Consider the following 57,671-nt stretch of genomic DNA (forward strand, 5'->3'; position numbering starts at 1 on the left):
TGGGGGCGACCTATTCTACTTAAGCAGCGATGGCGGAGACACCATCAACGGCGGCAGCGGTAGTGACGCGATTGATGCCAGTGGGCTGACCCATGGTGTGACGGTTCATCTATGGAACCGTGTGTTCGGCACTGGGGGCTATGATAACGACATCACCGGCATTGAGATCGTTTATGGCACGGCCTCTGGCGATGTGTTCTGGAGCGCCAATAACATCAATGACACCTTCTATGGCGGTGATGGTAGCGACACCTTCTACATTGGCAACAATGGCGGTGATTACCGTGACGGCGAGGGTGGCGCCGATTGGATAACCGCTGCTAATCGTAACGGTGGCGTCAATATCAACTTCAGTGCGAATAAGAGCACCAACGAGGATGGTGACGAAGATACCTTGCATAACATTGAGCATGCCATTGGCTCTGGCTTCAATGACACGATCACTGGCGATCTGAACAACAACCAGCTCTATGGTGGTGCTGGTGATGATCAGCTCTTAGGCGGCGGTGGCGATGATACCCTAGATGGCGGCGGTGGTTCCGATACGCTGACTGGCGGCGGTGGGGGCGACCTATTCTACTTAAGCAGCGATGGCGGAGACACCATCAACGGCGGCAGCGGTAGTGACGCGATTGATGCCAGTGGGCTGACCCATGGTGTGACGGTTCATCTATGGAACCGTGTGTTCGGAACGGGGGGCTATGATAATGACATCACCGGTATCGAGATCGTCTATGGCACCGACTTCGATGACGTGTTCTGGAGCGCCATTAACATCAATGACACCTTCTATGGCGGCGAAGGCAGCGATACCTTCTACGTTGGCAGCAATGGCGGTGATTACCGTGACGGTGGTGCTGGTGATGACAATGACTGGATAACCGCTGCTAATCGTAACGGTGGCGTCAATATCAACTTCAGTGCGAATAAGAGCACCAACGAGGATGGTGACGAAGACACCTTGCATAACATTGAGCATGCCATTGGCTCTGGCTTCAATGACACGATCACTGGCGATCTGAACAACAACCAGCTCTATGGTGGCGCTGGTGATGATCAGCTCTTAGGCGGCAATGGTGCGGATACCCTAGATGGTGGTAGCGGCAATGACACCATGACCGGTGGCGCAGGTTTAGACAGCTTTGTGTTTGATAATGCTGCCGGTGAAGGCGATGACGTGATCGTGGACTTTAACACAACAGATGACACAATTTCGGTTAGTGGTGAGCTTATCGCTGACTTGGTTGCGAGTGCGGCCAATGATGGAAATGGCGATGCTGTTATCACCCATGCCGGTGGCGCGATTACGCTATTGGGTGTCGATGCCAGTCAGGTGATCGGAAGCATGTTTGTTTAAGACATGGCTGACGAGTACGAGATTGGTTCTACTTTGTGCAGGCCGCGCTGCAAGTTGGCCGTTAGAGGATAGGGGCTGCTGCTAAACTTAGCCGTCGCGTGATCCCCGGATGGTCTAGCAATGACAGGATGCTTGTGGCGGTGCCGGGCCTTAGGTTGTTAAGGCTCAAACCGCTCACTGACCAAGACGGGTGGCGGCCATGTGGTGTTTAATCGTGAGGGTCTTTATCGCCTCCAAGTCCTACCATGAGAAGTCTTTGGTAATGCGACCATCTCTGCCCCTGTGGGGGTCTCGTAAGCCTCAGTCTCGGCGGACCGCAATCCCATGCGCTGAAGCTAACACTTAACCACTTTATTGGGGCAGGTCTCCATGGCTGATATGGCTTGCTCAAAAAACGGTGAAGCAGCGATAGTTCGACTTCGTGTGGGACAGAATTCTTACGGATCGTAGCGCATGAGACTTTCGAGAGTTGTAATTCAGAACTACCGGGCCCTTAAGGATTTTGACATAGAGATCAAAGACGATCTCGCCTGCATCATTGGTGAGAACAACACGGGCAAGACGGCTGTTCTGAGGGCGATCCAGATTTGCCTCGATGTTACTCTGCCGGCCTACTATCGCTCATTGATCAGGGAGGACATCCACTCAGTACTCGACATTTCGCATCCTGGGCAGGTTCTGATTGGCGTTGAGCTAACAGACTTCCAAGGCAAGGTGAATGAGGAAGCACTGGTTGCCACGTGGAAGTTGGAGGCAGATCGCGCCCGTATCTTCTACAGATTTCGGCCCCGGCTGCGCGTTCGTGAGCAGCTCAAAAGCGGAGAGTTAGAAGCAGGGCAGCTAACTCTTGATGACTACGTTTGGGAGATCAAGGGAGGCGGCAACCCGGCCATAGACCTTGGTGAAATTGCCTGGGACGATGACGATATTGGAGAGGTCGTCCGGTTTTCGGATCTTCAATCCTATTTGGTGGTCAGTCTCCCTGCATTGCGGAACGTCGAATCCGATCTCCGGCATGCACGAACTTCACCTTTGGTGAAACTTATCGAAGCATGCGAAATCGATCGGGCAGAACAGGACGCACTGACTGAAATCCTCGATGAAGCTAACCAGAAAATCGAAGCGTCAGATGCCATCGCCAACATAGCCGAGGCCATCGACAAGTCCCTCAAGGACGTATCCGGCCCAGCGTTTGAAATGGATGCCACCCTCGGCCTTTCGGCTGCAACATTTCAAGCCATAGTACGCAATCTTAAGATATTGCTTTCTGACCTTTCACTACAGGATTTTGAACCCGGCCGAAATGGCCTGGGAATGAATAATATCCTCTATATTGCGATCCTAATGGAGTACTTGGAACGCCGTATCGGAAAGGCGCAATCGGCTGGCCAGCTAATACTGTTGGAGGAACCGGAGGCACACCTCCATCCGCAGCTTCAGGCATCCTTGTTAATCGCTCTGCGTGATAAAGGTGTGCAAGTCGTATTGACGAGTCATTCAACGCAAGTGACGTCTCTTGCGCCTTTCAAGACTTTCATTTCTCTGACCAAGCGCGCGGACTCAAGCATTTCGTCCTGCAACTTGTCGAGCAATGAGGCGCTTGATGATAGGAATATTGCCGACCTTGAGCGCTACTTGGACGCAACCAAGAGCAACCTCTTGTTTGCTAGGAAAGTCATGCTGGTCGAGGGCCCCGCAGAGTTGTTCCTGATACCCGCTATGGTCGAGGCAATTCATGGGGCTCATCTAGAAAGACTAGGGATTTCCGTGATTGCCATCTACGGCGTCCATTTCGATGCCTACGCCGATCTGTTCAGACCTGGCTCGCTTGAGAAGAAGTGCGCCATCGTGGCCGATGCCGATCTACAGCCCTCCGATGCAAGTGACGAATTCAACGTCGAAGAGGATGCGCCAGACCTCGCATCTCTTGGCGGTGAGTACGTACAGGTCTTTGCGGGCGCGACAACGTTTGAGCGTGAGCTGGTGATGGAAGAAACGCTTCCGATGCTCATCGCTACAGCCAAGGAGCTCGGTGCGCCGGTGATCACAAAGAAACTGGAGGAGGGTTTCTGGACCTTACAAAACGGGGAGCTTAGTGATGCGGAAAAATCGGCACTCCTGGTCGATCTCGGGACATCTGTTCTCAACACTGCGAAGCGCTTCGGTAAGGCACGGTTCGCACAGGTCGCCGCCCGATATGCAGATGAATGCACCAAGCTCCCGGATTACATCCAGTCAGCAATAGATTGGCTCCGTGAATGATTTCGCTGACGCCAGATCAAAGAGAAGCAGTTAACTGCCAAGACAATCTTATGCTTTCAGCATGCCCGGGAAGTGGGAAGACCCGGGTCGTCATCGCCAAGCTCCTGCAACTGGCGGAAAAAGTGGAAGCGACGCCCCGATCTATTGGATGTATCACTTACACAAACGCAGCCGTTGACGAAATCGAGGCGCGTGTACGCCAGATCGGGACAAACACGCTCTTCGACCGCTGCGAGGTTTCGACCATCCATGCCTTTTGCCTGCAGTTCATTCTTCGGCCTTACAGTTGGATGGTCCCCAAACTTCCGATTGGTTTAAAGATTCTCACGCGTGAGATGAGGTTGTTCGACCAGCTTGTCAGAATCGTCGAAGATGAGCAGGGTCGCCAACCTCAGTTCCGAGCATTCGAGGATTACGCCTCAATTCGCATGAACATTGATGGCAACCCAGCAGGAAGCGGGATCGAAGGAGGCATCGTCACAGATGCCACAGCCCGGCGCTATTGGGAACTCATGCTCGCCAACGGGTACATCGATTTCTCAATGATCTTGTACTACTCGCTTCAAATTCTTCGCGATCATCCGTTCGTCGGCGATGGTCTCTCCTCCCGGTTTGCGTGGCTGCTCGTTGATGAGTTCCAGGACACCACGGACGTTCAGGTCGAGATTCTCAAAGTGCTGCATGAACGAATGCACTCTCAATTCTTTCTCGTGGGCGACGAACACCAATCCATACACGCATTTGCTGGCGCCCGACCGGACCTGGCCAATGGGTTTGCTGATGACATTGGAGCGCGCCAGGATATCTTCTTGAGTGGGAACTTCAGGTCCACCGAGGAAATAATCACCCCGGCCCAGACGCTGATCCGTCGCAATCCTGGGATGTATCCCTCGGGTGAAGCCGCGGATCGAGAGGGTTCTGTTTCTTATGAGCATGCCGCAAACGCTACTGTTGCGGTGACCGACTACTTTTTGCCTCTGCTGGAAGAGAATAATATTCCTCTGGGCCAAGCTGCGATATTAGCCCCGTGGTGGCGCCACCTTGTGCCCATTGCCACAATGCTACGCAAGTTCGATGTGCCGGTGTTTGGGCCAGGAGCTCGCCCGTATCAAAGAAGACGGCTCTTTGCGCCACTAGCCGAGCAGCTGGGGGCGAGTGTAGCCTCCCAAACACTTTCGGTAGTTCCGGGAGTTGAGAAGGCATTGTTTCGGTTGATCAGTGAAGCCATGGGCGTCAGCCGCTTTGATTTGTTTTCCTACAGCGGAAGGATGATATCGCTCGCCTTAGTCTATGAGGCCAAGCGGATTGCCGGCTTGCACCCGGGGGGAATGGATTGGCTTGTGCGATGTGCGCAATCAGCCGGGCAAATGTTGATGGATGAAGAGTGGATAGACACTGTGACGGCTAAGGCCATTAACACGTCCGTTCAGGAAATGCATGCCGACATGACGCGGAACAATGTCGATGTCGCAAACCTCCAGATTGAAGACCTCGGTCTGTTCGCAGACCCGGACTCAGCGATCAAACTAATCACGATGCACAACTCCAAAGGCCGGGAATTCGACGCAGTTGCAATAGTTCACGCAAACGAAGGCCAGATTCCTCACTTCACGTCCAGAACACGAGAGGAGTTCGAAGAAGCGCGCCGTCTCTTTTACGTTGGCATGACTAGGGCGCGGAAGCATCTGATGGTGGTCTCCGACCAGTCGGACCACCGTAACGTGCCCACCCGATTTATCCGTGAAGCCAGCCTTATGTGAGCTGGCAATGTAACTTAATGCCCGGATTTGGTTTATGGGGGCAGAGGGAGCCACTTTTCCACCGTTTGCGCGGACGCAAGGATCTCTGTGTCGGTTGATGCTTTTCAGCCCGGCCTGAGTAACACAATAGGTGTTATTATGTGCAATAGCGCTGCTGCAACGAATTGCAGGTTTAGGTTAGTCAAATATGGGCGTAAGTTATTGAAGTTATACGTCACAAAATATGACTAACTTTTGGCTTAGGTTGTTCCTTTTGTTGATTTCATGAAGCTCCTCCGGGCCCACCAACCTTCCCTTAACACCCGCTTTTGTCTGCCACCGCTTATGCGAGTGGTCTGGCCTTGCCCGACGCCTATGCCGTTGAACGGTTGGGCCTTTACTCACAGTTCTGTGTGTTTCTTAGCCGTTGAAAGCACCTATCAAAGAGTGTGACGTATATATGGGGTAAGAGTGTAAATCCGTGTTTTATCAAGGAACACAAGCACTCTCAGCGTTGACTCAATGTCGGGGTGGCATGGGGTTCAGCGTCTTCGCTGTTATCGGGGGTTACATACCATGTCTAATAATCTCGGCCTGCTCACGGAGCTGCTTGGCGACAACAACGGCAATGAGCTGATCGCTGATGATCTGTTCGTTGGCTGGAATATTATCGGCCTTGGCGGCGATGATGTTTTGGTGGGTGGCAACTTTGCTGACGCGCTCGAAGGTGGCGCCGGCAACGATGCGCTAACCGGTGGTCTTGGCGCTGACGAGATGATTGGCGGCGAGGGGATCGATAGTTACATCGGTACGCTTGAGGAATTCCACGAAGACATTTTCTTCGATGTTGAGACCGGCGAGGACATGGCCTTTGTTGGCGAGTTTTTCTCCCTCGGCGATGTCAGCATTAGCGATAACGGTATTTTCACCACGGTTGCGGTGACGTCGGGCGGCGCCACAGCGACGTTCCAGATGATCGGTGTCTACTCAATTGCCAGCGTTGCAGCCGTTGGCACTGAAGGTACGGCGATCACATACACCCGAACCACCGAAGTTAATGGCGCGCTGGGCACCCCAGACGACAACATCCTTGATGCCCCGGATGACGAGAACTGGTTGGCCTATGGTTTCCAAGGCAATGACTCGATCACCGGTGGTGGTGGATCCGACTTCATCGTTGGCGGTGAAGGCAACGACAGTCTCGATGGTGGTAGCAATGGCGCTGACACCCTCGATGGGGGTGAGGGGGATGACTACATCCTTCTGACGCCGGGTGGCGGTGAGATCATTGGCGGCACGGGGACGGATGTTCTCGACGCGAGCGGTGCATCCACGGATTCGAAACTGTTCCTCTGGGGAAGCGCTTCTATCGGTTCATCTGCCTCTGCAACTGTGAGCGGTGTCGAAATCGCATACGGGTCTGATTTTGATGATCGTCTGGCAGGTGCTGGCGGCATTAGCGATACGCTGTATGGCGGCCTAGGTTCCGACACCATCTTCGTTGATCGCGATAGTGTCGATTACCGCGATGGCGGCGGTGGCAGTGACTGGATTTCCGGCTCTGGCATTAATGCCGGCCTGGTAATCAACCTTGGTGCTGGTACGGCGACCGATGAGAGTGGTGCAGTTGATACGTTCGTAAACTTTGAGAATGTGATCGGTACCAACTTCAACGACAACATTACCGGCAACGCCTCGGCCAACTACATCTCTGGCTCTAATGGTAATGACACCATCTGGAGTGGTGGTGGCGCAGATACCATCATTGGCGGCAACGGCGTCGACTCAATGAATGGCGGTGGCGGTGATGATTTGTTCATCCTGACCTCCGGCGGCGGTGACATCGTGAATGGTGGTGCCGGTGTAGACGCTATCGATGTGACCGGTGCCACTGAATCCGCGACATTGTTCTTGTGGGGCAATGTTTCGATTGGCTCTGGCCCGCAGATTACGATTAGCAATGTTGAGATTGCCTACGGTACCGATTTTGATGATCGGCTTGCCGGTGTCGGTGGCGCAAGTGACTCCCTCTATGGTGGTGCTGGCGCGGATACGTTCTATGTCGACCGCGACAGTGCGGACTACCGGGATGCTGGGTCTGGTGATGACTGGATCCTGGGTAACGGTATCAATGCTGGTATCACCCTGAATCTGGGAGCTGGAACTGGCACCGATGAGAGTGGCACTACCGATGTGCTTCTGAACTTCGAACACGCAGTTGGCACTGATTTTGGCGACAACATTACCGGTAGCTCGGCAAACAACATTCTGCGCGGTGCAGGTGGTGCTGATGTTATCTGGAGTGGCGGTGGTAACGATATCGTCGATGGTGGTGCAGGTGTAGACACGATCAACGGCGGCGGCGGTGATGACCTGTTCATCCTCACGAATGAAAGTGATTTCATTACTGGTGGTGCAGGTATCGACGTAATTGATGCCAGTGGTGCAGCTGGTGGGGCTAAGTTGTTCCTATGGGGCAGCCTGTCAGTTGGCATTAGCCCATCCACCACCGTGTCGGGCGTTGAAATTGCCTATGGCTCGAATTTCGATGATCGTCTCGCTGGCGTCGCCGGTGTCAATGACACGCTTTATGGCGGCAGTGGCGCGGATACCTTCTTTGTTGATCGCGATGGTACAGACTATCGCGATGGCGGTGCTGGCAGTGACTGGATCACTGGTAGTTCGATTAATGCTGGGATTACCATCAACCTTGTTTCTGGCACTGGTACGGATGAGAGCGGCAGCACCGATACGTATCTCAACTTTGAGAATGTGATCGGTACCGACTTCAACGACAACATCACCGGTAACTCATCCGTCAATATCATCAATGCTGGTTCCGGTAACGATAACATCTCCAGTGGCGGTAGCTCTGACACGGTTGATGGCGGGGCTGGTAACGACACGATTAATGGTGGTGGCACCGCTGATCTGCTCAACGGTGGCATCGGCGATGACAACATTATCGGTGGAACCGGTGATGATACGATCAATGGTCAGGCCGATGATGATGTCCTGAGCGGTGGCGACGGTGCCGACATTATTAATGGCGGCTCCGGCAATGACACCCTTAATGGTGACAATGAAGCCGATGTCTTGAACGGCGGCGGTGGCGATGACTCGCTGACCGGCGGCGCTGGTGACGACACATTGGATGGCGGCGATAACGACGATTATCTGAATGGCCGCGGCGGGGATGACTCGCTGGTTGGTGGTAGTGGTAACGATACCCTTGATGGGGCTGGCAACGACGACACGCTTGTTGGTGGCGCGGGTGATGATGAACTCACCGGTGGTGCTAATGCGGATGTGTTTGAGTTCGACAGCGCTAGCAGCGAGGGTGCGGACACCATTACAGACTTTGATATCGCATCAGATTCTATCTCGGTGTCGGGTGCGTTGGCTGCTGATCTCGTTGCAAGCGCCGCCAACAACCTCGATGGCGATGCGGTGATCACCCACGCCGGTGGTACGATTACCCTCATCGGGGTTGATGAGCTGGATGTCACGACGGCGATATTCAGCTAATCAGTAATTTAGCCGGTTCATACCGGGTTAAAAAAAGCGGCAGCACTCTACTGGGTGCTGCCGCTTTTGTCTTTTCGGGATGGCTAGTCGAAGGTCCAGTCAAAGTGCTCGATTTCGGCGCTATAGGCGTCGGCTACCCGGCTTCGGCAATGGTCGTCATAATACTCCTGGAATGGCAGAGAGCTTGGTGCCCGGAATCCAGTTTTTGCAGTTGGCAGCTCATTCTCGAGATCTAGTTCCAGATCCAGGTTGCGCGCTAGCTCTTCCAAATCTGAATGGAGCTGTTGATAGCGGATGAAGAAATCAGCGACCGGTTCGCCACGAATGAAATACATGGCTCTATCCGTAGGCACTTTTTCGATGTTGCCAAGCCACTCTCGAAAGGCGTTGATGATGATGTCTTGTTCTTCATCACGGAGGTGGCGGAAGTCCATATGGAACTGGGAGACGGTTTTATCCCAAGGGTTCCGAATGTTGCAGATCTTCGTGTAGCTATCCCAAACATCAGCTGGCAGTCGGTTTCGCACTTCCACAGCCAGCATGTGCCCCCGCCATTTCTGGCTTGCTACATCGGCGCCTCGCGCCGATGATGCCGGCTTTTGTCTCAATGCAATCTGTAACGTCCCCGACCTCCCGGCCAGCGGGCACGCAATACCGCTGCAGCATTATCTCAACCGACGTGCCAGCCGTCTTGGTCGTCTTGAGGTAAATGAACTTCTTCGAATGCGATACGAGCATTGGCTTAGCTTAGGGCAGGTGTCAGCTAGTTTGGGGCGAGATACTAGTTATCAGCTAGCAAGCGATGCTTGATATGCCGAAGAACCTTGGGCCCTTGATAGGTGAGGGCGGTATAGAGTTGGATCACGTCGGCACCTGCATCAACCAGGCGTTTGGCATCTTCGCCGCTTTGCACGCCGCCGACGCCCATCAGCGGCATTTCTGGCCCGCCCGCGTCCCGTGCCCACGCAACCATGTTGCAGGCGATATCGAGCAATAGCGGGCCGCTATAGCCGCCAACAGCCTGGCCATCATGCTTAGGCCAGACGAAGTCTGCGTTTGGAATAAGGTCGGTGCGATCCGGTGGCACGGTGTTGGTGGCAACGATGCCTGCGGCACCAGCCTCCAACGCGCGGGTCACCATATGGACGAAACTATCGCGGTCATTGGTCGGGCCCAGCTTGACCAATAGCGGCGTGCCATCGGCTGCACTGGTAACGGCCTTTACCTGTGCTGCCATATCGGCGGCGGGGTCGTGATCACCCTCACCATGGGTCACGTTGGGGCATGAGGCATTCAGGGTTAAGTAGTCCGCAAGCGGCGCCGTCGCCGCAGCCAGCATTGAGAAGTCGGCCAACCCGCCATCAGGGGCGGCAATGCTGACGCCAACCACCAGCTTCTGCTCTACCCTGGCGCGATACTGCCGGAGATTGTTGAGAAAGTAATCCATGCCCCGGCCGGGAAGGCCGAGCCAGTTAACTAGGCTATCATCCTGACCAATTCGCCAGATGCGCGGGCCCGGGTTGCCTGGCCGCTCCTTGGGCGTGACCGTACCCGCCTCAACAAACCCAAAGCCCATCTTCTCCCACCCGATTAGGGCCGCCGCCTCTTTATCCGCACCGGCCGATAGGCCGATGGGGTTGCGGAAGGTCTTGCCCAGCAACTGCCGTTTAAGCCCTGGCGAATCTGCCGGGGCTGAGGGCACCAATCCCGTTGAGGCGAAGCCGAGCGCGACGCTGTGCGCTGTCTCTGGTGGTAAAAGCGATAGTGGGTTGGTTAGCAGCCTCATGCTGCGACCGGGTCAATAGACCATGGAATTTCGCTCTTCCCTAGGCCAAGTGGAAGTGGTGTCACCACATCTTCACCAGGTAATGCGCCAGGTACTGACACCATCTTGACGGTCTGTGGTTGCCGCCGAATGGTAAAGGTATCGTTTGTTGTTGGTAGGCCATAAAACTCGGGGCCGTTTAGGCATAAGAAACGCTCAAAAGCCGTTTGGTTTTCAGCAATTGAGAGATCATAGCCAGCCAGTTCGAAGGCTTCGGCGTAAAGCTGCGGTGCGATGTAACCGGTGAAGCAACCTGCCGCGCAACCGCAAGGGGTTGCTTTCACCGTGTGTGGGGCACTGTCAGTACCAGCAAAAAACTTCTTCGTGTTTGTATCAGCTGCCGCCGCACGAAGTGCTTCTCTATCCTTATCGTACTTCACCAGCGGTAGGCAGTAGAGATGGTAGTTGCAGCCCTTCAGCAGGTGGCCAACGGTATAGAGCAGATGCTGGGGGGTTATGGTGCCGGCAACGTTGTCAGGTGCATTGTAAACAAACTTAACGGCGGTGGCCGTAGTTAGGTGCTCACAGACCACACGCAGTGTCGGCACCTTGTCGATGAGCTCCGGCATCTGGTTCGTGTAGAACAGTGCCTCGGCATTGCTGTCTTGGTCGAAGTAAACTTCAGCATCCAGCCCATGCTCTTCCCCGTGTATGCAGAGGTTTACATTGTTGTCGGCCAGGGCCTGGAAAACGCCGTTCTCCAAATACGCTGAAAAAGTATGTGCAAAGTCGGCACCGGTAGTGCCGTGGGGAGGATAGTATTTGGCTGCTCTAAGGTAACCCGACTTAACACCTGCCTCAATCATGGCCGGTGTCGTGTCTTTGGTCAGGTACAGAGGGATGATTATGTCCTCAAGGGCATCACCGCCAGCTTCAAGCATTTGCGCGTGATATTCCTCAATGCTCCAGCAGTCTAAAGGGTCCTGCTTCGTCACCTTTGCCACCGGTGGCTTGGTATTCGGCATTGCCAAGACCCCTCGGCAGCCCATTGCGTAATGCGCAGCAAGCATTGGTTTCAGCATAGCATCTTGACGCATATGGACGTGGAGATCGTACCAGCGTGGAAGGGTGAGAGAGACGCTCATTAGGGTAACTCGAAGCAACGGATTCTGGTGCGGCGGTAACTTACTGCAATGCCTTCGTAGCCGATAGTGCTAGCGCGTCGATTTCTGATGGGTTCTCGACACTTTTTCTCTCTTGCCCGCGAGCGCCCAATACAGCAGCCCAGATGATGGGGGCATGCGGCGTAACTTCCTCGGGCAAAACACTGGCGGGCATGCGGTCGGGCTGCTCACAAAGATAGTGATAGATGGTTAGGGCGGTGAGCCATTGGCTCAGTGTATTCGTGTGATTGCCATCGCGGTGGAAGAGGGTTGGCAAGTCGCTATTAGACCAGGCAAGGCGCCAGGCGGGTCCAACCGGAACCGTGCCGATGCCAAGGGTGGCGGCTGTGTCAGCATGGCGCCGCGTAACCACGCCCTGCATCAAGTTGCGATCAGCGTTAAAGACCGGCACCGCGCTGTACATCGGATTGCTGTTATCCCGTGCCCAGGTGGTGATGAGAGCCGGTTCGACATTATGGGCGCGGGCTAGCTCGATCCAGTTGCGGGTCGTCTCATCAAACTTGGCAGCAGGAAAAATCGTCGACCAACTGGCGTCCTGCAGAAGAAGGCGATCCCACTCACCCTCAGTTAGGGCCGCCTTGGCCCGGGTCCTATTCCAATGGTCGATAAGCATTGCGCCATCCTGACCATAGAATCCGGTGATCAAATGATAGGGGCAGGCATCAGAATCACTGTTCGCCAACTCTGCGACTTTGCTAGCAATGGCACCGCGCCGCAGATGGCTGTTGCCAATCATTAGAATGCGGAGCGTTGGACGTGCATCCCCAGTATATTCGGCCCCATACTCTAATATGTGCTGAGTAGTTCGGTCCGGTGCGGGTTGGATTGCTTTCACTACTACTGCAATGACCAGAATAGTCAGGATGCTTGCCATTAGCAGGAGCAGTGTTTGTCGGCTCATTGGTCAATTTTCTTGGCTATTAAAATTCAGATTTTTTGTTTTCTATACTCGAAACGCAGCAAGTTATGGTGTCTCGTAACCTGTATACACAACAACTGCGCATGGGCAATTGACGAGTTGTTGAAAATACTGGGGTTGGCTCTTTGACACTTTCAACCGTGCGTCGTGTAACGGAGGCCAAGAAGCGCGTGCATAGCGCGCCTGTTAAAAATGCATAGCAGCTTTTGAGCCGCTATCTAAACCGCAGAGCCCCCGAACTGCCCATGCCCACACTCGCGCAAGTGAAGAAAAAATACGCATCGGTCGCCCCGCCCCCGGGCCTCGATGCGTCTGCTGACGAAATCATGGATTACTTCTTCGACGGTAAGAAGAAGTACATCTACGACGATTTCCCCCACAGCTACTTCGACGAGCAGGGCTCAGATTACAAAGAACGTGCCCGCGCACAGATCCGCATGGCCTTCGGGGCGGTTAAGGCCTCCACCGGCGGTCAGATGGGTAACTACGTTCTCTGCTCAATCTCTGGCGGTATTGAGGGGCACCGCCTAGCTTACGTTCACAAAGACAAGTTCGATGAAGCCGGCGACAAGCTGACCACCGTCAAGCTGGGTGAATATGCTGGCGGTGATATCGTTGCTGAGCGGGTCTACGGCCCAAACACGGATAAGAACCTCGCGCTATCCCGCGATGTGATGAACCAATACCCCGACCAAATCGCCATTGCGCCCGCCGGGCTGCAGGCGATGGTGCACCAGTTTGGTGCTAATTCTGGCTTCAGCCGCGGTCAGAAATGGGAAGAAGAGGACTACATGGCCCTCTGGTTCCCAGTGAAACACTATTTTGAAAGCCAACAGCCACTGGCTGGTGATCCGAACTTCTCGCGCGGCGCCAACTGGGAACTCATGTATGGCGCCTCTGTTCAGGCCGGCCTGGTTCCCGGTCGTGATGCGAACAGCATGGATGTGGTCGATGGCAACCGCCGTCAGGTCAGCCTGTTCCGCCGGATGGAAGCGATTTCCAACTATGTTCGCTGGGCAGCGCCGAAAGGCTTCGACGTTAGCGTTGGGGCCACCACCCTAGTTCGCCTGATGCATATGTCTGATCAGATCGAGGCTGCCAAGGAAGGGCGCCCAAGCCTGATCGACACCGACAATCTGCACCCGTCACTCGCCAAGCGCGCTCAAAAAGAGCTGAAAGCGGTTGCGCGCCTTAAGGCCCAGATGGGGCCGTTCTTGAAAGAACATGCCGCTGACCAAATCGACTGGGAAGACCTAGGCGATAAGTGGCAGGCCAATCTGCTGACCGGTAAGAAGGGCGTGAAGCCTGCAACTGAGCTGGATGAGCAGATCCCGTTTGATGACTGGGGTACTAAGAAGGCCCGCACGGCCTTTGCCGGTTTCAAAACCGATACCACCGATATCCATGTCTATCGCCTCAAAGGTGATTATTTCGGTTCAGACACGCACAGCATGCTGTTCGAGGATGACACCTATAACCGTCGGCTTAACGAGCGTGAGCGGTTGATCCTGCCATTCTTGCTTGCCGCATCCGAGACGGCACTGCCCCCGGCATCTAAGCCAAAGGTGGCGCTGGTTCTTGGTGATCCCAAAACCGGTAACGCCGCGATGGATGCTGCCGAGATTGAGGGCATTGAGAACATCGCCGAACTACCCGGTGCCAAGGGTAAAGATTTCAACGCCATCGCACGCCGCAATGTCAGTGACCTTGGTCGCCTGACCGAGATGCTTCGCAAGAAGTTCGATGTCGGCATCGTTCGCTCGACCGCTGAATTCGATCAGATGTTCGAGACGGGCGGTAAGAACGGTGAGGGTGTTATCGCCCCTGGCCCAGATAAGGTTGGCTCCGAGGCGCGGGTTGCGTTCCGGAATAAGATGATCGACCGCAGCGTTGATCGCCTAGTTGTCATGGATGGTTGGGAGCAATCCCCATCCTATGTGCAGCATATGGTTCGCGCGACCTTGGTTCAGTCCGGCCTGGTTCCACGGGATACCGGCTCTGGCCAAGACTTCATGGTTTTTGATCAGCGCGGTAATGAGTTGAGCCTCGCCGATCGGATCAAAACGCTGTCCGCTTTTGTTGAGCGTGCAATCGACAATGATGTCGAGGTACCGCATCAATCCTTGGCACTGGCCCGGATGCTGGAGTTGTTCGATCGTCAAGTTGATCCGAACTACCGCAGCCGCAAGGGGGTTGAGGTGTCGGCCCAGGTCGCACACCCATCAGTGACCACGCATATTCGCGATGGCCAAGAGCGTGACGACATTAAAGAGATCCGTGATCGTGTTCGTCCGAAGTTGATCGACCATGCATCTCGCGGTTTTTCCGATCATCAGGTCAAAGATCTGAACGAGGATTATTGGAAGGCACGGCAGCGTGTTGTCGCCCGTGACCAGCTTGAGACTCGTCGTCGTCCAGGCCAGGGAACAATTCTATCCCCAGGTCGACCGACTGCAGGGTAAATTTCAGCGCCAGAATCGTTTGAATTTAATCTGCCTGTAATTGAGAAATAATAAATCTGCAGCGTCAAATTTTGACGCTGCATTTTGCTGTCAAAATCTTGCTGATTTAGTCTGTAAAATTGCTGTGTATTTTATATATGATCCGATTGTTTTTTAATTTGTTTACTAATACGTGAAAAACATTTTCGTACTTTCGCGGATTAGTCGTTTTTTATTGATGGACAAGGTTTTAGCACGGTTCGCGTCCCCCAATTCCCCCGCCTGAACCGGCCGGATTTTGAGCCCAAAAAAATGTCATCCGTCGTCGCTGAAAAACTAGACGCCGAAACACTGATTGAGTGGCTGGATTTGCAGCCCGGTCAGAAGCTGGTCGCGACCCATTTGGATGTCGATACCGGTGTGCTTGATGGCCTCCGTTTGCGCATGACCCAGGATGTGGGCGCGCGCCAGGTTGTTATCATCCTCGACCAATATCGGGTGAGCCCTGGTGGCGGTGCCAAAATCCAACCGCTACTTCGCCTGTTCTTGGCGCGTGGTGCTGGGCGTGATGATCTTCGCCCACGCAGCTGCCGCTGGCGTGGTCGCCCCGTCCAATTGAATTCCCAACAGCTTGAAGTGTTGACCGGTGATCTCGCCAGGATCGCACGGTCACTGCGGGTTCAGCACCTACCCCCGCTTGATCCGCTAGAAGCTGTTTTTGCTGATATTACAGTGCACTAGGTCCCGCTACCCAATAGGAAAAACCGCCCGTGTCATCGGAAGAACAAAAATCAGGTCAGGATTGGGAAACGGATTTCATGCCCAATATCATCGGGGTCGATGTTGACCCGGATGAGCTTGACCTGCTCGCCCAGTTTAACGAGGCGAACCCAGATCTCTTCAAGTTTGCTGCGCGCCAGCTCGACACCACGGTTGCCAATCTAACCAAGCACGAAAAGTTCCCAATCCTTCTGGCTGAAGCCGATATCGACCCTCGCACCGGTGGCGCCGCCGCTGTTGTGACCCGCACGGCCCGTGATGTTCATGGCAACATGGATGATATCCGCATCCAGTACTGGCGGATGCGCCCGAATGGTGGCCAGCTGCTTCAGGACCTGATTGAGATTGAGACCTCCCCATCGGTTGAAGAGGGGAAGACTGACATCAACGCCGTTCGTGTGTTGGGTCGTGAGGTCGATCCAAACGACACCGGCAAGGTGCTCCTTGTCATGGAGGCTGCGAAGCGGATCAACACCGCGCTTCGTGAAGGCAAGCTGCCCCAAGTCGCGAAGATTTTTGACGAGACTTACATCCACGATGTGGTTAGCGAGACGCTGCCAATCGTTGGTCTTGATGCCCAGGGTGGCTTCAACTTCGTGCCCTCGATTGAGCAGGGCGCAACGGACAAAGAATTCGAGCTTGAAGTGCCGGCGCCAATCGCTTTGGCATTGGATGGTCGCGGCGTAAATACACTTGATTATCAGAACGTTATGCGCGATCAGCGCCCGGTTGTGGCGACCGATCCGCAGACCCGCATTCAGTTTAAATCTGAGGTCGGGATTGAGACCAATACCCGCCATCACAAAGTCGATGCCTCAATCGAGCCACTAAAAGCACCAGAGGGTGTTGAATCTCGTGCGATCCCAGACCTGACTGAGGAAGTCTGGACCCGTGTGCCTGGTGATGACCCTAACCAAAAGGGCAAGCGGAAGTTCCGCCTCGATAAGCTGTCGGTGCTTGGTGAAGATCTGGTCAACAGCGATGTTGTGACCCGCATGCGTGGCCTCGGCATCGTTAACCGGATCATGAAGGCGATGCGTAAGCGCCGCTATCCGGAGGTGATGGATTACCTCACCGAGTTTGATCAACTGGATCTGGTTGATCCGCTTGAGCCACCGCCAAGCATGGAAGAGGGCGGCCGGTTGTACATGGTCTCGCTGCTCGGTAATGGCCGGGATGAGATCATTGATGATTTCGGTGATCAGATTGGTTCAACCAAGATCATCGTCCATGAAGGCCTCGACAAGGATGGTCAGTTGGACCGTGTTGCGGTCGGCCACGATCTGGGCATGTTCATCCCGAAAGAGGGCTCCGAGTATGACGGCGCGGTGCCGGATGTTGTTGAGTGGCTGAAGCAGGTCGATCACTGGTTCATCACCCACCGTCACCTAGACCACGCCCACGGTATTGGCATCTATGCCCGTAAAGGCATGCTGGAGGGTAAGACCTTCCACGCCACACCTGACGTTATTCGCGCGATCGAAATCTCGCTGACCAAATACGACGTCGATAAAAAGAACTGGCCAACCTTCCAGCCCATCACTGACGAGGGGCATCTGGACATTGAGAAGGATGGCGTGAAGCGGATGACGGTGGAGTATTCCCCGCACGCCACGCCGCACTCTGCCCGTACCACGCCATTCCGTTACATCGGCCGCGTCGGCACCAATATCATCGGCAGCTATATGAACCCGGGCGATATGCGCTTCGGTAAGTATGAGCAAGAGGGCTATGAGGGCCCGAAGCCGCCAGCTAGCTGGCTTGACCGTGAATGGTTTAAGCGTGGTCTGCGTGGCCTGGCAGAGCGCGAAGCCGATATCGACGCCAAGGATGTGGATCGCCAGGACACGTTGGTCGATTTTGATGTGACCTCGGTCAAGAAGCGCGGCTGGGCGGTGACTGAGCCAGAAGTTGAGCAGAACATGAATGAACTGCTCGGCGGTGTCTTTGGTGACAAGGGCATTTTGCTGGCCATGATCTCAACCAACGACAACCGTTATGAGACTGCGTTGCGTGTTGCAACTGAGCAGGGTCGTAACATGTTTGAAGTCGGTGCAGCTGTCGAAGATACGGCCCGGATCAACAACATCCTGGGCGTGAACTATAAGGCTGTTGAGCCGCAAGAGAGCGGTAACATCCAGCTTTATCTTGACCATGTTTACGACACCAAACTGGCCGCGCTGAAAACCGACCTCCAGGCGGAGCTTGAGGCGGGCCCAGCCCATGGTCGTAAAGGTCTGGTGCAGAACACGCTTGAGGTCATCGATTGGATCGAACAGCGCCGCCACGGCTATATGGAGAACCCAAGCTTTGAGCCTGGTGTTGACTCCCCAAGCCGCGCCACGCTGAAGACATTGGTTGGTCGTCCATCGCACTACCTCTACCCAGAGATGCGCGCCGCTGACGCCCAGCTTGCTCAAAAGATTGATGAACTTGGCGGTAAGGTTGATGACCGTCTGCCGCGCTTTACCGCGACCCTGCGGGTTAGCCGTGGTGCGAAGAAGACCGTCGCCGGCATGCTTGAGGATGATCCATCACGCCGGATTATTCCTGTCACCGGCACCCAGGGCAGCATCGCTGAGATGGATGCCCAGCTGAACAAGATCGCTGAGGGGCGCTCCCTGTTTGAGGCTGATCCTGAGTATCGTCACACGGCCTTGCCGGTGAACTCGGATACCGATGTGATTGTGATCTCGCAATCAGCCATCCCTGGTAATGAGAAGAACCAGAAGAAGCTGATTGATAAGCTGACCCGCAACCGCGACTTCACCGTTGTGGTGGCCATGGGCGACAGCTTCCGTGTCTACAACCCGAAGGGTGAGCAAGCCGAACGCCTCGAAGCCCTCTATGGTGGCCAGAAGGGCGTTGAGGTGCAGACCGAGATTGACGGTGGGATCACCGTTATCGGCAAGGGCATCCACAGCTCTGGTCACGGTAATGAGAAGGACATTGAGGCGTTCGCGAACCTGATCAATCCGGATATCGCGCAACCGCAGCACGTCACCGATCCAGAAGCCATCAAGCGGACCTTTGAGCTGTTTGATCGCCTCAAGCTGAAGAACTCCGGTGCGATTGTTGAGAACTTTGAAGCCCTCGGCATCGATAAGGGTGACAAGCGCGAGAACGCTGAGATTGAGAGCCTAGGCCGTCTGCCAGCCTCTCTCGTTGTCTTCAAACTGATCCGTAAGTTTGGCCAGTACTTTGGTGGCCACCTTGATGCGACCCGCTTCATCTCCAATGAGCGTCGTGGCGGTGAGCGCCGCGATGGCCTGATGGTTCGCGGTGGTGGCGTTTATGAAGCCAACTTCGCTGAGCATGATGTTGAAGAGGTGAAGCGTCGCCTCCGTGATCGCCGGGCGAGGCAGGGTGTTAAGCGCCCAGAGCCAGGGCCACGTGATCGTAGCCGCCCAATTGACCGCCGCCGCGATCGCGGGACCAAGCTACCGCCCAAACCAGTGCCAGACGCGAATGAGCAGCGGCGCAGGGCAAACCCTTAAAGTCCAAGTTAAAGCATCGAAGAAACGAAACGCGACATTCCAGATTTGAGACCGAGTTATGGCCACCGATAAACCGACAATCCAAACACCAGATGACTACATCCCCACCTGGGATGAGATTGGTCACCTGTTGGAGCGCGGGCAGGTTGCCGAGGTCTATTATGATACCGAGACCGTGGATACGAGCCGGAAGTTCAACGCGATTTTGGACCTTGGTTTGGCCACCACCGATTTGGCTGGTCGGGTCGTTGACACGCTGGAAGTTGATGCGCGCGTTCCTGATAACCGCATCATGTCCCCACGGGCTGCACTGGTTAACCGCCGCGGCCAACGCGATTGGGACCGCGGTGTCAGCCAGCAGGAAATGGCCGGCCGTATGGCCGATGCACTTCGCCGGGCGCCGCTTAAAGTCTTTGATGAGTTGACCGATGAAGAGGTCATCACGCCAATAACCTCAAAGGGCTACCGCCCCGAAGAGACGGTTCGTAAGCTGTACTTCCGGGACGAAGATGGCGAGGTTAAGCATGCGCGCCTGCACCAGGGCGGTAAGTATGTCTCGATCCCGATTAAGAGCGGCCGCGGCACCTATACCGATCCCGATGGTCAGCAATGGAAGCGGATGCGTTCCTCCGTCGGGGTGAACCACTTCTATGGTATTCGCGCGGATGACCCATGGATGTGGTCGGCCTTCGATACTGCCGGTATGCCAGACATCTTCTTGACCCATACGCGTAAAAGCGANGCCCGCCAGGTTGGTGCGTTCCGGACTGACATCCATAAGCTGGCCCAGATGGTCTATCTATACGGCCCAGACGGTGAGCAGGGTCTGCAAACCCTAGAGAACGGCATGGGCGGCCGTAGCTTCCGCCTTGAAGACCTGATGAACGCCAATACCCGCAACGCTGTGCCGGAGCGGGGGATTGAGGATGGCGTTCGCATGCCCGATGGGTCTCAGTACAACGATAAGAAGGGCCACAAGCGTGCCCTGGTTGATGCCCTCGCGGTCGCTGGTTTCAAATCCTATCTTCGCCGCATTGCTCCCGATGTGATGAAGCATGCGGAGACCAATGCCGACTTCAACACCCAGCGTGAGTTTGTCGCCGGTGCCAATGGTTTTGATGATCACCCCGTGTTGGGTATGGGCCGCGTCATCCTCGGCCGTGCGGCCGGCCATATGGGCATGATGGTCAACCTTGATGAAGAGTATGGCGATTTCAAAAACGCTCTCTTGATCAAGCTCGACACGGACCTGCAAGGCTTCCGCTATCACGGCAAGCGCCTACTTGAGATGAGCGAAGACGAGCTCGTCGACATGATTAAAGAGCAGAAGCGCGATCCAAACGCCCTGTTCCAGACTGAGCATCTGCGTAAGAACCCGATTTTGGTGCCACAAGAGATGGCGATCCGTGCTGGCCAAAATAATGGCTGGGATCCTGAGCGGATTGAAGAAAACCGCCGCTATCTGATCGAAAACCCAGTGTTCCTTGAGCGTGCGATGAAGGCTTGGAACCGGGCGCAGCCTGAATTCCAGCGGGCCCATGAGATCACCAACCCACTGCCTGAGGATGAACTGTTCACCAATGTCGGGCCGCTGCCTTACTACCAGGTGAAAGTGGAAGGCTCCGAAGAGGCTCGCTTAGTCCACCGCGCGATCCATGTGAAGGCAGAGGATGTCTTGAACAACGCCCGCAAAATCGACCGCGCCATGCGTATGGGGATTGAGACGGACCCGGTTGAATTCGACCCTGAGCGCGAGGGCGTGCTGGAAGAGTTCAAGGCCAAGATGGAATTGGCCCGTAAGACGCTTGAGCGTGAAAACGTCTCCGACTACGTCATCCTTGATCTGGTTCATGCCGCAGAGCGCGCGCCAACGGTTGAGGCTGCCCAGAACGCAATCTGGGATATGCGCAAGGGCTTCATGGGCCGGTTCAATGATTTCTCGCTCAGCTATGAAGTGCATGACGAGAATGGCAATCAAATCGATTTCCAAGACATCGTCACCATGCAAGAGCATGACCTGTTGAACCGCCTACAGATGGGCCGCATCTCAATTGAATTTGAGAGCATTCCAACCCAGCCAAGCACCCAGAAGCTTGCGCGAAAGTTCTGGGATGAAGGCCGGATCGATGATCTTGGCGCTGAGTGGAAAGCTTATATGGAGCTCCGCATTCCGGAGTATCTGCATGGCCGCCCAGACCGTGATCCGAGCGAGCAGGATTGGATGACCGGTCCGCGCGCGCTGGAAGAGATTGAAGAGCTTCTCTCTGACCCAGTGGAGTTCGAGAAGTTTGCCGCCGGTAAAGAAGATGCGACGCAGATGCTAGAAGCCCTGCGGGAAGCCATCATCGCGAAGCTTGAGAAGTTTCCCTTCACCGACGAGGCGAAGGTTGCAACCGGCTGGGATCCAAAAACTAACCAGTCGATCCCATATATCGAGTATGAGGTGGCCGCTGAGAACACCATCGTTATCGATGTTCCGGACCGTCACCTTGAGAACCCGCTGAGTGAGCGGCTTGTCGCTGACAAGTTCCTGATGATGTACGGGCCAAAGGGTGTGAACCTGGCTAAAGAGCTGAAGGCCGGTAAGGAGTTGGTGCTGCGCGGGGCCGAGACCGGCAAGATGTATCTCGCTGCCGGTGCTACCGTTGACCGTGCCCCAGCCAAGGGTGATTTCCCTGAGGCTTATGCCCAGGCAGAGGCTGGCTATCAGAACAGCGGTTATGTCATGCCCCGCAACAATGGCAGCATGCTGGCCGTGAAGGTTGAAGCGCTGCACCCACTCGCCAATACCCGCGATGTGGATCTGGACATGCAGTCGGTGAAGGTGCCTCGCGCTGAGGACTTCGAGGCGATGGTTAGCCCAACCTTGGGTCTGACGGCCAAGCCGTTAACCGGCATGGTGATGCGCAAGTATGAGTTTGTGCCAACAACCGGCCCAACTCGCTTTCAGGAAACGGACGCTGAGGGCAAGGAAACCGGCTGGGAAATCGAGGGCGAGATTAAGAGCGTGCGTGAGATGACGCTGCTTGAACTGCGCGACGAGATTAAGAGCCGCAAGTTCAAGAACGCTGATGCCCGCCGTTACGGCTATGCCGATACGACCGATATGATGGCCCACGTCTCGCACATGTTTGATGATGAATTGGCGGTGCCACGGCGTGATCGCCGCCCCGGCTCAACCAGTAGCGAGACATTCGTTCTGGTTGATCTGAAGAAGGCGGTGAAGCCAGAGACGATGACCTATCTGGATTACCGGGACGAGCCCGAGGCATCGATCCAGCGTGAGTTCATCGGCGATCGCCGCACCAGCTTCGATCTTCGCAAACAGCGTAAGCCGGTCACCCTGACCAAGCTTAGCGATGTCGCCAATGATCCAGCCCCGGCGCCACCAACCAAGAAGCGCAAGCTGGGTTAATCACTACGCCTTTTTGGCGAGGACGTTCTTAACGGCTGACAGCAGAACGTGGGTCGGTGTTGGTTTGCTCAATAGTTGAGCGATCAATCCGTTCTCGGTCACCTTTGGATCAATGGCATCCACATAGCCGGAACAGATGATGACTGGCAGGTTGCGCTTTTTCTTGCGGATGGCGACGGCCAAATCCGTGCCAACCAGCCCTGGCATGTTCTGATCACTGATCAGGAGATCAACCGCAGCGGCGTTTTCGCCGAACCATTCGAGCGCCTCTTTCGGGTCGTCGAATATCTGCGTTCGGTATCCGCTTCGGCGAAGGCAATGGCCGGTCATTGAGCCAACCATCCCATCATCATCCACGACAAGCACAAGCGGCTGATAGTCTCCACTATCAGTCGGCTTGTTAGGATCGGGGCCTTGCTTTGATGTGAGGTCGGTTTTGTTCATTCGAAGCAACCATACCGCAGAACTTGTATCGTGTACTAAGTACCTTCCCGCTCTGTGCTGAAAGCTCAAACGCTGAAGGCGATGGATTTGCCAAAATAACCTGGCTTGGTTGATGAAAATTAAACCGCGTATCGGGGTTTAAGTTACCAATCCTTAAGGTTGTTTTGGGCACTATCCACTGACTCGTTATCACAATTGAAAACCGCGCCTAGGTGACGGATTGATGCAGGGGAGAGGCCCAAATATGCCCGATTTCCGCGTGCTTGTTGTTGAGGATGACCCGGCGACCGCAGAGCTGCTTAAAGCGATTTTGGCTGACAGTGGATTCGCTGTTTCGGTCGCTTCCAGTGCATTGGAAATGGCCCACCATGTAGAGCGCGCTGACCTGAACTTGATCCTGTTAGATATCGATCTGCCTGATGGTGATGGGTTGGAACTGCTTAGTAGTCTGCGCCAGCACTCTTGGATACCGGTGATCATGGTGACGGGCAGTACGTCTAGCGCGGATCGCCTCTCCGCGCTTGAGCTTGGCGCGGATGATTATGTGACCAAGCCCTTCAAGCCGCGTGAGTTGATTGCCCGTTGCCGCGCTGTGTTGCGCCGATCGATCCCGTCGCTGGTACGGGAAGAGGTTGAGCCCGTTCGCGCCACAGGTTAAGGCTGGCGGGTGATCACATCACCTTCACCGCCCGGCCGAAATGACCGCCAAGTTTGAGACCGTCCATGCCCGTTTGGGGGCATCATTTTTTGATCCGGTTGCGGCGGCGGATTTTCCAAAACACACGCTTCGATACAGAAATGATCGTGCAGCGGAGACCATCGGTCTTGATGATCTCAACGACGCTAACTGGGTTGATCACTTCGGAAGGTTTAAGCCGTTTGAGGAAAGCTTCCCAGAACCTCTGGCGCTGCGTTATCACGGGCATCAGTTCCGCGTTTACAACCCGGATATTGGTGATGGGCGGGGCTTCCTATTCGCCCAATGTCGTGATCTGAATGATGGTCGCTTGCTTGACCTTGGCACCAAGGGCAGCGGCACCACGCCCTATTCAAGAAGCGGGGACGGGCGCCTTACGCTTAAAGGTGGGGTGCGGGAGGTCCTAGCGACCACGAGACTACAAGCACTTGGGGTCTATACGTCAAAAAGCCTGTCACTGATTGAAACTGGTGAGGCGTTGGAGCGGCATGATGAGCCATCACCAACCCGCTCTGCCGTCCTTGTTAGGCTGGCCCATAGCCATATTCGGATTGGCACGTTCCAGCGGCTAGCTTTTGAAGATGACACCGATGCCATTGCTCAACTGGTCGATCATTGTATTGAGCATTACCACGCTGACCTAAATGGCTCTGACACCGGCGCACGCGCGCTGGCGCTGTTCCGTCGGGTGGGGGCAGAGAGCGCACGGCTCTGCGCCCAATGGATGGCCGCTGGATTTGTTCATGGTGTGCTGAACACTGACAATCTGAACATCACCGGTGAGAGTTTCGATTACGGCCCGTATCGCTTCTTGCCGGTTTATGAGCCAGGTTTCACGGCCGCTTACTTTGATGAGACCGGCCTCTATGCGTATGGCCGCCAGCCAGAGGCAGTGCATTGGGCCCTTTGTCGCCTCGCTGAGTGTCTGCTGCCATTTGTATCGCGCGAGGATTTGGCCGAGGCCCTGACCGTCTTTGATGCTGTGTTCCCAACCGTCCTTCAGGAAGCATTCTTGCGGCGGCTTGGATTGGCTGGTGAGGGGGGAGCACCTGCCCAAACACTGCTGGCCTCGGTTTTCCGTTTCCTTCGCGATAGTGGCGTTGCGCCTGACCAGTTCTTCCATGATTGGTTTGGTGGTCTGCAACGTGAGCAGCAGGCGTTAAACAGCCCAGGCGGCTATGCCTATGGGGAGGCTGGCTTCAAGGAAGTGCGCGATGCCTTGGCTGAGTTTGAAGCCCATGCCGCCACATCTGAGATTCTGAAGGATGATTTGATGCAGGCAGAACGGCCGGTGACCTTGCTCTACGATGATATTGAAGCACTTTGGGCGCGTATTGATCAGCAGGATGATTGGTCGGCATTTGAGGCCAAGCAAGCCGATCTCGATAGGATGATTGATCTTTTTGCGCCGCTCTATCAGGCCGACAAGGCCGTCTGATGTAGGCACTGCGACTCGAAGTGTCTGACGCTTTGCTTGGGCTGCTTTGAGTGTTTAGCTGAGCGTCCAACCTCTCCAAACCGGCAGCATCTGCCCAGTTAGGGCTCTGTTTGACGCAGGCGCGTGACAGGTGATGTCAGCCAGCAAGCGACGGTTGCACTGTCATTGACAGGCAAGTGCCGTTGGTCAGGACTGGTATTTAACCAATCCCATGTCAGCTTGGCTGGAGACCGGCATGAACAGACTGTTTCAAACCAAAGCCGCCATCGCGGCGCTTTCCCTCGGCGTTCTTGGCACCTTTGCCGTTGGGCCTTTTGAGGCGCAGTCACAGTCCAATGGTGATAGTTCGTTGGTGGCGCCAACCGATCTGGTTGTCGGTGGTCGTCAGAACATTACCGAACAAGACATCGACAATTTGACGGAGCAGCTGGAGTCCCTTGGCACCGAACCTCAGGACAATAGCGGTGATGGTGATCGCCCGTTTCGGGTGCCAAGTTCACTAAACCAGTTGCCCGATGGATTGGGGGCAAGCAACAGCCCCACCGTTGGATCACTTGAAGAGCTTGGCCTGCCAGATAACGCACAGCTTCCGACGACTAATGAGGCGATTGCTGGTGTTCAGCAAGGCATTGATCAATTGCGCGGCGGTGCCACAAATGCCGATGGAACCGCCCAACAGGCAAATGGTACTGGGCAGGGCGGTCCGAATGGATTGAACGGTCAAGACGGTTCAAACGGTCTTGGGCCAGGCGGCTTCGGTCAGCCAGTAATCACGCCAAACGGCCAGGTAGCCGCTGGCGGCTTGACCTCATTCTCTAACGATATTCCGGCACCGCCGGTGTCGCCCTTCACTAACCCTGGGGTTGTGGCGGCTGCCCGAGGTAGCGTGTTCATTGAGCCAGACCCAGCACCACCGCAGGATTTTGGCCCACGCATCTTCTTTGATCCGCGGCTGCAGCCAAAGGATTTGCCACCAGAGGAAACCATGCGCACCGCCCGCATTCGTGGCGGCAGCCTTAGTGGCGTCGATGCCAAAGACTTGCGTTTGCGCGGACCAGTGCGCCCGGTTACTCGCGGTTTAAATTGCTCGCCACCCGATCTGCGGTTGGAGGAGGTTGATTTCAGTGATCGTCCGAACACCTATCGCCTAACCGGACTGATTGAGGTGCCGACCGAGAACTATACCTACCGTGTGCATGAGACGGCGCAGCGTAATACCTTCATTCGCCCGGTCGGTGGTCCATCGCTGATGTCCATGACCCTATCGATGGAGGAGCCAGAGCAGGGGCACCACACTGCCGATGGTCTGGTTCATATCGATGAGTTGGTGACGGTCGCTGATAACACCCTGCGATTGGATGTGCTGGTCAACAACATCATCTTCCATCGGGCGCAGCTTTATTACTGCCGCATCCCCGGTACGATCGACTAGCTGCTCTCAGTCTGCTCGTTGAGCGACCAGTCATAGCGGAAGCCATCAGGGCGCCTGAACTGTCTCAAGTTGCTAGCCAGTTCTGGTTCGGCGTATTTGCGCAGGTGGCTAACGATGCCGCCATCTATCTCAAAATCCTCAATGAACCAGTCATAGATACGAGAGACGGTTAGATCCCCATCCTCAATGACTGCGCCACGTGGGTTGTTCACATAGGCGCGGGCGGCGGTATCCAGGTCTTGGTCTAGCGTCTCTGCTAACCAGGCCGATTGCCGCAGGTTTGGGCAGCCTATAGCCGCGCAATTGACCGCGTAGTGGATGCGCGGATCCTTCCAGATGGGCCGCAAAATCCGGTGCTCAATATCATCGAGGCTCAGCTCTTCGTCTTCAACCGTAGTTAGCTTCTTGCCCCATGGGCCATTGGCAAAGAGACCGGGGGAGATATCAACATCGCGGATGGTGTCGACAGGGTAGTGGTCGAGGATCACCTGCACCGTCAGGGCGTTGTAGAGGTTGGCCCAGTAGGCGAATTGTTGGTCGCGGTTGTATTCGCTGGGGCTGGTCTCCGCCATCTGTTCTAGGTAGAGGCGCAGCGAGTTTCGGTCGATGACGGAGAGGCGGGCGTAGGGGAAGCGGGCGACGCCATCCTGATCTAGCTTTACTGATCGTTTCAGTAGGTCATCCCAAATGCTGTGATCGATGGAGGCGGTGCTGTCAGCATTGTGCTGCTGCCAACGCGGCCAAAGATCCGCCCGCGGCCCTGCCAATGCGGGGCGTGCCGCTGATGCGATAGGGATGACGGTGGCGCCAGCAATGGCGGTCATCAGGAAGTGTCGGCGGTTCAAGCCGTTTCTACGCATCATCGTCGGTCACCTAGGTCGCTCAAGCTACGGTAAGTGACATAGTTAAGATTGCTTGGTGCGGCCATACCGGCTAACGCGCCCGTTATCGAAGATGATCGGGAAGGAAAGGTGGCTAGCTGCCGCTCGCCAAGGCTTCTAGGCCTGCCCGGTCCTGAAGCTTCACCCGCGACGTTCCATCCAGGCTAATGAAGCCCTTTGTTTTCAACGAGGTGAAGGAACGGCTAACTGTCTCGGTCGTCAGGCCAAGGAAGTCACCGATATCGTGGCGGCTCATCGGTAGCTCAATGCTATTGCCACCGCCACCGAGGCGTTCAGCCTTGCGCAGGCGGCTTAGCAGGAAGGACGCGATCTTCTCCTGCGCGGTTTTACGACCCAGCAGCAGCATCTGCTCTTGTGCTTCGCTAAGTTCATTCGCGGCGATCTCAAAGATCCGTTCACGCATCGCGGGATACTCACCAAAGACGGTGCGCATTTGCTCACGGTTGAACTGACAGTAATTGACGCTGGTCACAGCCTCTGCCGTGAACGGGTAGTTCGCTTCCGGTGACATACCGATTAAGTCGCCCATGCCAAGGAAGCCAACAATCTGACGGTGCCCATCGGCCAGCAGCTTGTAAAGCTTCACCGTGCCCATGGTGATGTTGTAGAGGTTGCGGGCTGACTCGCCCTCATGCACCACGATATCGCCCTTACTGGCGCGGATCCGTGTGGACAGGCTCTCAAGCACATCAACATCGCGGTCGGCCATGGCCTCACATAGGCTAACAGACCGCGCCGTGCACTTAGAGCAGTGGCTTGGATCCGTGCTCGCAATCGGCACGCAATCTTCCTGGCATGGGGCCCGATAGGCCATGGGTTTCAACCCTTCCCGCTAACTCACTCAACCACAGTGTTTATTATTTTTTTGCTGATATAATCAGCAGCTTTTATAAACGAAATCTTAAATGCGGGGCCGCTGATAGGCAAGCCAAACCGGTCCCGTTTTGCAGCAATTCACACACTCCATAGTGTCGCATTGAGCGGACCGAGCAGAGCTTTGACATGGATCAAAGCGCTGGCATGGCAGGGGGCGTATCACGGAACCTACGGTACCGGCTTAGAAGCGGTTGTCGGCCTGTACCTGCTTGCAAGATTTGTCCAGACGACTGCCAGACCGGGAATGATCCCCAAGGAATGGTCTTATGATCGATCCACTCGTTGTCGACCTTTCGCGGCTGCAGTTCGCGCTGACGGCCATGTATCACTTCTTCTTTGTGCCGATTACCCTCGGCCTCTCCATCCTCGTTGCGATGATGGAGACGGTTTATGTCATGACCAACCGTAAGGTTTGGCGCGACATGACCAAATTCTGGGGGCTGCTGTTCGGCATTAACTTCGCCATCGGTGTTGCGACAGGCATCACGATGGAATTCCAGTTTGGCATGAACTGGTCCTACTACTCGCATTATGTCGGCGACATCTTTGGCGCGCCGCTGGCGATTGAGGGGCTGATGGCCTTCTTCCTGGAGAGCACCTTCGTTGGGATGATGTTCTTCGGTTGGGAGCGGTTGTCCAAGGTTCAGCATTGTGTGGTTACCTGGCTTGCAGCCATCGGTACCAACCTATCCGCCCTCTGGATCCTGATCGCCAATGGCTGGATGCAATATCCGGTCGGCTCAGAGTTCAATCCAGAGACCATGCGGATGGAGGTCACGGACTTCGCCGCTGTGCTGCTGAACCCAGTGGCCCAGTCAAAATTCGTGCACACGGTCAGCGCCGGTTACGTGATGGGCGCGATGTTCGTCATGTCGATCTCGGCATACTACATCCTGCGCGGCCGCAATCTCGGCTTTGCCAAACGGTCCATGGCCATTGCTGCGGCCTTCGGTTTGGCGGCGTCACTATCGGTTGTCGTGCTGGGTGATGAGAGCGGTTACACCACCTCACACAACCAGCAGATGAAGATGGCTGCCATGGAGGCCATGTGGGAGACCGAGCCTGCGCCGGCCGGCCTGACCATTGTTGGCTTCCCTGACCAGGAAGAGATGCACACGCATTTCGAGGTCAAGATGCCTTACGTGCTTGGCCTAATCGGTACCCGATCACTGTCTGAAGAAATGCCCGGCATTAAAGAGTTGGTGCTGATCTCAGAGCAGCGGGTTCGCGACGGTATCCTGGCCTATGACGCGGTGATGACCATTCGGGAGAACCCGGATGATACCCAGGCCCGTGCCATGTTCAAACGCCACCAGGAAGATCTGGGTTATGGCCTGCTGCTGAAACAGTATGTCGAGGACCCACGCCAGGCGACGGAAGAGCATGTGAAGCTGGCTGCCCTATCCACGGTCCCCGATGTCCCGACGCTGTTCTGGACCTTCCGGGTGATGGTTGGCCTTGGTTTCTTCTTCATTGCCTTCTTCACCTACGCCTTCGTTATGGCGGCGAAACGGGCCCTGCATACCCAACGTTGGTTCATGACGTTGGCGCTGTGGAGCTTGCCTCTGCCCTTCATCGCGATCCAGGCAGGTTGGCTAGTGGCAGAGTATGGCCGCCAACCTTGGACGGTTGATGGTGTGTTGCCGACCTTCTTGAGTGTGTCTTCGGTTAGCGTCTTCGACGTGGTCCTAACGATTGTAGGCTTCACGGTCTTCTACGGGATCATGGCGGTGATCGAGATCTACCTCATGCGGAAATACATCATCATGGGGCCAGAGAAGGTTCTTGGTCATACCGAACCTGCACCACCAACCGCACCGGTCCGTGAGCCCTTGATGGGCGGCGGTATGGTCGGTGGCGCTGTCCCCGGGGCCGCAAACCCATCAGGCGCTGATAAGGCACCACAGAAACCCAGCCAGGAGGGCTGATCAATGGAAGCGTTAATCGACTATGATGTGATGCGCGTGGTCTGGTGGCTGCTCTTGGGCGTGCTGCTGATCGGCCTCGCGGTGATGGATGGCACCAATTACGGCGTTTGCGCGCTGCTGCCATTCCTCGGCAAGTCTGATGCGGAGCGCCGCATCATGCTGAACACAGTGGAGCCATTCTGGGAGGGGAGCCAGGTTTGGCTAATCCTCGGCGGTGGTGCCGTCTTCGCGGCCTGGCCAGCGATCTACGCCACCTCGTTCTCTGGGTTCTACCTGGCGATCTTTGTGGTACTTGCCTCGCTGATCTTGCGACCCTGTGCCTTCAAGTATCGGAACAAGCGTGACGATGCGAAGTGGCGGAAGTCTTGGGATTGGGGCCTGTTCATCGCGGGCTTTGTCCCGGCGCTGATCTTCGGTGTTGCGGTCGGTAACGTGCTGCAAGGTGTGCCGTTCCGGTTCGATGACACGATGCGGTCCTTCTATGAGGGGAACTTCTTCGGTCTGCTAAACCCGTTCGCCATCCTTTGTGGTTTGGTCAGTGTCTCGATGCTGGTCGCCCATGCTGGCTTCTATCTCGCCCTTAAGGCGGATGAGCCGGTGGCCTCCCGCGGTAAGCTGGTTGGTAGCCTCGCAGCCATCCTAACCATGGTGTTGTTCGCCCTCGGTGGTGTCTGGGTCGCCTTCGGTGTTGAGGGCTACGTGATCACCAGTGAGCTGGTGGCTAACGGCCCATCCAACCCACTGGGCAAGGAAGTCGCCATCGCGAGCGGTGCATGGATGCAGAACTATTCGGCTTATCCATTCTTCCTGATTGCCCCAGCAGCTGGCTTTGCTGGTTCGATCCTGGCCATCTTGCTGGTGCGGATGGGTAAAACCCTGCTGGCCTATATCAGCTCTGGTTTGAGCCTGTTTGGCATTATCTCGACGGTAGGTGTCAGCATGTTCCCATTCCTCATGCCATCCTCGATTGATCCGGTAAGCAGTCTGACCGTCTGGGATGCTTCCTCCAGCCACACAACCTTGATCATTATGCTGGTTAGCACGGTTGTGTTCCTGCCGATGGTCCTGGCCTACACCTCGTGGGTGTTCTGGGTCATGCGCGGCACGGTGACGGAGGAAGAGGTCAACAAACACGCTAGCCCGGCCTCTGGCTACTAAGGCTAGGCCCTAGATAAGGAGATAAGACTATGTGGTATTTCGCATGGATCCTGGGCCTCGGCCTGGCAGCCTGCCTCGGCATTCTGAATGCGATGTGGCTGGAGATCATGGAAGACAATGATCAGATGGCTGGCCAAGCGGCCATTGACTGATCAGCTATCACGCTAATGCTTAAAGGGCGTCGTCACTTGTTGATGGCGCCCTTTTGCTTTGCAGGGGCTCCATGCTGTTGAAGTAGATGTGAAGGGCATGTGAGGTGGGACCGCACTATGTTACTGCCAACACAGATTTTTGGCACAAACGGAGCCTTACGCCATGACCATCAATGTTTCGAACTCATCCCGCCGTCAGTTCTTTGCCCTCGGCGCCGCCGCCGTTGGCACTGCGGTTGTGCTGGGCAGCCCTTTGAAAGCTGAAGCCCGTGATCCGGTCTATACCGGCACCTTCAGCAGCAATGCGGTCTCTGGCTATGACACGGTCGCTTACTTTACTGAGGGGAAGCCGGTTGAGGGCTCAAGTGAGTTTCAAACTGAATGGAATGGGGCGACCTGGAAGTTCTCATCAGCGGAGAACCTGGCCAAGTTTGAAGCGGACCCGGAGCGCTATGCGCCGCAATATGGCGGCTATTGTGCCTGGGCCATGGCCAAGGGGCAGTTCGCTAGCACCCAGCCGGAAAACTGGGCCATCGTCGATGGTAAGCTTTACCTGAATTACAACGATGCCATCCAAGCCCGTTGGGATGCAGACATCCCGAACTTCATCAGCCAGGCCGACACCCAGTGGGGAAAGAAGGGGCTATAGAGGCCCCTCGGTCAGGCTATCCTTGAGTTAGCTTAGCGGTGATCTGCTGTTTATTGTCGTTCCACCATTTGTTCAGCACCCGTGCGTTGTTGTTAAAGAACGAGCTGAATGATGGATCTTTGCGAAGCTGTTTTGGCACCACCGCCCATTGTCCGCGGACAATCATCATATATTGGTCTGCAACTAACTTGGTCGTGGTGCCGTCGCTATTCGCAAGTTCAATAAGCAGAACCGCAAGGGCCCAATCGCCTTGCTGGTAGACCTGGTCCAATGAGATCGAGAGTGTCCCGTCCTGAATACGCGTGAATAAGGAACGCATCTCGCTTGAGATGTTTCGGACCGGTTCAATACCAAAAGATGGGCCAAGCAGGGCGAGGGCTTCATTAAATTGCCCAGCCGATATGAAGGTGTAATAGGCCCGAACAACTGCATTCGGATTGCGTCGTTCATGGTCTGCCAGGCCATTAACCCCGCCATCCAAGTCTAATTGGACCGCGCTTTGGTTGTCTTGCGCGAGTGCAGGTGAGGGCGTCGACCACGAGGCAATGACCGCTAACGCCAGAACAGCAGCGATAACGGGCATAGATTGAACCTTGGCGAATAGTAGTTTGGTGAACATATCAATGGTCACATCTTCTTAAGGTGATCGACAAATCTCGGTTAGGCTGGTGCCGCGTCTATGGCTAAAGATAACTTCAAAGCAGCTGCTGCGAAACTTCAACAAGCGTCTAAGCTAGGAAGTTTAGCACGGCAAGTAAGGCGTCGTCATAACCCTGCTGTTCGTGTGCCTATGCCCCAGGAGCGTGAGGCTAATTCTCCTCAGCAGCCTACGCCAGGCCAAAGCGATGCGGGGCAACATCACAGTGGTGTGTACCCACCGCACTATCAGCAATACCAGCCGCCACCGCCGGTTCGGACAGGTTTTGGCCTTGGGTTGGGGTTTGCCGCCGGTACCGCTTTATTCAGACTGATCGTCTTCGTCATCGGCATGGTTTTGCTGTTCGCCTTCTTTGCCAGCATCTTTGACGCTATTGGCTTCTAACAATTGCCATACCGGCAATGGTTTTGCGCGGTTGGCCAAGTTCATGTAACTTTCTACAGGTAAGGGGGGATCGGTTGCCGAGAGGGCAGTCGATCATATCTGGTTACATGACTGGCTCGACTGGGACCGACCGACAGAAGCATGGCCAAGCCACGGAATAGAACATTCCGATATGAGGTGATGATTGCCCAGGATGGACGTTGGGTAATCCGCAACGTGTATGGTGATGAGCGCACGGCCATTTCGCGTGCCCGCGCCATGGTGCATACCGAGCGTATGGCTGAGTCGATCCGCGTGCTTGAGCATCGGACTGCGCCCAACGGCTTTACCACTGAGAAAGAACTGCTGCTGATCGATCGGCTAGAAGCCTATCGCCGTCAGGAGTTTCAGGTCGGTAAGGTTGATGAGATCGAGACCTGCCAGAACTATCGGGACCTGTTTAAGCCTGATGCCCGCCGGGCGATGGAGAAGTTGTTACGGCCTTATCTGGGCGTGCAATCACTCACCCCGACAGAGTTTCTGCATATTGTTAGCTATCACCGAGAGATCGATCGCCAGGGGCGGTTGGTTGAGGCGGGACTGCATGTGGCCGCCCGACTTCAGGCCGATAGCTTAGGGCTTAAGACGCCAGAGCGGTATGAGCAGCTGAGTGCTATGGCCCGCGAGGTTCAGGTGCTGGCCCAAGATTTTGCCTATGAGGCGAAATCCCTGCCCAAGATCGATGGCAAGAATTTCGGTGAGGTCGCCGACGCAATTAGAAGCAGCTATGACGCTGAAAAGGCTCAATTCTTCACCGCAGCCTCTGTCTGTATGTACTTGATGCAGCATCGGGCGATGCTCGATAAGCTTGAGCGACTGGTCACCTTGCTAGGGTCTAGCGATAAGGCCGGTATCGCGATTATGGATTCCATTTTTGCTGATGCGATCAGCTCGCCAGGCCTGATGCGGGATATGCTGGGGCCACAGATCTCTCTCGCTGACCATATTGGCCAGTGCATGAAGGTCATCCGTGGCGAATATGGCACCGATGGTACCGGTGCCAGGTTCCTCACCGCTGTTAGCCACTTGATCTCTGGCGGCCTCTGCCCAGAGGCGGGCGAGGCGATCCGGATGCATTTGGTGAAGGCATTCTGCAGCAATACACCGCTGGATCGCCGCGAAACTGATCCAATGGATGAGCGGCGGAAGCTTGAGCGGATTGCCTATGACATGGAAGACGATCCGCTGTTAGAGCCGGATCGTGAGCAGCTTGATAAGGCGATTGATCAGCGCCGCCGGCGGCTTAGAAGCGATCTTTTACGCCAACAAGGCCTCGAAGAATTGGCCGATCAGGCCCTCTGAGGCGATAAATTCCCTGATTTTGGTCCTAATGCTGGTCATCTACGACTTAGCGCCGTACCTTTGTAACTGCCGACCTGATTGCTAGCAGGTCCGAGATATTGCTTGGGGTAAAGGTATTTATCTGTCGATGTCTATACTGGATGACTCGACCATAGCGCTCGAATTTATCGAGTTTATCGAACAACGGCCGCACACGGTGAACGCGCTTATGCGCCGCGTCCTGTCCCGTTGTCGTGAGCTCACGCGCGCCCAGGCCGGGACGGTTTTCATCGTTCGTAAGGTCGGGCGGCAGCGGATGCTGCAGGCCATCAGCCTTCAAAATGACCTGATTAAGATGGGGCAGAGCACATTCTCAATCCCCATCAATAACTCATCGATCGCGGGCTATGTCGCAGAAACCGGTGAGGTTGTGTTCATCGACGATACGAACCACCTGCCAGCCGGTGCGCCCTATACCTTCAACCGGAAGTTTGATGAGGACACGGGGTTCAACACCCAGTCGATCATGGCGTTCCCGATCACTAACTTTGAAGGCAAGATCATCGGTGTTGCCCAGCTAATCAACGCACAGACCGAGGCGGATGAGGTTTGCACCTTCAACCGCGACTTTGCCCGTGTGATCCAACCGGTGAACAATATCATTGGTCGCGCGATTGAACGGGCTGAGCATACCGAGAAGCTGCAGACCAAGAACGCGCAACTCCGTCGTCGCAACAAAGAGCTGCGCGATGAGCGGGAGCGGGTGGAGATGCTGCGCGCTGAGACCGAAAGCGCGCTGATGACCACCGTCGATCTGCTCGCCCGCGCGGCTGAGCTTCATGACGATGTTACAGGTAAGCATGTGAGCAGGGTTGGCCAGTACAGTGCCGCCCTCGCTGATTTCCTCGGCATGAGTAAGGCGTTCGTCGATGAAATTCGCTACTGCGCGACGCTTCATGATGTCGGCAAGATGTCTGTTAATCAAGCGATCTTGCACAAGCCGGGTCGGTTAACTGACGCTGAGTTTGATGAGATGAAGCTGCACACGACCTATGGCTTCACCATCCTTGAAGAGGTTGATCGCCTAAAGATGGCAGCTGATATCGCGCTATCGCACCATGAGCGTTGGGATGGTGGCGGTTATCCGAACCGGATTTCCGGTGAGGAAATTCCCATGGCAGCCCGCATCGTTTGTTTTGCGGATATCTATGACGCCCTGCGTAGTGTTCGGCCGTATAAGAAGGCGTTCAGCCACCAGCAATCGATTGAGATCATGCTGAAAGGTGATGACCGGTTGGACCCGTCCAAGCACTTTGATCCAAAGCTGCTTGAGCTGTTCTGCAACCATCACCAGGTGTTCGGTGAGATTTACCACGCCCTGGCCGATGAAGAGCTGCCAGCAGCTGAATAGAGTAGCCCCGGTAAACTCACTTCAATGCTGATCCATGAATAGATACTCGCCGTATCTATCGGTACTAGTTGCTTGATAGGCCAGACGGATCAAAGCCTGGCCCACCCAACCCTCATGACCGATGGTGTTGATCAATGACCGATGGTTTGCCTGTCTTGACCCGTTTTCAACGTGGCCTGATGTCTGGTGTCGCCGGTATGGCGATAGGCCTTGCCGGCATGGTTTCTGCCAGCGCCGCCGACCTGCCAAAGGATCTGCACTTCCAGGTCTTTATGGGGGAGAAGGATATCGGCACCCATGTGATTGAGTTCAGCGAAGGGGATGCCGAGGGAACCGTGAATGTCGATATCGATATCGATCTCGCGGTGAAGTACGCCTTCATCACCTTCTTCAAGTACAGCCACGACAATAGTGAGGTCTGGGCAGGCAATGAGCTGCTCTCCCTAACCTCCAATACCGAGGATGACGGCCGGGATTTCTTTGTCGAGGCATCACGGGCAAGCGACCTGTTGCAGGTTAATGGCTCCCGAGGGGCTTATGAGACCGCACAGGTCTTAAGCTCCACCTCCTACTGGAACTTGGATGCCCTGTTGGGCGCAGAAACGCTGGTGAACTCCCAGAAGGGGGACCTGCTCGATTTCACGCTTGAGAAGTTGGGCAGTGAGGAGGTGACGGCACGCGGTGAGACCGTGATGGCGGATAAGTACTTCCTGGACGCTAAGATCGACACCACCCTCTGGTACTCACAAGAGACCAAGGAGTGGGTGAAGATGACCTTTGAGGCTCGTGATCGAACCTTCCGGTATGAGTTAATCGACCCAGCAGCCAAGGTTGCCGCGGGTGAAGAGAGCTAAGCAGGCGATTTGCGCCGCTCGCCTATAGCGCCCTCCGCTCTACCTTTGTCATCAAGCATTTAACGATTTAACGAGCTTGATTATGCCCTGCCTGCGCCTTGTTCTTGGTGACCAACTTACCCATTCCGTCGCCAGCTTGCGCGGGCTGGGTGAGGGCGACTTAGTCCTGATGGCTGAGGTTCGGGCTGAAGCCACCTACGTTAAGCATCATAAGAAGAAGATCGCGTTTCTGTTCTCCGCCATGCGCCATTTTGCAGAGGAGCTGAAGGGCGCTGGTGTTGATGTTCGCTACCGCCACTACGACGATGCAGATAATGCTGGCTCGCTATTTGGGGAGGTGCAGGCAGCGCTGTCGGCGCGCCCCGATCTGGATACCGTGATTGTAACCGCTCCTGGCGAGTATCGCCTGATGGCGGAGATGCAGGAATGGGGCGAGCGCCTCGACCGTACGGTCCACATCCGCGACGATGATCGCTTTATCTGCACGATTGATGAATTCAAGCAATGGGCAGAGGGGCGCAAGCAATACCGGACGGAATTCTTCTACCGTGAGATGCGAAAGAAGACCGGCATCCTGATGACCGATGATGGCGAACCTGAGGGTGGGCAATGGAACTATGATCAGGAGAACCGCAAGCCACCCAAGCAGGGGCTAAACCCACCAGCAGCCCCCACCTTCGACCATGACGAGATTACCCAAGAGGTGCTGGAACTGGTTGAGCGAGAGTTTGGCGATCATTTCGGTGATCTAGAGCCATTCGACCATATGGGCGTAACCCGTCAGCACGCCGACCAAGCACTCGATATGTTCATTGAAGACCGGCTGGTTCAGTTTGGCGACTACCAGGATGCGATGGTGGCCGGTGAGCCGACCATGTATCACAGCCTAATCTCCGCCTATCTGAACGCCGGTTTGCTCGACCCGATTACCTGCTGTGACCGGGCTGCGGCGGCCTATGAGGCGGGCAAGGCTCCCCTAAATGCCGTTGAGGGCTTCATCCGGCAAATCTTGGGCTGGCGTGAGTTTGTGCGTGGTCTCTACTGGGCCAAGATGCCTGAATATCTTGAGATGAATGCGCTGAACGCCCAGCGTCCGCTGCCTGAGTTCTATTGGACTGGTGAGACTGATATGCGCTGCCTGAGTGAGGCGGTGGATGCCACCAAGAAATACGCCTATGCCCACCACATTCAGCGCCTGATGGTCCTCGGTAATTTCGCCCTGCTGATGGGGGTGAAGCCTGACGAGATCAATGAGTGGTTCTTGGTCGTCTACGCTGACGCATATGAGTGGGTGGAGGTGCCCAATGTGCATGGCATGGCGATCTTTGCCGATGGCGGCATCTTAGGCTCTAAACCCTACGCATCCAGCGGGGCCTATATCGACAAGATGTCCAATTACTGCGCTGATTGCCGATACAAGGTGAAGGAAAAGAACGGCGAAGATGCATGCCCGTTTAATTATCTCTATTGGGATTTCCTGATGCGTAATCAGGAGACACTGAAGGGCAATCAACGCATGTCGATGATCTTCAGCACGCTACGCAAATTCTCTGATGAGAAGCGGGAGCAGATCGTTGAGGACAGTGAGCGGTTCCTCCGCTCGATCGAGCCTGCCGATGACAATTGGTATGCCCGTAGCCGCGCCGATGCGCCGGTCGCAGCTGAGTAAACTAACAAAGGAACTAACCCATGACCGCTATGCCTCCAGCCACCACACCGAGTGATGGTATTGCCTGGATCACTGGTGCCTCAACCGGCCTCGGCCGTGCGTTGGCGGTTGAGTTGGTCAATCGTGGGTGGAGGGTTGCTGTAAGCGCCCGCTCTGAGGACAAGCTGAAAACCATCGCTGATGAGGTGGCGAAGGATAAGGCGGATAACGTCATCATCGCACCGCTAGATGTAACGGATAAAGAGCAGTCGGCCGCGGTGGTGGCCAAGCTGGTTAAGGAGCATGGTCCCATCGCCCGCGCGGTGATGAACGCCGGTACCTATGACCCGATGGCGAGTGATTTGTTCAATGCAGAGGGCTATGCCCGGCTGATGAATATCAACTGCAATGGCGTCGCCTATAGCCTTGAGCCTGTGCTGGAACATATGGCGCAGAACAAGAAGGGGCAGGTGGCCATCACCGCCAGTATCGCCGGGTATCGCGGCCTCCCAAACTCCATCGCCTATAGCTCAAGCAAGGCCGCGTTGATCGCGATGGCGGAGGCGCTGAAATTCAATTGCGACCCGCATAATATTCGGGTGCAGATTTGTAACCCTGGCTTCGTCCGCACCCCGCTGACCGATAAGAACGAGTTCGAGATGCCGTTCTTGATGGAGGTGGATGATGCCGCCCGCGATTTCGCCGATGGGCTCGATAAGCGCCGGTTTGAGATTGTGTTTCCCTGGATATTCACCAGTATCGTGCGCCGTATCTCCCGACTACCCTATGGGCTCTATTTCCCCATGGTGAAGAAGGCAACGGCCGGTGGCTGATCAACAAACATATCTTCAGGGGCTGGATCGCTACCTCGATTTTTGGATCAACATTAAGCCAGAGGTGATCGACCAAGTTCGCGACGTCGTGACCCCGGATTTCCGTTTCCAGGATCCCTTCAACGACGCCCATTCGGTCGAGGATTTGATCAAGATCTTTGAGCACATGTTCAAAGAGTGCGAGCAACCGAGGTTTAAGGTTTTGCAGCGCGGCCTTGATGCCGGTGGTCCCGATGCGGACGGTAATCAGGCCGCCTATGCTCTCTGGCGATTTGATGCGATCTCCAAGCGCGGTGGTACGGCGTTTGGGTTTGAGGGTATGTCTTCCCTGGCGCTGAACAAAGACGCGCTGATGGCCTCCCATATCGATCATTGGGATAGCGGGAATGAATTCTTCCGTGGCCTGCCCGTGCTTGGGTGGGGTGTCCGTCAGGTGATAAGAATGCTAGCGGCGGATCCGAAGCTCCGCCGAGCTTGAGGAACCCAACCGGGAGCGTTCGAATGTTCTCACCGCGCCAGTTTCGTGAAGAGCGGGTTGAGGTCATGCACGACCTTATCCGCAGCCATGGCTTTGCCATGGTGGCCAGCGCCGCCGCTGGCAAACTGACCGCCGATCATATCCCACTTGTACTTAAGCAAGCCGATGATGATGCCGATGCCGATGATTGTGACTGTGGTTTGGGCCGCCTTGAGGGGCATTTATCAATCGCCAATCCGCTGGCAAAGCTGGTCGATCAAGCGGTGCCAGTGCTCGCTGTATTCCAGGGGCCGCAGCGTTACATCACCCCATCCTGGTATCCGTCTAAGCAAGAGCACGGCAAGGTCGTGCCGACCTGGAACTACATGGTGGTTCATGCGGCAGGAGAGATGCGCCTGACCAATGATCGGGACTGGCTGCTGTCCCATGTGCAGGAGCTAACCAACCAGTATGAGGCTGATCGGGAGGCGCCCTGGGCCGTCACCGATGCGCCCGCCGAATTCATTCAAAAGCAACTGGGCGGCATCATTGGATTCACGATGAAGATCACCGAGCTGACCGGTAAGTGGAAGCTCAATCAGAATAAGAACGAGCTTGATCGTGATGGGGTTCGGGCTGGTTTGGCGATGGAAACATCTGAGATTGATGCCGCCATGCTGGCCGCCATGAATGGTGAGCGGGCTTAAGCGCCCGCTCACGTGTTATTCAGCGGCGAGGGGAACCTCGGCTGTTTGACCTGCAGCGATCGCGCCTTCTGACTTGTCGAAGAAGACTGTCACCTCACCAACGCGAAGGCCAAATTTGGTCACCGTTGCGCGGTTGATCATGCGCTCGCCATCGGGTTGCAGGAACATCCAATCATCGAAATCGACGTGATAGGTCCTGCCGCCCACTTCTAGGGCAAAGGTATAGGCCAGGTTCATAGCATTGCCGGCGACAACAACCCGGGCTGGGCCAACCACGCTGTCAGCACTGCCGGTATAGGTGTTCTCACCAGTTTTGGTCAGGCGCCAAACACGGCGTTCGGTCTGACCATCGTCGTAGGCAAAGTCCTCGGTGAGGGTCAGGGTTTCCCCATCCCACTCGCCATTCAGATCGACAACGAATTGGCGCTTTACCGCACCGCTTCGATCTTGGAACAGGCCCCACGCCTTCATCGGCCCGAGGAAATATTCCTCAGGGATGAGCTTGGGTTCTGTATTCGCAAATTCCTCGATCTTCATCTCATTGCCACAGGCTGCTAGCGCAAGAAGTGTAAAAACTACTCCTGCACGGTGAAGTAGGGCTCGCATCATGCTTGTCTACCCTTTGGGTTACCGTGTGCGACGTTACGGAGCGGTTACCGTGGCTTTCGCCAGCTGCTGCTCTTGCAACGTCTTTAATTGTTGTTCGTCTAACGGGTGCTGCCAGATTAGTCCGATCGCGATTATTTTGATCACAATCGGCGCAACCGCGTAGAGCAGGGCCAGCGTTAGCAAGGCCTGATCGCTCTGTGCGGTGCTGCTGGCGTCAAATCCAGCCAGCTCCAAAACTGGGAAGGTAATGCCGACGGCGAGCGCCAGGGCCAGCTTGTTCGCCATGGACCAGGCCGCGAAGAAAAGGCCCGCGCGGCGCTCTCCCGTCTCAGCTGTATCAACATCAACCACATCCGCCTGCATTGAGGCCGGAAGGGTTAGATCAGCGCCCAGGCAAAGCCCGGTTAAGACCACAACAGCGCTAAACCAATAGATGTCCCCCTCACCAAGGAAGGCTGCGGGGAGGAAGCAAAGGCAGCTAATCGACATCGCGGCACACCAGACCCGATGCTTACCAAAGCGATAGCTTAGCCAAAGCCATAAGGGGACGGCCAAGACGCTGGTCAGGAAGTACCCAAACAGTAAGGGCCCTACCAGGTCTGGGCGAACCAGCACCGTCTCGACATAGAAAACGAACAGTGTGGCGGGCAACCCATTGGCCATGGCATTGATCAGGAACGCCGTCATCAACCGTTTAAACGGCCCATTTCGGCCAATTGCCGTCACGCGTTCTTTAAACGTTAGGCGGCTCTCCGCTGGTGGCTCCATCTTGGCGACCATCTCTCGCCGACCTAGAACAGCCGTGATCAACACCACGGTTAGCGGCAGGACGATCAGCACGGACCAGGCAATCGCGCCTAAGGCCTGGCCCGGGTTATCACCGGCGCCATAGGCACCAGCAAGGGTGAGGGCAATCAGGGTGCCCGCCAGGATCGCCCCTTCGCGGAAACCAGAGATGCGGCTGCGCTCATGGTAATCATCGCTAATCTCAGCGCCCATGGCACTCAAGGGCAGGATCATCGCTGTCCAGCCGGTGTAGAGCACCACGCTCCAGACAATCAGATGGGTAAGCCCCGCATCATCAGGTGGCAGCAAGAGCTGCCAGGTGCCCAGCAGGACAAAGGGGCTGCCACCAATGATCCAGGGTAGGCGCCGCCCTAGTCGTGTCTTTGTCTTGTCTGACAGGAAGCCAATGACCGGATCGCTAACCGCATCCCATATCCTGGCGATTAGTAGCGCACTACCAACCGCCGCAAGACCCAGCCCCATCGCATTGGCATAGAAGGCGGGCAGCAGGATGTAGACCGGCAAGGTCAGCGCAGCCAAGGGTAGGCCAGGCGCCGCATAGGCCAGCAATAGGGTTCGTGCCAGCGTGCAGCGGCGCGGTTCGGACATTGCAAAACGCTCAGATTATTGCTGTGTGGCGCGCCTAATCATGCACCACGGCAACCTGCACCACATCAATGGCACCGGTCTGAAAGCCGGCCTGACAATAGGCGAGGTACTGCTCCCACATCCGCTTAAACCGGCCATCAAAACCCATGGTCTTGATCTCTGGCCAACGGGCCTGGAAACAATCCTGCCAACGGTTCAAGGTCTCGGCGTAAGAGCGGCCGAACTTGATCTCCTCATCCAGCCGTAGGCCTGCCTGCTTGATTTGGTTAGCCAGCACGGTGGGGGAGGGCAGCATGCCGCCCGGGAAGATGTACTTCTGGATGTAGTCGGCGCGCAGGCGATAATGAGCGTAGCGCTCATCCTCAATCGTGATGATCTGCATCGCCGCCCGACCGCCTGGCTTCAGACGCTCACGGATTTGACCAAAGAATTGGGGCCAGTAGGCCTCACCAACCGCCTCAAACATTTCGATTGAGGCGATGGCATCAAACTGCTCGGTAACGTCGCGATAGTCCTGAAAACGGATTTCGACGAGATGGTCCAGGCCCTCACGTTCCATCCGCGCCGTGGCGTNGTCAAACTGTTCACGGCTAATCGTGATGGCCGTGACTTTGGCGCCGTATTGGCGTGCGGCATGCTCGGCAAAGCCACCCCAGCCACAGCCGATTTCCAGCACATGCATCCCGGCTTTAAGGCCCAGCTGCTTGGCTAGATTGTCGTATTTGCGCCATTGCGCCTGTTCCAGTGGCTGGGTATCGCCAGCCTCATCAAACAGGGCGGCGGAATAGGTCATGGAGCGGTCTAGCCACTTCTCATAGAACGCATTACCGAGATCGTAATGGGCGCTGATGTTCCGCTTGGCCCCTTTACGGGTGTTGGGGCGGAACATATGGCTCAACCCAGCCAGAATTCGGTACCAGGCTTTACCGCGGAGGGTTTCCTTCATCGCGGCTTCATTGGTCAGAGCATATTCAAACAGCGCGGCGATATCAGTGCTGCTCCAATCACCATCTAGATAGGATTCATTGAAGCCCAAGATGCCGCCCGCCATGAACCGGCGCATGGTCCGACTATGGTGGATATGCAGATCGGCCGAGGGGCCGGGCTCTTTGCCTTGGAAGAAATGCTCGCTGCCATCGGGCAGGACGATGCGGATCTCACCTTTTGGTAGATGCTCAGCCAATTTGAGCAAAAAGCGTAAACCGCGTGCCGGTTTTTGGCTCGGCTGAACGGCTTTTTGGCTGGTCGAGACCAGGTCACCATCGCGTGGCATAGGCTTAAACCCCCGGAATTATTAGATTTAGTGGTCAACTCACTGCTTTAACTAATACGCAAAACGTTGCGCGCCAGATTGCCTGGGCCATGAGAAAAATGACCCGGGCTGATCCCTGGCTACTCGGCCGCCACGACCGAGCTGGGTAGATCTGTGTCTTGGATTACTGGATGGCCTGATGACTGGGTCGCAGGACGGATTAGTGTCGCTGGCAATGCCGGTGGTTTAGGCCTGGAATGGAACTTGGCGCCCTTACGCCAAATCTTCAGCGCCTCCCAGTGAATGCCGGCCATCACCTTGGCGGTCATCAGCGGGTGGGTTGCCATGGCTTTCAGAAGGTTGGCATCGGTTAGCGCATGGCGCTTCGCATTGAAGCTAGCGATCAGCTGTTCGCGATGCTCGCCCGTGGTCGCACCACTTTGCCGGATCAGCTGGCTTAAGGTCTCACCAGGTCGGTTCATGCGGAAACGGTAATGCCCGGCCAGCGGCAGGAATGGCGAGACATAGAGCCCCTTATCCGCTTGTTGGGTCACGATGCCCCGATCGCGTTGGTTGTCATCCACCGGGATCACATAACAATGCTGATCACCGAAGGTGTTCTTAACCTCATAGACAATGGTGCTGAGCGAGGGGCGCTCGGGATCTGCCAAATCGTAGACATAAAAGACGGTGAGCGGGTTAAAGACATAGCCGAACAGGCGCGGATAACACTGCGCCATGATCTTGGCCTTGGCGGGCAATAGCGACCAGCCATCCAGCATGTCACGCAACCACATCTGAACCGACGAGCCATCCCGTGCGCCATGGTCCACATCGTGGAAGCTGAACAGGTTGAAGCGGTTGAGGCTAAGGCTGCGCAGGCCACCGGCTGTTTCCTCAAGCCGGTCCATATCGAGCCAAAGCGAGAAAACCCGATAGTCAAAGCGATGCTGAAACGGCACCAGCCGCTTATGCATCACCCGACCGATATAGAGCGCGGGCTCTAAGTCTTCTGGTTTGGTGACGGACGGGCCGGTCATTCGGCCGCCAGGGCGAGTGGGGTCTTGGCAGGGCGGCTATTGGCTGCCGCTGGTGATGCCTCACGGCTATCCCATGGGCGACGAACGCCGCCAATCGCCTCGGCCACGGCAAGGCCAGAGGCAAGGCCATCCTCATGGAAGCCATGACCAGCCCAGGCGCCACAGAACCATAGGCCGTCTTGGCCCTGGATATTGCCCAGCTCACCTTGCGCGGCGATGGCATCCCCATCGAACACCGGGTGGGCGTAATCTTGGCGTGAAATGATCTTATCCGGATCGGGTTCAATCAGCGGGTTTAGGCTGACGAAATAAAGGCGGTTGCGGTCGATATTTTGCAACCGGTTCATCCAATAGGTGATGGAGGCCTCAACACTGCCATCCGCCTTGGTGCGGCCCATATAGTTCCAGCTGGTCCATAGACGCTGCCGTTTTGGTAGCAGCTTACGATCGGTGTGCAGAATGGCTTCATTGGCCTGGTACCCAATGCGGCCCAGCACACTGCGCTGTCCGGCACTTGCCTGATCGCCGAGAAGTGCGAGCGACTGATCGCTATGGCAGGCCATGACCACCTGATCGGCCTCAAACTGCGCACCGCTTTCCATGGTCAGGCGCCAGCCTTTACCAGCGGGTTCAACCTTGCGAACCGGATCATTGCTCGTGATGCGATCTTCAGCCCGCAGATTGGCGCTTAGCTTCGTCACATACTCTTTGCTGCCGCCAGTGACGGTGCGCCAGACAGGACGGTCCTTCAGCTTGAAGAGGCCGTGATTGACGTAGAAGCTGACAAAGTTTTCAGCCGGGAAGGCCAGCATGCCCTCAATCGTGGTCGACCAAATAGCAGCACCCATGGGTAGGATATGCTGATGGGCAAAGCGGGTGCCATAGCCGCCGCGCTCCAAATACTCACCCAGGCTCAAGCCGCCCAGCTGGCCCGCTGCCAAATCTTCCGGTGCGGATTTGTAGAACCGCAATAGGTCACGGATCATGCCGTGGAAGCTTGGCTGTAAGATATGGCTGCGCTGGCCAAACAGGCCATTGAGGCCATCACCAGAATACTCAACCGCGCCATCATCCAGGCTAACGCCAAAGGACATGTCGCTATTCTCACTATCCACGCCGAGATAGGTGAACAGGGCACAGAGGTTTGGGTAGGTCACCCGGTTGAAGACGATAAACCCGGTATCCACCGGATCGCCCGCTGGGGTTACCACCGTGTTTGAATGACCGCCGAGGCGATTATCCGCTTCAAACACATGGACGTCATGGCCGCGGGATAACAGCCAGGCCGCGCCCAGGCCAGTAATGCCGCTGCCGATGACGGCAATTTTTTGCCCATTATTGAGGGGCTTAGGGGAGATGCTCATCAGCACATCCTAATTCTTTATCTGTTGGAATGCATCCAGGGCTCTTTGCCGTGATTGCTTTAAATCGACCCTGGGTTTCGGATATGTGCTGCCGAGTTTGACCCCAGCGCCCTGAAGCACGATTGGTGGCGCCTCCCAAGGCTGGTGGAGATACTTGTCCGGCAGGTCACGTAACTCGGGCACGAAGCGCCGCACATAGGCGCCATCCTTGTCATACCGCTCGCCCTGGGTAACCGGGTTGAAAACCCGGAAATAGGGGGCAGCATCAGCACCGCAGCCGCCGATCCATTGCCAACCGGCAGAGTTGGAGGCGAGGTCACCATCCACGAGGCAATCCCAGAACCAACGCTCACCTTCGGTCCAGTGCAACAACAGGTTCTTCACCAGGAAGGATCCGACAATCATCCGCACGCGATTGTGCATCCAACCAGTCTCATAAAGCTCGCGCATACCGGCATCGACAATAGGAATGCCGGTCATCCCGTCCTGCCACGCCTTTAGGTCATCGGCGTCCTCGCGCCATGGGAACCGGGCGAACTTCTCTTGCAGGGGATCGGTGGGCAAATGCGGGTAATGGTAGAGCAGGTGATAGCTGAACTCCCGCCAGACGATCTCTTTCAGATAGGTCTTGGTATCTTCAACCAGCCCATATTTCTCAACCGTGGCGTGCCAGATCTGGCGCGGGCTGATTTCGCCCCAATGGAGGTGTGGTGATAGGCGCGAGGTTCCGTGTTCACCCGGGAAGTCACGGCGCACGTCATATTTGGTGACATTGCCCTCTAAGAACTGAACCAACCGCTTGGCCGCTGCGGCTTCACCGGGCTCCCAACGTGCCGCCAAGCCACCCGACCAATCTGGTTTTGTGGGATGCAGTGCCCAGTCTTCAAGCGCCTCACCATTCACACCTGGGCTAGGTGGTAGATCGCTTGGTGCCGCGAGTGGTTTCTCAATCCCGCCGGTATCAACGACACAGCGCCAATAGGGGGTATAGACCCGATACGGGCCACCGGTCTTCGTCTTAATGGTCCAGGGCTCGTTAAGGACGGAGCCGTTGAAGCTCTCAACCTCAACGCCGCGATCCTTCAATCCCTGCTTTATCTGCTTGTCCCGTGCGATGGCGAAGGGCTCATAACAACGGTTCCAGAAGACGGCCTGGATGTTGTGAGCCTCGACCACCTCATCGATGATTTTACTCGCATCGCCGCTTTTTAGGACCAGTGAGCCGCCGATCTTACTGACGTCATCGCTTAGGGATTTGAGGCTCTTATCCAGCCACCATTGATGGGCGCCACCCCAGGCCCATTCACCTGCACCCTCATCATCGTGGATATAGAGCAGCAATAGCTCGCCACCGGCTGATCGGGTGGCATCAATGGCCGCCATAAGCGCGGGGTTGTCGGCTAGGCGTAGGTCACGGCGGAACCAGTGTAGAAAGGTCGATTTCGACATAAGAGGAAACGGTGGTCAGCAATCATCAATCGTGAATGACATGAGGCAATACGAATGCTCGTCAAAACCAGACCACCGTCGAGCATTGCTCATTCTTGCTATTGAGTGAGGTTGTTTGAAGATCCGGTTAATCCAAAACGACCCCGCGCGCGAATAGAGCAGCGATTGTCCCGCAATCTCTCAAACTTTCGCCCGGTCGCACATGTTGCAGCCGGGCTTTTTTTGGCAAATCGATAATGCTACCGATCGCGCGGGAGAGGTCCTCGTTTTGCAGGCCCCTCAGGGTTAATAGGTCGCGTAGGTTGGCGTGCTTAAGAAATTTTTAAGCCAGTATTTTTCTGATAAGAATTACGCCCTGCTTTACGGGCAGAATGCTTTCAGGGGCGCTGCCTTTCTAACCATGGGGCTGTTTATCGCCGGCTGGCTCTATGAGCTTGGCGTTGGCCTACATTGGATCGTCTTATACCAGGCCGCTAATTTCACCCTGATGGGGCTGCTGTCCCCGCTTGGGTCGTATATGGCCAACCGTTATGGCCTGACGAAGACGTTTGGCCTCAGCTCAGCAGCCTATTTCTTCAGCCTAATCTTCCTGTCTTACGCGCAAGATAATGTCCTGTTCATTCTGCTGGGTCTGTTCTTCAGCGGCCTTGCGAACGGGCTGGGCAACCCGCCGGATATGGTGATGCAATCGGTCTATGTTCAGAACGAACAACGCGGCCGCGTCTTCTCCATTGTGAACTACATTTCGACCTTTATGACCTTTGTGTCTTTGCTGGTCTCGGGCTGGCTTGCCGATAGCTTTGGCCTGATCGGCATCAGCGTCATGTGCACCCTGTTCTGGGTGGGCAGTCTTATCTGCATTTACCACATGGATGACCGGCTGATTGGTAGCGGTAATGTTGATATCAAGAAGTGCTTCCAGGGTGTTTTGGCCCCTGAGAACCGCAACTTGCTGGGCCTGTCATTTGGCTTTCAGTTCTTGGTGATCAGCAGCTTTACCTTTGTGCCAATTCTTCTGTACCTGGCGACGGACAGTTTTCAGGGCGTCTCTGCCATCGCCGCGTTTGCGATTTTGGTGCAAGCCGTGATCGTTATTTTGCATGGCATTTGGGTGGATAAGACCTCAAGCAATGCGCCACTTAGAATGGCGATTTCCATGCATTCGCTGGGCCTGATCATCTATGCGTTCTTGGCATCGGGCAAGATGACCTACTTGCTCGCCGATAGCCTGCAGCGCACTGGGTTGTTGCTGTTCTTTGGCACGCTGTTTCCTCGGGTGCACAAAACACTCGCTGACAACAACATACCGGTGCTGCAGTTCGGTGCGGTCTGGCATATGGGCATCTGCTTTTGCGAGTTATTCACCCTCAGCCTGATGGCCCTCTTAATCTATTCTGTTGGTGAGCCAGCTCTAAAATACTGTCTGCTGATTTGCGCATGCGGCAGCTTCTCTGCCTACTATTTCTGTCACCGATTATCGGACCAGGCGGCGGCTGACGCTCGTCGGGCGGCCAGGTAGGTGAAGGCTGTAATCGCTGCTTGGCCCTTCGGCCACTAGTTTGCCTTTCGCCACCACAGCTCGTCGGGTTGCGCGAAGGCGGATTGCTTCAATCGGGTCGCCAGCGTCTAGAACGACAAGGCTCGCCTGCTTGCCAACCTCAAGGCCGTAATGGTCGAGCCCCATGATCTTGGCGGAGGTTTCGGTAACCATCTGGAAGCAGCGGCGCATATCCGCCGGGCTGGTCAGCTGGGCCACATGCAGCCCCATAAAGGACACATCCAGCATGTCCGCAGTGCCCAGTGAGTACCAAGGGTCCATCACACAATCCTGGCCAAAGCCAACGGTGATCCCATAACTCAGCATCTCAGGCACACGGGTTAGGCCGCGCCGCTTGGGATAGGTATCGTGCCGCCCCTGCAGCACGATGTTGATAAGGGGGTTGGGGATCGCCGCTACCTCAGCCTCTGCCATTAAGGGCAGAAGCTTGGACACGTAGTAATTGTCCATTGAGTGCATGGAGGTGAGGTGGGAACCCGCCACGCGCCCCTGCAGGCCTAACCGTTGGGTCTCATAGGCCAGGGTTTCGATGTGACGGGACATGGGGTCATCCGTCTCATCACAATGCATATCAACCTGAAGGCCGCGATCCGCCGCAATCTCACATAACGCACGAACTGAGCGTGCGCCGTCTTCCATCGTGCGTTCGAAATGCGGAATGCCGCCGACGACATCGACGCCCATATCGAGGGCGCGGGTCACGTTCTCCGCCGCCGTTGGGTCGCGGTAATAGCCATCTTGCGGGAAGGCGACCAGCTGCAGGTCGATACGGTCTTTGACCTGCTCACGAACCTCAAGCAGCGCCTCAACGCCGGTTAGGCGATCATCGCAAACATCCACATGGGTGCGGATGGCCAATAGCCCCTGTGTCACTGCCCAGTCGCAGTATTGCAGTGCCCGCTCAACCACTGCCTCGGTGGTTAGCTGGGGCTTTAGCTCACCCCATAGAGCAATGCCCTCAAGCAGTGTGCCGGACTCATTGATCCGTGGAATGCCGAGCGAGAGGGTCGCATCCATATGGAAGTGTGGGTCGACGAATGGCGCGCTGACGAGGCAGTCCGTAGCATCGATAACCTGCCCAGCATCAGCGTCGATCGTTGGTTCAATCGCCGCGATCTTGTCGCCTTTGATGCCGATATCCGCAGATGTGCCGTCGGCGAGCAGGCCGCCGCGAACCAAAAGATCAAATGACATGGGCTTTGTTACTCGACCCGAGCTGTCCGGTCGGGTGCCAATTGGTGGTTTGAGAAGCTGAACAACCGTCGCTGCCCCAACATGGCAACCTGGAAGTCCGTCTCAAAATGTGAACGCACGGCGCGGTTTAGCACATTTAAGCCACCGGTCAGCACCCCAAATGCAGGCAGCATCAGGCGGCGGTCATCAAACACAAAGCAGNGGGCCGAGACCGGTTTCTGCGGCGTGCGGATGCGGGCCTTTGGATGGAAATGGCCAGAGAGTTCGGCCGTGCCTGGTTCCGGTCGTTCGGTCAGCGCCTCATGTCGGAAGATTAGGCCCGATTCGACATGTTCATCCACCACACGGCCACCGAGATTGGCTGGCAAATGTGGGTCGTGGTTCCCGGTAATCCAAAGGAAGTTATAGCGGCTGGTTAAACGCTCCAGCTGCTCCCACTCAGTGGTGCCGAGGCGTGCTGGGCCACCCGCATCGTGGAAGCTATCGCCGAGGGCGATGACCCGGTCGACCTGATATTGGGCCAGGGCACGGCCCAGCTTATCCAGGGTTGCACGGGTATCGAAAGGCGGCAGCATCATGCCCCGACGGGCCGCCAAAGATGTCGCCTTTTCGAAATGAAGGTCCGCAACAATGGCCGTGCGCGTCTCCGGCCAGATGACAAGGCCGGCCAGCTCAATGATGAGCTCTTGATTGGCGAGGGTGATGCGTTGCGTGGGCATATCTGTGCCTAGTTCCGAAACCGGCTATTAGCTTACGGGATTGGTTAGTCCTCTGCCATCGCTTCGGCAATTAGTGCATCCGCCGCACCCTCCAGCATGGCGTCTGAGGCCTCGCCATAAACCGTCTCTCGCCCCACTTCGAGCATAACCGGGACGGCGAGTGGGGAGACCCGATCCAGGTCGCGATGTTCAATCTTCCCCTGAACCCGGGTCAGCATATCGGCGAGGCGCCGAATATCGGTCATGCCCTGGGCGGCGTCGGCCCTAGTGGCACGCAGTAGGATGTGGTCCGGCTCATGCTGGCGCAGGACGTCATAGATCAGGTCGGTATTCACCACGACCTGCTTATCCGTCATCTTCCGGCCTGGTTGGTTCTTCTCAACTAACCCGGCGATCACGGCGACCCGGTTAAAGGTACGGCGCAGGAGGCTGCTCTCATCCATCCAGCTCTCAAGATCATCCCCCAGCATGTCCTGATCGAAGAGGCCGTCGATATTTGTTGCGGGCTCAACCGACCAGACGGCAATGACATAGTCCGTGGCCACAAACCCCATGGGCTTATTGCCCTGTCGCTCCATCCGTCGGGTTAGAAGCATGCCGAGGGTCTGATGCGCGTTGCGCCCCTCAAAGCAATAGGCGACCAGGTAATGGCGATTGCCCCGCTCAAAGGTCTCAACCAGCAGCCCATCCTTGGGTGGCATGATTGAGCGTTTAAGTTGGGCGTTCAGCCATTCCTGCACCGGCTCTGGAAACTCAGACCAGCAGGACGGGTCGGACAGCATCTCCCGCACCTCATCAGCTAGGTAGGTTGATAGCGGCATGCGCCCACCGACATAAGTGGGAACCTTCGGCGCGCCCGAATGATCCTTCGCCCGCCGGACATTCACCACATTCTCACGCAGCTCGATAAACGCCAGCAGCTCACCGCCGAAGATGAAGGTGTCGCCCTCGGTTAGGCCCTGGACGAAATACTCTTCAATCGTGCCAAGGGTGCGGCCACGGTTCAGCCGGACCTTGTAGGTGTTGGCCTCCACGATGGTGCCGACATTCATCCGGTAGCTGGCGGCGATCTTTCGATTGGCGACTTTAAACGCACCATCCTCATCAACCTCAAGCCGGTGATAGCGTTCATAGGCGCGCAACGAGTATCCGCCATTGGTGACGAATTGCAGCGTTGCCTCAAACGTTGCGCGGTCCAGATCGGCATAGGGGGCGGCCCCCGTCACCTCGCGATACAGATCATCCGGCTTAAATGAACCACCGCAGCCACGGCCCAAGATGTGTTGGGCCAGGACATCAAGGCCACCGGTCCGTGGCTTGGTTCCATCCAAATTACTCTTGGCCACACCAGCCGCCGCCGCCCGGCATTCCAGATATTCGAACCGGTTTCCGGGGACGAGGATGGCGCGGCTCGGTTCATCGAGGCGGTGATTGGCACGTCCGATCCGCTGCAATAACCGTGACACCCCCTTAGGCGCACCGACCTGCATCACCAGATCTACATCGCCCCAATCAAGCCCTAGATCGAGGGAGGATGTGGCGATAACCGCCTTCAACTTGCCCGCGGCCATGGCGGCCTCAACCTTACGCCGCTGCTCCTTCTCCAGTGATCCGTGGTGAAGGGCAATGGCCAGCCCATCCTCATTCTCCCGCCACAGTTCCTGGAAGCAGAGTTCGGCCTGGGCGCGGGTGTTGACGAAGAGAATGGTGGTGCCGGCAGCCTTAATCGCCTTGTAGACATCGGGCATGGCATGCAGCGCCATATGCCCAGACCAGGGCACGCGACCAGAGGCGTGAAGAATCTGTACCTCGGCCTGCGCACCGGCACGGCCGCGAACGATGGTGACGTCGGGCTGTGGCTGCTTGGCTGGCTCTGCTGAAACATAGGCCGCCAAGGCATCGGGATGGGCCACCGTTGCCGACAGGCCGATGCACTTAAGCTTGGGCGACAGGGTGCGCAGATGGGCGAGGTTGAGTGATAACAACTCGCCCCGTTTGTTATCGGCCAGGGCGTGCAACTCATCCAAGACCACCATGCGCAGATGGCGGAACAGCTTCCGACCATCCGCCGTGGCCAGCATCAGGGCTAGGCTCTCTGGCGTTGTCATCAGCATATGTGGTGGGCGCTTGATCTGGCGCCTGCGCCGGTCGGCGGGTGTGTCTCCCGTGCGGGTCTCAACACGGATTGGCAATCGCATCTCGGCAATCGGCTGTTCCAGATTGCGCCGGATATCAACCGCCAATGCCTTAAGCGGGGAGATATAGAGCGTGTGCAGACGGTGCAGCTCGGTGCCTAAATCGGGCGCTTCCACGAGTTCCGTTAGGCTGGGTAGGAAGCCTGCCAGGGTCTTGCCCGCACCGGTTGGCGCGATCAGTAGGACGTTGTTGGCCGTCTGAACCGCCTCAAGCACTTCAAGCTGGTGGGCGTGTGGTGCCCAGCCACGATGCCTAAACCAGCCATCAATCGCCGTCGGCAGATCTGCCGTAGTGTGGGCCTCAGCAATGGCGGTTTTTCGCGACATGGTTGATTGGTTTTGCGGCGTTTGTTGGTTCGCGGATGACCATTGCTGGCCAAGCTGATTTAAGATGGCGTTGTTCGCCCGGTAATCAAAGCCGCGGTGACGTAGAAGATTTCAACGGTCCTATAGTTCTTCGGTTTTTTCATGCCGTTCTTGTTTCTGCGCGATGGCAATCCGCTCCGGGATATCCGTGGGCCTTACATCGTCTATGCGATCATTCTGGCGAATTGCGCAGTTTTTGCGGCCACTAACTATGCACCCAACCTGATTTTTCAGCTCGGTTTTCTGCCTAGCTGGGCGGGTCTCTACAATGACCCGCTGACCCTTGCCAGCTACCAGTTCGTCCATGGCGGTTGGGGACATATCTTTGCCAATCTGCTGATGCTTTACATCTTCGGTGACAACATCGAAGACAGCATGGGGCATGCAAAGTTTCTGCTGTTCTATCTGCTAACCGGGGCGGGTAGTGCGCTGATGTATGGCGCGGTTGAGGGGCTTGCAGGCGCTGAGCCACGCACCCTTATCGGCGCCAGCGGGTCGATTGCCGGTGTGCTGGCCGCCTACGTCATGCTTCATCCCAGGGCGCGGGTTTTGGTGCTGGTCGCTTTTAAGTTCCCGGTCTTTGCGCCGAGCTGGCTGTTAATCGGTATCTACATCGCCCTCGATGTCCTGATGGCGTTCACCGGCGGTTTTGGGCGCCCCGATGCCGCCTCGGTTGGCTGGTGGGCGCATATTGGTGGCTTTGTTACCGGGTTAGCACTTGTCCCGCTTTTCAAGCGCCGGAAGGTGCCGTTCTTTGCCCCCGCCGTGCATTACCCCGAAACGCCGTTCCCAGAGATTGAGCGTGAAACCGGCGGCAAGATCCGGCGTCTTCTACCATTCCTTGGCAAGCAAGAGGTCGCTGACCGCGCCTATGAGGCAGATAAGGCGAAACGTAAGCCCTTGGCAGGATGGGCGGCGGTGTTGGTCGTCATTCTCAAAATCGTGTCCTACATCAGCTTGCTGGTCTATCTCTCGCTTGAATTTGAGATGCTATCCCGGATCGCGGGCCTCGATATCTAACGGCCTATTAGGAGCCAAAAACCATGCAACGTATCGGCATTATGTCCGCGATCCCGCAGGAGCATGCGGCCCTGGGCGCAAGCTTCGCTGGTCATGAAACGGTGAAAAAGATTGCCGGAATGGAATTCTCCGTCGGTACGCTTGAAGACCGGCCGGTCGTGTTTGTTGAGAGTGGTATCGGTAAGGTTAACTCCGCCCTGGTTGCCACATTGCTGATCACCGAATTTGGTTGCGATGGCCTTATCTTCTCTGGCGTGGCGGGCGGTATCGACCCATCACTATCGGTGGGGGATGTGGTGATCGGTACCCGCCTGGTTCAGTACGATTACGGCGCGTTGGCGAATGAGCGGATCACCACCTATCAACCGGGGGTGCCGCCACTGCCCGATGTCGACAAGACCCATGGGTATGAGCCTGATCCAGCCTTGCTGAAGCGAGTTGAGGCGATGCTGCGCAAAACCGATTTCCCCCTGGTTTATGCTGGTGGTGAGGAGCGGGTACCATCCGTCAGCTTTGGCACCATCCTAACTGGCGACACCTTCATGAATTGTGAGGCTACACGCCGTCGCTTGTTTGACGAGTTTGATGCCCAGGCGATTGAGATGGAAGGCGGTGCCGTCGCCCAGATCGCTGAGCGGTTCAATGTCAGCTATCTGGTTGTTCGGGCGCTCAGTGACCTGGCTGGGGCTGATAGCCATATCGACTTCCCAACCTTCCTTGAGGAGGCAGCAGATGTCGCCGCAACGGTAACCCGCGCGGTGTTGCGCGTCGTTTAAGTGGCCAGCGCCACCGCAAGCTTCGCCGCTAGGGTCGCGTTGTTGCGGATCAGCGCGATGTTTGCTTCCAGGCTGGCATTGCCTGTTGCCTCCCGGATCGCCGCTAATAGTGCGGGCGTTGTGTCCTTACCGCTGATGCCGCGTTGCTTGGTATCTTTTAGCGCTTGATCCAGCGCGGCATCGTGGGTTGCCTTGTCTAGTGCTGCGGCTGCGGGAATTGGGTTCGCGATTACGGCCCCGCCGGTGAGGCCCAGCTGCCATTTTGTGCGCAGCATGGCCGCGATATCCGCCACCTCATCAAAGCGGTGATCGACGGGCAGCCCGCTGCTCTCAAGGTAGAAGGCTGGGAAGGTATCAGTGCCATAGCCAATCACCGGTACGCCAAGGGTTTCCAAACGTTCAAGAGTTTTTGGCAGGTCCAGGATCGATTTTGCCCCGGCGGTCACCACGGCAACGGGGAAGTTGGCGATGGCGGGTAAATCCGCACTCTCATCAAAGCTTTCACCGCCACCACGGTGAACGCCGCCAATACCGCCGGTGGCAAAAACGGGGATGCCGACAAGGGCGGCTGCGTACATTGTACTGGCGACTGTGGTGGCGCCAATCTCACCGGTTGTTATCGCAATTGGGATGTCACGGGTTGAGAGCTTGCGGACCGTATCGGCGGTGGCCAGCCGCTCAACATCATCATCACTCAACCCAACCTTCAACCGTCCATCCATGACGGCGATGAGGGCGGGTTCCGCACCGCTGGCGCGCACATCATCATGCAGCTGAAGGGCGAGGGTTAAGTTATCTGGCTGCGGCAAACCATGGGCGATAACCGTGCTCTCAAGCGCCACCACTGGTTGGCCCGCTTCCAAGGCTGCAGCAACACTCGGCAGGATTTCAACTAGGGGGTCCATGATGGCCATCGGAATTGGATGTTGGTGTGTGCCTTGACGCGTAGCACTCGCCAAACATATCGACAACCATGGCAAGCATTGCAGCCCCCCATCCGGAGCGCTGGGTCGAGATCCGGGACCAGGGTCTCTACATCACCCCTGGCGATTTCTACGTCGATCCGGTGCGTCCGGTGGAACGGGCGGTAGTGACCCATGGTCATGCCGACCATGCGCGCCCAAACCATAAGCATGTGCTCGCCACCGCTGAAACGCTTGAGATCATGCGCGTCCGCTATGGTGACGGGGCGGGGGAGCGGCAGCAGGCCCTCGGCTATGGTGAGAGCCTCACAATTGGTGAGGTTGAGGTGTCCATGGCGCCAGCTGGGCACGTGCTCGGCTCTGCACAAGTTATCCTGACCTATAAGGGTGCGCGGCTCGTTATCTCTGGCGACTACAAGCGCCGGTCTGACCCGACCTGCGCTGATTTTGAGGTAGTGCCCTGTGATGTGTTTGTGACCGAGGCAACCTTTGGTCTGCCCGTGTTCCGGCATCCGCCCGTGGCCCATGAGGTTGAGAAGCTTTTCCACTCCATGCGCCTGTTCCCTGATCGGTCCCATGTGATTGGCGCCTATGCCCTCGGCAAGGCACAGCGTGTCATCGCCGAGGTGCGGGAGCGGGGGTATGACCGTCCCATCTACATCCATGGTGCGCTCGCCAATCTCTGTGATCTTTATCAGCGCCATGGCGTTGATCTGGGTGAGCTGCGCCCCGCCACGGTCCGCGGCGATGACGCGATGAAGAGGGATGATTTTAAGGGCGAGTTAGTGCTGGCCCCGCCAGGTGCGATCCAAGATCGATGGTCGCGCCGCTTGCCTGATCCGGTTGTCTGCCTCGCCAGCGGTTGGATGACCGTGCGTCAGCGGGCCAAACAACGCGGTGTTGAATTGCCGTTGGTCCTCTCAGATCATGCGGATTGGGATGAGCTTTGCCAGACCTTTGAGGATGTGGACGCGCC

Annotated in this window: 44 protein-coding genes (1 of these 44 running past the window's edge); 26 read left to right on the top strand and 18 right to left on the bottom strand. The window is 56.2% G+C overall.

Annotation, left to right across the window (positions count from 1 at the left end; all coding sequences use genetic code 11):
• The 4 genes from KI792_00170 to KI792_00185 all read left to right on the top strand — a co-directional run.
• The coding region (locus KI792_00170; protein MBV6631423.1) for a calcium-binding protein at window positions 1–1,357 on the top strand (1,357 nt) is incomplete at its 5' end.
• Window positions 1,358–1,810: 453 nt separating this feature from the next.
• Window positions 1,811–3,619: an AAA family ATPase gene (locus tag KI792_00175; protein MBV6631424.1), complete on the top strand. Its 1,809-nt coding sequence runs from the start codon at window positions 1,811–1,813 to the stop codon at window positions 3,617–3,619.
• On the top strand, window positions 3,616–5,379 hold the full coding sequence (locus tag KI792_00180; protein ID MBV6631425.1) for an ATP-dependent helicase: 1,764 nt from the start codon (window positions 3,616–3,618) through the stop codon (window positions 5,377–5,379). The genes KI792_00175 and KI792_00180 overlap by 4 nt, the downstream gene beginning before the upstream one ends.
• 555 nt (window positions 5,380–5,934) lie before the next feature.
• On the top strand, window positions 5,935–8,886 hold the full coding sequence (locus KI792_00185; protein MBV6631426.1) for a calcium-binding protein: 2,952 nt from the start codon (window positions 5,935–5,937) through the stop codon (window positions 8,884–8,886).
• An 83-nt stretch (window positions 8,887–8,969) separates the two neighbouring features.
• Here KI792_00185 and KI792_00190 read toward each other — a convergent pair whose 3' ends face one another.
• The 4 genes from KI792_00190 to KI792_00205 all read right to left on the bottom strand — a co-directional run bounded on the left by KI792_00190 (window position 8,970) and on the right by KI792_00205 (window position 12,736).
• On the bottom strand, window positions 8,970–9,428 hold the full coding sequence (locus tag KI792_00190) for a hypothetical protein (GenBank protein MBV6631427.1): 459 nt from the start codon (window positions 9,426–9,428) through the stop codon (window positions 8,970–8,972).
• A 239-nt stretch (window positions 9,429–9,667) separates the two neighbouring features.
• Window positions 9,668–10,672, bottom strand: coding sequence for a dihydroorotate dehydrogenase (quinone) (gene pyrD, locus KI792_00195; protein ID MBV6631428.1), 1,005 nt, complete (start codon window positions 10,670–10,672; stop codon window positions 9,668–9,670).
• Window positions 10,669–11,796: a dihydroorotase gene (locus KI792_00200; GenBank protein ID MBV6631429.1), complete on the bottom strand. Its 1,128-nt coding sequence runs from the start codon at window positions 11,794–11,796 to the stop codon at window positions 10,669–10,671. Before KI792_00200 ends, pyrD begins: the two co-directional genes overlap by 4 nt.
• Window positions 11,797–11,836: 40 nt before the next feature.
• Complete coding sequence (locus KI792_00205; protein MBV6631430.1) at window positions 11,837–12,736, bottom strand: hypothetical protein; 900 nt, start codon at window positions 12,734–12,736, stop codon at window positions 11,837–11,839.
• 263 nt (window positions 12,737–12,999) lie between these two features.
• Between KI792_00205 and KI792_00210 the strand changes: the two genes are divergently transcribed.
• From KI792_00210 to KI792_00220, 3 genes are all read left to right on the top strand, one after another.
• The gene (locus tag KI792_00210) at window positions 13,000–15,216 is read left to right on the top strand and encodes a hypothetical protein (GenBank protein MBV6631431.1); all 2,217 of its coding nucleotides are present in this window, start codon (window positions 13,000–13,002) and stop codon (window positions 15,214–15,216) included.
• Between the two features lie 291 nt (window positions 15,217–15,507).
• Window positions 15,508–15,936 (top strand): hypothetical protein, encoded by a 429-nt coding sequence (locus KI792_00215; GenBank protein ID MBV6631432.1) that lies wholly within the window; start codon window positions 15,508–15,510, stop codon window positions 15,934–15,936.
• Window positions 15,937–16,013: 77 nt separating this feature from the next.
• On the top strand, window positions 16,014–19,472 hold the full coding sequence (locus KI792_00220; GenBank protein MBV6631433.1) for a hypothetical protein: 3,459 nt from the start codon (window positions 16,014–16,016) through the stop codon (window positions 19,470–19,472).
• 3,418 nt (window positions 19,473–22,890) lie between these two features.
• Here the strand turns inward: KI792_00220 and KI792_00225 are convergent.
• Window positions 22,891–23,331, bottom strand: a complete 441-nt coding sequence (locus tag KI792_00225; GenBank protein MBV6631434.1) for a response regulator — start codon at window positions 23,329–23,331, stop codon at window positions 22,891–22,893.
• 244 nt (window positions 23,332–23,575) lie between these two features.
• On the opposite strand from KI792_00225, the gene KI792_00230 reads away from it, so the two are divergent.
• The 3 genes from KI792_00230 (at window position 23,576) to KI792_00240 (ending at window position 26,898) form a co-directional block, all read left to right on the top strand.
• Window positions 23,576–23,989: a response regulator transcription factor gene (locus tag KI792_00230; protein MBV6631435.1), complete on the top strand. Its 414-nt coding sequence runs from the start codon at window positions 23,576–23,578 to the stop codon at window positions 23,987–23,989.
• A 40-nt stretch (window positions 23,990–24,029) separates the two neighbouring features.
• Window positions 24,030–25,466, top strand: a complete 1,437-nt coding sequence (locus tag KI792_00235; GenBank protein ID MBV6631436.1) for a YdiU family protein — start codon at window positions 24,030–24,032, stop codon at window positions 25,464–25,466.
• Between the two features lie 235 nt (window positions 25,467–25,701).
• Window positions 25,702–26,898, top strand: coding sequence for a hypothetical protein (locus KI792_00240; GenBank protein ID MBV6631437.1), 1,197 nt, complete (start codon window positions 25,702–25,704; stop codon window positions 26,896–26,898).
• On the opposite strand, the gene KI792_00245 is transcribed toward KI792_00240, so the two are convergent.
• Complete coding sequence (locus KI792_00245; protein MBV6631438.1) at window positions 26,895–27,761, bottom strand: DUF547 domain-containing protein; 867 nt, start codon at window positions 27,759–27,761, stop codon at window positions 26,895–26,897. The two genes, KI792_00240 and KI792_00245, sit on opposite strands and share 4 nt — an antisense overlap.
• Before the next feature lie 112 nt (window positions 27,762–27,873).
• The gene (locus tag KI792_00250; GenBank protein ID MBV6631439.1) at window positions 27,874–28,614 is read right to left on the bottom strand and encodes a helix-turn-helix domain-containing protein; all 741 of its coding nucleotides are present in this window, start codon (window positions 28,612–28,614) and stop codon (window positions 27,874–27,876) included.
• Window positions 28,615–28,942: 328 nt separating this feature from the next.
• Between KI792_00250 and KI792_00255 the strand changes: the two genes are divergently transcribed.
• The 4 genes from KI792_00255 (at window position 28,943) to KI792_00270 (ending at window position 32,563) form a co-directional block, all read left to right on the top strand.
• Entirely contained in the window at window positions 28,943–30,604 is a 1,662-nt protein-coding gene (locus KI792_00255) for a cytochrome ubiquinol oxidase subunit I (GenBank protein MBV6631440.1), read from the top strand.
• 3 nt (window positions 30,605–30,607) lie between these two features.
• Complete coding sequence (gene cydB / locus KI792_00260; protein ID MBV6631441.1) at window positions 30,608–31,762, top strand: cytochrome d ubiquinol oxidase subunit II; 1,155 nt, start codon at window positions 30,608–30,610, stop codon at window positions 31,760–31,762.
• Between the two features lie 29 nt (window positions 31,763–31,791).
• Entirely contained in the window at window positions 31,792–31,914 is a 123-nt protein-coding gene (gene cydX / locus KI792_00265; GenBank protein ID MBV6631442.1) for a cytochrome bd-I oxidase subunit CydX, read from the top strand.
• Window positions 31,915–32,077: 163 nt separating this feature from the next.
• Complete coding sequence (locus tag KI792_00270) at window positions 32,078–32,563, top strand: YHS domain-containing protein (protein ID MBV6631443.1); 486 nt, start codon at window positions 32,078–32,080, stop codon at window positions 32,561–32,563.
• A 16-nt stretch (window positions 32,564–32,579) separates the two neighbouring features.
• Here the strand turns inward: KI792_00270 and KI792_00275 are convergent, their stop codons facing one another.
• Complete coding sequence (locus KI792_00275; GenBank protein MBV6631444.1) at window positions 32,580–33,182, bottom strand: hypothetical protein; 603 nt, start codon at window positions 33,180–33,182, stop codon at window positions 32,580–32,582.
• A gap of 60 nt (window positions 33,183–33,242) precedes the next feature.
• Here KI792_00275 and KI792_00280 point away from each other — a divergent pair, with 60 nt between their 5' ends.
• From KI792_00280 to KI792_00315, 8 genes are all read left to right on the top strand, one after another.
• Window positions 33,243–33,605 (top strand): hypothetical protein, encoded by a 363-nt coding sequence (locus KI792_00280; protein ID MBV6631445.1) that lies wholly within the window; start codon window positions 33,243–33,245, stop codon window positions 33,603–33,605.
• A 180-nt stretch (window positions 33,606–33,785) separates the two neighbouring features.
• Window positions 33,786–34,946 (top strand): hypothetical protein, encoded by a 1,161-nt coding sequence (locus tag KI792_00285; protein MBV6631446.1) that lies wholly within the window; start codon window positions 33,786–33,788, stop codon window positions 34,944–34,946.
• Between the two features lie 127 nt (window positions 34,947–35,073).
• On the top strand, window positions 35,074–36,336 hold the full coding sequence (locus KI792_00290; protein ID MBV6631447.1) for an HD domain-containing protein: 1,263 nt from the start codon (window positions 35,074–35,076) through the stop codon (window positions 36,334–36,336).
• A 134-nt stretch (window positions 36,337–36,470) separates the two neighbouring features.
• Window positions 36,471–37,190, top strand: a complete 720-nt coding sequence (locus KI792_00295) for a hypothetical protein (GenBank protein MBV6631448.1) — start codon at window positions 36,471–36,473, stop codon at window positions 37,188–37,190.
• An 82-nt stretch (window positions 37,191–37,272) separates the two neighbouring features.
• A complete protein-coding gene (locus tag KI792_00300; GenBank protein ID MBV6631449.1) occupies window positions 37,273–38,859 on the top strand; it encodes a cryptochrome/photolyase family protein in 1,587 nt (528 codons plus the stop codon).
• A 29-nt stretch (window positions 38,860–38,888) separates the two neighbouring features.
• Entirely contained in the window at window positions 38,889–39,671 is a 783-nt protein-coding gene (locus KI792_00305; GenBank protein ID MBV6631450.1) for an SDR family NAD(P)-dependent oxidoreductase, read from the top strand.
• Window positions 39,664–40,149, top strand: a complete 486-nt coding sequence (locus tag KI792_00310; protein ID MBV6631451.1) for a nuclear transport factor 2 family protein — start codon at window positions 39,664–39,666, stop codon at window positions 40,147–40,149. The genes KI792_00305 and KI792_00310 overlap by 8 nt, the downstream gene beginning before the upstream one ends.
• A gap of 23 nt (window positions 40,150–40,172) precedes the next feature.
• A complete protein-coding gene (locus KI792_00315) occupies window positions 40,173–40,835 on the top strand; it encodes an FMN-binding negative transcriptional regulator (GenBank protein ID MBV6631452.1) in 663 nt (220 codons plus the stop codon).
• A gap of 15 nt (window positions 40,836–40,850) precedes the next feature.
• Here KI792_00315 and KI792_00320 read toward each other — a convergent pair whose 3' ends face one another.
• The 6 genes from KI792_00320 to KI792_00345 all read right to left on the bottom strand — a co-directional run bounded on the left by KI792_00320 (window position 40,851) and on the right by KI792_00345 (window position 47,944).
• Window positions 40,851–41,444: a DUF3833 domain-containing protein gene (locus KI792_00320; GenBank protein ID MBV6631453.1), complete on the bottom strand. Its 594-nt coding sequence runs from the start codon at window positions 41,442–41,444 to the stop codon at window positions 40,851–40,853.
• A 33-nt stretch (window positions 41,445–41,477) separates the two neighbouring features.
• Window positions 41,478–42,839 (bottom strand): MFS transporter, encoded by a 1,362-nt coding sequence (locus KI792_00325; protein MBV6631454.1) that lies wholly within the window; start codon window positions 42,837–42,839, stop codon window positions 41,478–41,480.
• 34 nt (window positions 42,840–42,873) lie between these two features.
• The gene (locus tag KI792_00330) at window positions 42,874–44,112 is read right to left on the bottom strand and encodes a class I SAM-dependent methyltransferase (GenBank protein ID MBV6631455.1); all 1,239 of its coding nucleotides are present in this window, start codon (window positions 44,110–44,112) and stop codon (window positions 42,874–42,876) included.
• A 119-nt stretch (window positions 44,113–44,231) separates the two neighbouring features.
• Complete coding sequence (locus KI792_00335; protein ID MBV6631456.1) at window positions 44,232–45,071, bottom strand: DUF1365 domain-containing protein; 840 nt, start codon at window positions 45,069–45,071, stop codon at window positions 44,232–44,234.
• A gap of 56 nt (window positions 45,072–45,127) precedes the next feature.
• Complete coding sequence (locus tag KI792_00340) at window positions 45,128–46,495, bottom strand: FAD-dependent oxidoreductase (GenBank protein MBV6631457.1); 1,368 nt, start codon at window positions 46,493–46,495, stop codon at window positions 45,128–45,130.
• A gap of 9 nt (window positions 46,496–46,504) precedes the next feature.
• Entirely contained in the window at window positions 46,505–47,944 is a 1,440-nt protein-coding gene (locus KI792_00345) for a deoxyribodipyrimidine photo-lyase (GenBank protein ID MBV6631458.1), read from the bottom strand.
• 307 nt (window positions 47,945–48,251) lie between these two features.
• On the opposite strand from KI792_00345, the gene KI792_00350 reads away from it, so the two are divergent.
• The gene (locus tag KI792_00350) at window positions 48,252–49,463 is read left to right on the top strand and encodes an MFS transporter (GenBank protein MBV6631459.1); all 1,212 of its coding nucleotides are present in this window, start codon (window positions 48,252–48,254) and stop codon (window positions 49,461–49,463) included.
• On the opposite strand, the gene KI792_00355 is transcribed toward KI792_00350, so the two are convergent.
• The 3 genes from KI792_00355 to KI792_00365 all read right to left on the bottom strand — a co-directional run bounded on the left by KI792_00355 (window position 49,419) and on the right by KI792_00365 (window position 53,937).
• The gene (locus KI792_00355) at window positions 49,419–50,696 is read right to left on the bottom strand and encodes an amidohydrolase family protein (protein ID MBV6631460.1); all 1,278 of its coding nucleotides are present in this window, start codon (window positions 50,694–50,696) and stop codon (window positions 49,419–49,421) included. The genes KI792_00350 and KI792_00355 overlap by 45 nt on opposite strands.
• A gap of 8 nt (window positions 50,697–50,704) precedes the next feature.
• Window positions 50,705–51,415, bottom strand: coding sequence for a ligase-associated DNA damage response endonuclease PdeM (gene pdeM / locus KI792_00360; protein ID MBV6631461.1), 711 nt, complete (start codon window positions 51,413–51,415; stop codon window positions 50,705–50,707).
• 44 nt (window positions 51,416–51,459) lie between these two features.
• Entirely contained in the window at window positions 51,460–53,937 is a 2,478-nt protein-coding gene (locus KI792_00365) for a ligase-associated DNA damage response DEXH box helicase (protein ID MBV6631462.1), read from the bottom strand.
• Window positions 53,938–54,078: 141 nt separating this feature from the next.
• Here KI792_00365 and KI792_00370 point away from each other — a divergent pair, with 141 nt between their 5' ends.
• Both KI792_00370 and KI792_00375 read left to right on the top strand, forming a co-directional pair.
• On the top strand, window positions 54,079–54,996 hold the full coding sequence (locus KI792_00370) for a rhomboid family intramembrane serine protease (protein MBV6631463.1): 918 nt from the start codon (window positions 54,079–54,081) through the stop codon (window positions 54,994–54,996).
• A 23-nt stretch (window positions 54,997–55,019) separates the two neighbouring features.
• Entirely contained in the window at window positions 55,020–55,772 is a 753-nt protein-coding gene (locus KI792_00375) for a 5'-methylthioadenosine/adenosylhomocysteine nucleosidase (GenBank protein MBV6631464.1), read from the top strand.
• On the opposite strand, the gene KI792_00380 is transcribed toward KI792_00375, so the two are convergent.
• Window positions 55,769–56,677: a pseudouridine-5'-phosphate glycosidase gene (locus KI792_00380; GenBank protein MBV6631465.1), complete on the bottom strand. Its 909-nt coding sequence runs from the start codon at window positions 56,675–56,677 to the stop codon at window positions 55,769–55,771. The genes KI792_00375 and KI792_00380 overlap by 4 nt on opposite strands.
• 68 nt (window positions 56,678–56,745) lie before the next feature.
• Here KI792_00380 and KI792_00385 point away from each other — a divergent pair, with 68 nt between their 5' ends.
• Window positions 56,746–57,671, top strand: partial view of a ligase-associated DNA damage response exonuclease gene (locus KI792_00385; GenBank protein ID MBV6631466.1) — the 5' portion only. It continues 112 nt past the right edge of the window; the window shows 926 of its 1,038 coding nt (coding positions 1–926); it begins with the start codon at window positions 56,746–56,748; its stop codon lies beyond the right edge, outside the window.

It is taken from the genome of Alphaproteobacteria bacterium SS10, from assembly GCA_019192455.1.
GTDB lineage: Bacteria > Pseudomonadota > Alphaproteobacteria > TMED2 > TMED2 > TMED2.

What these genes read in the sequence shown, in the direction of transcription:
- KI792_00175 (MBV6631424.1), top strand. Translation starts at nt 1,811, where the DNA reads ATGAGACTTTCGAGAGTTGTAATTCAGAACTACCGGGCCCTTAAGGAT.
- KI792_00180 (MBV6631425.1), top strand. Translation starts at nt 3,616, where the DNA reads ATGATTTCGCTGACGCCAGATCAAAGAGAAGCAGTTAACTGCCAAGAC.
- KI792_00185 (MBV6631426.1), top strand. Translation starts at nt 5,935, where the DNA reads ATGTCTAATAATCTCGGCCTGCTCACGGAGCTGCTTGGCGACAACAAC.
- KI792_00190 (MBV6631427.1), bottom strand. Translation starts at nt 9,428, where the DNA reads ATGCTGGCTGTGGAAGTGCGAAACCGACTGCCAGCTGATGTTTGGGAT.
- pyrD (MBV6631428.1), bottom strand. Translation starts at nt 10,672, where the DNA reads ATGAGGCTGCTAACCAACCCACTATCGCTTTTACCACCAGAGACAGCG.
- KI792_00200 (MBV6631429.1), bottom strand. Translation starts at nt 11,796, where the DNA reads ATGAGCGTCTCTCTCACCCTTCCACGCTGGTACGATCTCCACGTCCAT.
- KI792_00205 (MBV6631430.1), bottom strand. Translation starts at nt 12,736, where the DNA reads ATGAGCCGACAAACACTGCTCCTGCTAATGGCAAGCATCCTGACTATT.
- KI792_00210 (MBV6631431.1), top strand. Translation starts at nt 13,000, where the DNA reads ATGCCCACACTCGCGCAAGTGAAGAAAAAATACGCATCGGTCGCCCCG.
- KI792_00215 (MBV6631432.1), top strand. Translation starts at nt 15,508, where the DNA reads ATGTCATCCGTCGTCGCTGAAAAACTAGACGCCGAAACACTGATTGAG.
- KI792_00220 (MBV6631433.1), top strand. Translation starts at nt 16,014, where the DNA reads ATGCCCAATATCATCGGGGTCGATGTTGACCCGGATGAGCTTGACCTG.
- KI792_00225 (MBV6631434.1), bottom strand. Translation starts at nt 23,331, where the DNA reads ATGAACAAAACCGACCTCACATCAAAGCAAGGCCCCGATCCTAACAAG.
- KI792_00230 (MBV6631435.1), top strand. Translation starts at nt 23,576, where the DNA reads ATGCCCGATTTCCGCGTGCTTGTTGTTGAGGATGACCCGGCGACCGCA.
- KI792_00235 (MBV6631436.1), top strand. Translation starts at nt 24,030, where the DNA reads ATGACCGCCAAGTTTGAGACCGTCCATGCCCGTTTGGGGGCATCATTT.
- KI792_00240 (MBV6631437.1), top strand. Translation starts at nt 25,702, where the DNA reads ATGAACAGACTGTTTCAAACCAAAGCCGCCATCGCGGCGCTTTCCCTC.
- KI792_00245 (MBV6631438.1), bottom strand. Translation starts at nt 27,761, where the DNA reads ATGATGCGTAGAAACGGCTTGAACCGCCGACACTTCCTGATGACCGCC.
- KI792_00250 (MBV6631439.1), bottom strand. Translation starts at nt 28,614, where the DNA reads ATGGCCTATCGGGCCCCATGCCAGGAAGATTGCGTGCCGATTGCGAGC.
- KI792_00255 (MBV6631440.1), top strand. Translation starts at nt 28,943, where the DNA reads ATGATCGATCCACTCGTTGTCGACCTTTCGCGGCTGCAGTTCGCGCTG.
- cydB (MBV6631441.1), top strand. Translation starts at nt 30,608, where the DNA reads ATGGAAGCGTTAATCGACTATGATGTGATGCGCGTGGTCTGGTGGCTG.
- cydX (MBV6631442.1), top strand. Translation starts at nt 31,792, where the DNA reads ATGTGGTATTTCGCATGGATCCTGGGCCTCGGCCTGGCAGCCTGCCTC.
- KI792_00270 (MBV6631443.1), top strand. Translation starts at nt 32,078, where the DNA reads ATGACCATCAATGTTTCGAACTCATCCCGCCGTCAGTTCTTTGCCCTC.
- KI792_00275 (MBV6631444.1), bottom strand. Translation starts at nt 33,182, where the DNA reads ATGTTCACCAAACTACTATTCGCCAAGGTTCAATCTATGCCCGTTATC.
- KI792_00280 (MBV6631445.1), top strand. Translation starts at nt 33,243, where the DNA reads ATGGCTAAAGATAACTTCAAAGCAGCTGCTGCGAAACTTCAACAAGCG.
- KI792_00285 (MBV6631446.1), top strand. Translation starts at nt 33,786, where the DNA reads ATGATTGCCCAGGATGGACGTTGGGTAATCCGCAACGTGTATGGTGAT.
- KI792_00290 (MBV6631447.1), top strand. Translation starts at nt 35,074, where the DNA reads ATGTCTATACTGGATGACTCGACCATAGCGCTCGAATTTATCGAGTTT.
- KI792_00295 (MBV6631448.1), top strand. Translation starts at nt 36,471, where the DNA reads ATGACCGATGGTTTGCCTGTCTTGACCCGTTTTCAACGTGGCCTGATG.
- KI792_00300 (MBV6631449.1), top strand. Translation starts at nt 37,273, where the DNA reads ATGCCCTGCCTGCGCCTTGTTCTTGGTGACCAACTTACCCATTCCGTC.
- KI792_00305 (MBV6631450.1), top strand. Translation starts at nt 38,889, where the DNA reads ATGCCTCCAGCCACCACACCGAGTGATGGTATTGCCTGGATCACTGGT.
- KI792_00315 (MBV6631452.1), top strand. Translation starts at nt 40,173, where the DNA reads ATGTTCTCACCGCGCCAGTTTCGTGAAGAGCGGGTTGAGGTCATGCAC.
- KI792_00320 (MBV6631453.1), bottom strand. Translation starts at nt 41,444, where the DNA reads ATGATGCGAGCCCTACTTCACCGTGCAGGAGTAGTTTTTACACTTCTT.
- KI792_00325 (MBV6631454.1), bottom strand. Translation starts at nt 42,839, where the DNA reads ATGTCCGAACCGCGCCGCTGCACGCTGGCACGAACCCTATTGCTGGCC.
- KI792_00340 (MBV6631457.1), bottom strand. Translation starts at nt 46,495, where the DNA reads ATGAGCATCTCCCCTAAGCCCCTCAATAATGGGCAAAAAATTGCCGTC.
- KI792_00345 (MBV6631458.1), bottom strand. Translation starts at nt 47,944, where the DNA reads ATGTCGAAATCGACCTTTCTACACTGGTTCCGCCGTGACCTACGCCTA.
- KI792_00355 (MBV6631460.1), bottom strand. Translation starts at nt 50,696, where the DNA reads ATGTCATTTGATCTTTTGGTTCGCGGCGGCCTGCTCGCCGACGGCACA.
- KI792_00365 (MBV6631462.1), bottom strand. Translation starts at nt 53,937, where the DNA reads ATGTCGCGAAAAACCGCCATTGCTGAGGCCCACACTACGGCAGATCTG.
- KI792_00370 (MBV6631463.1), top strand. Translation starts at nt 54,079, where the DNA reads ATGCCGTTCTTGTTTCTGCGCGATGGCAATCCGCTCCGGGATATCCGT.
- KI792_00375 (MBV6631464.1), top strand. Translation starts at nt 55,020, where the DNA reads ATGCAACGTATCGGCATTATGTCCGCGATCCCGCAGGAGCATGCGGCC.
- KI792_00380 (MBV6631465.1), bottom strand. Translation starts at nt 56,677, where the DNA reads ATGGACCCCCTAGTTGAAATCCTGCCGAGTGTTGCTGCAGCCTTGGAA.